Genomic DNA, 57,671 nt, shown 5'->3' with positions numbered 1-57,671 from the left:
CATGCGCACGCCTCGCTGCCGGCCGGCGTGTTCGACGCCGAATCGCTGGGCGAGGAAAGCCTGGACCTGCTGCGCACGCTGCCGCTGAACATGCTGTATTGCGGCTTCGTGAAGTACGAGGTCGACGGCGTGGACGGCGTGTGGATGCGCACCTACGGCGGCGACGTGTTCGGCTTGCCCGACTTCGCGGCGTTGGCCGCCGGCCACCACGAAGGCGAGACGTACTCCAACATGTTCAACAACATCATGGGCTACCTGCGGGAAAGCGGCGCCGAACTGGCCGCCGGCCACACGATGCAGATCGGCGAAAACGCCTACATGAAGGTGCGCGAGCCGGCCCAGGAAGAATATTTCCTGGACGGACCGGGCCAGGTGCTGGTGGCCGAGATCATCACGGCCGACCAGATCAACACGCCGGAGTAGGCGTGTCGCGGCGTGGCGCGGCCTGCCGCAACCGCAAGGCCAGCGCCGCGGCCGCCGCGCCAGCGGCCACCAGCGTGACGCCCGTCCAGCCCCAGTGGGCCAGCGCCAGGCTGCCCAGCGCGCCGCCGGCCGCCATGCCGACGAACACGCCCGTCATCAGGATGGCGTTGAGCCGGCTGCGGGCGGCGGGGTCGATGCCGTAGACGATGCTTTGATGCGCGATCAGCGAGGCCTGGATGCCCAGGTCGAAGCCGATGGTGCTGCCTGCGATCAGCCACAGCGCGGCATGCGGCGGCAGTAGCGGCAGGAAAAGCATCGCGGCAAACGACACCAGGGTCAACCCCGCGCCCAGGCCGGCGACGGCCTGCGGGCCTCGCTTGTCGGCCATCCGTCCGGCCAGCGGCGCGGCCAGCGCGCCTGCCGCGCCTGCCAGGCCGAATGCGCCGGCGGCGCCCGCGCCCAGATGGAAGGGCGCGCCGTGGAGCATCACGGCCAAGGTCGACCAGAACGCGCTGAATCCCAGGGACAGCAAGCCCTGCGCCATCGCGGCGCGGCGCAGCCCCGGATGCTGGCGCCACAGCGTCGCGAGCGAGCCCAGCAGGTCGCGGTAAGCCAGTTTCGTCGTGGGGACGAAACGCGGCAGGCCGCGCCAGAGCGCCCCGCCCAGCGCCACGATGGTCACGGCCGCGGCCACGAACATCGCCCGCCAGCCGAACTGCTCGGCCACGAAGCCGCTGACCACCCGCGACAGCAGGATGCCCAGCAGCAGGCCGGTCATGACGGTGCCGACGATCTTGCCCCGTGATTCGGCGGGCGCCAGATGGGCGGCGGCCGGCACGATGTCTTGGGCCAACGTGGCCGACAGGCCCACCGCGAAGCTGGCCGCCAGCAGCATGCCGATGGACGGCGATACAGCAGCCGCCAGCAGCGCCAGGCTCAGCACGGCGGCCTTGACCAGGATGATGCGCTTGCGGTCGTGGCGGTCGCCCAGCGGCGCCAGCAGCAGGATGCCGAAGGCATAGCCCAGTTGCGTCAGCGTGGGAATCCACCCCAGCGCTGCGGTGCTGGCGTCGATGTCCGCGCCCAATACGCCCAGCATGGGTTGGCTGTAATACAGGGACGCAACCGCCAGGCCTGCGCCGACGGCAAGAAGCAGGACAAGGCGGTGCGATAGGGCAGCGGGGGAAATCCGGGAGGTCATGTTGGCTATCCGAAGGGTCAGGTACGGGATGGATTCTGGGCGCCGCGCCGGGGTTTTGGTAGCCGATCCCAAGGTACATCCGTTATACGATAGGCGTATGAGCACCCCTGCCCTGACCGCCGCGGCCGGCACCGACCGCCTCTTGCTGATCGAAACATTCGTGCGCATCGTCGAGGCGGGCAGCCTGTCGGCCGCCGCCGCGCAGATGGGCGGCACGCAGCCCACCGTCAGCCGGCGCTTGCAGTTGCTGGAACGCACGATGGGCGTGCGGCTGCTGCAGCGGTCCACGCACGCGATCCGGCTGACGGAAGACGGCCAGCGCTGCTATGAGCGCGCCAAGGACCTGATCGCCACCTGGCAATCGTTCGAAAGCGAGGTGCGCGGCGCGGGCGACGAGCCCATCGGCACGTTGCGCGTGGTGGCGCCGCATGCGTTCGGGCAGGACCAGTTCGTGGAGCCGCTGGCGAAGTATTTGCAGCGGTATCCGACCATGCGCGTGGAATGGCTGCTGCACGACCGTATGCCCGACCTGATCGCCGAGAACGTCGATTGCGCGATCCGCGTGGGGGCGGTAACCGACCCGTCGGTGATCGCCGTGAAGCTGGGCGACGTTCCACGCATCGTCGTCGCGTCGCCCGCCTTGCTGCAAGGCGCGCCGGTGCCGCAGCAGCCCGCCGAGCTGGCGCGCCTGCCCTGGCTGGCGCTACGCACGTTCTACCGCACGGAAGTCAGCCTGACGCATGGCGGGACGGGGGCATCCGAGCGTTTCGGCATCCAGCCGCGCCTGTCCACCGATGGCCTGCACGCGCTGCGCAAGGCGGCGGTGCTGGGCCTGGGCGTGGCGCTGGGGTCGGCCTGGGCCATGCAGGAAGACCTGGCGGCGGGCCGGCTGGTGCATCTGGCGCCGCAATGGCGGGCGGATCCGCTGCCAGTGTCGCTGGTGTATGCGCCGTCGCGCTTCCAACCGGCGCGGCTGCGCCGCTTCATCGAGACCATGCGCGAACATCTGCCGGTGGAATTGGCCGGCGGCTGACGCAACTTGGGAGGGGCACCGCATGCGCAATCTGGACCTGGACCGCGGCGCCGATTCCGACCGTCAACCGTAGCGCGGCGGCGGGTATCGGCGGGTCAGCCGTTCACCGCTTCGTAGACCAGCGTGGCCAGCGTCAGGTCTTCCAGCGCGCTGCCCACCGCCTTGAACACGGTGATCTCCTGCGCGTTGCGCCGGCCCGGGCGCGCGCCCGTGGTCAATTGGTGCAGGTCGCCCTGAATGGCCTCGCGCGTCAGCACGCCGGCTTCGAAAGCGGACAGCAGGTCGCCGGACTTGGTGGGCGCCTCGTCCGTGTCCACATAGACGGTCGTGCCGTCGAAGCAGGCCGCGTCGGTCTCGCGCATTTCAGGTTTGAAACTGCCGATCAGGTCCAGGTGCGTGCCGGGGCGCAGCCACGCGCCCTGGATCAGCGGCACGGTCGACAAGGTGGCGCAGCTGATGATGTCCGCCTGGCGCGCGGCCGCTTCCAGATCGGTCGTGGCCTGGGCGTCGAAGCCTTGGTCGCGCAAGCCTTGCGCCAGCGCTTCGGCACCCGCCGTCCGCACGTTCCACACCCGCACCTGCTGGATCGGGCGCACGGTCCGCATGGCCTGCGCCACCAGGCCGGCGATGCGGCCGGAACCCACGATCAGGAGCGTCCTGGCGTCCTGGCGGGCCAGGTAGTCCGCGCCCAGCGCGGCGGCGCCGGCCGTGCGGTAGACGGTGACGATGTCGCCGTCCACCTGCGCGATGGGCACGCCGGTCGTGGCGCTGTACAGGTTGTACGTGGCGTGCAGGCCCGGCAGGCCCTGGTGCGTGTTTTCGGGGAAGATGTTGATGATCTTCACGCCGAAATAGCCGCGGTCGCTCCAGGCCGGCATGATCAGCGACGTGCCGTGGGCCGTGCCGGACTGGATGGCGTGGACATGCCGCCCGGGCACCGTCGCGCCGTTGCGGAAGGCCTCGCGCAGGGCGGGGATGACGGCGTCGAAGGACAGGGCGTCCCGGGTCTGTTCCGTGTCGATGAAGCGCATGGGGTCACTGCCTGAAGGGTTCAATCAATCGAAGGGCCGCAGGCAGTCTAGCACCGCGATTAGTCGATGGGCGCCACCGGCAGCGGCTCGCCGGCACCCGTGCGCTCGGTGATCAGCGTGTAGTGTTGCGGGCTGCGGTGCTTGGCGAAATTGAAGACGTGGTCGCGGAACTGCTGGCCCATCCCCAGGTCGATCTTCGCCGTGATGACTTCGTCTTCTTCGCCGCTTGCGCGCGCCACGATCTCGCCCGAAGGCGCCACGATCATCGAACTGCCGATCATGTGGTGGCCGTCTTCATGGCCGCATTTGGCGGCGGCGCCGACCCACACGGCGTTCTGGTAGGCGCTGGCCTGCAGCACGATCTCGTGGGTGGTGGTGCGCAGGTGCGCGGGCTCGTTCCAGTGGATGTTCAGCGACGGCGTGTTGTAGCCCAGCACGATCAGCTCGGCGCTTTGCAGCGACATCACGCGGTACGTCTCGGGCCAGCGGCGGTCGTTGCACAGGCACATGCCGATCTTGACGTCGTTGGTTTCCCAGACGCCGAAGCCCAGGTCGCCCACTTCGAAGAACTTCTTCTCCAGGTGTTGGAACGGCGCGTCGACCTTGTGGTCCGAATGGCCGGGCAGGTGGATCTTGCGGTACTTGCCGATGATCTTGCCGCTGCGGTCCACCAGGATGGCGGTGTTGAACTGGCGGCCTTCCGGCGTCAGTTCGGCATAGCCCAGGTAGAAGCCGATGCCCAGGTCGCGCGCCGTGTCGAACAGCGGCTGCACGTCCGCGTTGGGCATCGTCTTTTCGAAGAAGCGGTCCACGGCCTCGGCGTCTTCCATCCAATAGCGCGGGAAGAACGTCGTCAGCGCCAGTTCCGGGAAGACGACGAACTCCGCCTGGCGGGCGGCCGCCTCGCGCATCATCTCGACCAGCCGGCGGACCACGGCGGCGCGGGTGTCGGCAAGGTTCACGGCGCCCATCTGGGCAACCGCCAAGCCCATTTTGCGGGCGGGGGTGGCGTGGCTCATGGTGTCAATCTCCTGGAAATTTCAGCGTGCAAGCATGCATGCGCGCATCGAAATCCGATAGCGGGCGCGGCGCCGGCGCGACTCGGGGCGTCGCGCGCGGCGGCGGCCGCTAAGGCGCTGATTGGATTGACGATTTACGGGAAGGGCTGCCCCGCGTCCGGGGGCCGGGCATAACGTCAGCTGATGGACGGCATGCAAACTGATATATAGGGTTTACCCTTTTCAGTCCGCACGGGAAGGCGGCTTAGAACGCCTTGAACGTCTTCAGGTGAATGCTGGTTTCAGTCGCCGAAATGCCCTTGAGCGTGCGCAGGCGGTCCAACACTTCGGACAATTGCTCGATGGTGGGCACGCGCAATTCGGCCAGCAGGTCCCAGCGGCCGTTGGTGTCGTGCAGGCCGGCCACGCTGGGTTCGCCCATCAGCAGGTTCACGATCTTGCGAGTCTCGTGGCCTTCGACGGCGATGCTCATCCAGGCCACGATGTCTTCGGTTTCGACCTCGGGGCGCAGCCGCACGGTATAGCCGACGATGATGCCCTGCTCTTCCAGCTTGCGGATGCGGTTGTCGATAGTGCCGCGCGAGACATCCAGCTTCTTCGCCAACGTGGCGACGGACAGGCGGGCGTTGGCGCGCAACAGGCCTAGCAAGCTTTGATCTAGCGTATCCATTGTTAAAAGTGCTAATTGTGGCTATCTTAATGCCAGAATATTAGCGTTTCGTGTTGAATGTTGTCACTATGAATTGGTTTGGCCGTCCGCCAGAATTTCTGTTCCATAACTCGGGGAGAAAATCTTGACGACACTGCTGACGACTTCGGACGTAGCCAACATCGTGGCCCTGCAGGGCCCGCGCAAGGTCTTCACCGACCTGCTGGACTATGTGCTGGCGGACTTTCTGCGATGGCAGGAATTCGATAAATGCGCACGCGTAGCCAGCCATTCCGCCAACGGCGTCATCGAACTGATGCCCACCGCCGACAACGAGCTCTACAGCTTCAAGTTCGTGAACGGCCACCCCGACAACCCGCTGGCCGGCCTGTCCACCGTGATGGCCTTCGGCGCCCTGGCGCAAGTCAGCACGGGCGAACCGCTGCTGATCAGCGAGCTGACCCTGACCACCGCCTTGCGCACCGCCGTGACGTCCGCCCTGGCCGCCCGCGCGCTGGCCCGTCCGGACTCCCGCACGATGGCCCTGATCGGCAACGGCGCCCAAGCCGAATTCCAAGCGTTGGCCTTCCATTACGTGCTGGGCATCGACACGCTGCACGTCTATGACGTGGACCCCGAGGCCACCCGCAAGCTGGAAAGCAACCTGGCCTCCGTCGCACCGTCATTGCGCATCATGCGTTTCGACGGCACGGCCCAGGCCGTCAAGGGCGTGGACATCGTCACCACCGTCACGGCCGACAAGGCCTACGCCACCATCCTGACCGCCGACATGGTCGAGCCGGGCATGCACATCAATGCGCTGGGCGGCGACTGCCCGGGCAAGACGGAACTGCATGCCGACGTGCTGCGCATGGGGCCGGTGTTCGTCGAATACGAACCGCAGACGCGGATCGAAGGCGATCTGCAGCAGATGCCCGCCGATTTCGCCGTGACGGAATTGTGGCGCGTCCTGACCGGCCAGCGCGGCGGCCGCCAAAGCGCTACCGACGTGACTATTTTCGATTCGGTCGGATTCGCGCTGGAAGATTTTTCGGCCTTGCGTTGGCTGCGCGACAGCGCGGCCCGGCACGCCATCGGCACCCGGATTGAAGTGGCGCCCCAATTGCAGGACCCCAAGAACCTGTTCAACGTGGTGCGCACGGCCCGTTGCGGCCAACCCGCCCTGGCGCAGGGATAGGCTCCCGCGGGTTTCACCAAAAAAGACGCCCGTTCCCGAGGATGGGCGTTTTTTCTTTAGGGGAGACGACCGGGTTGCGGTTACATTGCCTTACGCGCAGTTCTCCCTCTTCATAGGCGCGGTCAGCATACCCGTCACCCGATGTCACGTTTCCGAATTGCGGTTGTAGTCCTGTCGATGTCGACGCTGGGTTTCCTGGCGGGACTGGCGGCAGGACGCCTGATCGAAGTCGCCCAGGTCGACGACCGGCTTGCCCGGCACAATACGCGCCTGCTGGCGCAAGCCGTGCGCGTGGCCCAGGAAGGCCAGCGCCTGGTCCAGGCGGCGACGCACAGCACCGACCTGTGTTCGGATTCCGACATCGCCACCTTGCGGGTGCTGCTGTTCAACGCCACCTTCCTGCGCGACATCGGCCGGCTGCGCGACGGCATGCTGGTGTGTTCGGCCGCCTGGGGCGTGCTGGCGGCGCCCCACCCCTTGCCGCCCGCCGCGTTCACGACGCAGAAGGGCGTCTCGTTGTGGGTGGGGGCCGCCAATATCATCGACCGCCGGATCATCGGTGACATGGCGGCGCGCAACGACGTGGTCGTATTCACCGCGCCGGGCGCCTTCGACGGGTTGCCGGAGCCCGATTCCACGATCGATTCCCTGCTGGTGACCCGCGACGGCGCGCACGTCTTCCGCCGCTTCGGCCGCGCGGACGGCCTGGCGCTTTACCTCGGCGACAGCCCGTCCGAGGGCAGCTTGCGGGCCGAACGCCTGACCGCGGAGTGCGCGCCGCTTTCCGGCCCGGACACTTGCGCCGTGTCGCGCGTCAGTTCGCATGCCTGGTTCACGCTGCCGGCGCTGATCCTGGCGGGTACGGGCGCGCTCGCGGGCGGCTTGCTGGCGGGCCTGTGCGTGTTGTGGCGCCAGCAGTCCAAGAGCGTGCGCGCGGCGCTGCGCAAAGCCATCCGCCGCGGCGGCGTGCAGGTCCGCTATCAGCCGCTGCGCGAGCTTGCGACGCGCCGCCTGGTCGGCGTCGAGGCGTTGGCGCGCTGGCGTTCGCGCGACGGGTCGGCGGTGCCGCCGGCGTTGTTCGTGCCGCTGGCCGAAGAGATGGGGCTGGGCCGCGAATTGTCCCGCGTGGTGACGCAGCAGGCGCTGCGCGACCTGGCCGGCCGGTTGCGGGACGCCACCGGGTTCTACGTCAGCATCAACGTGTCGGCTGAAGACCTGCAGGACGACGCCTACCCCGATTTCCTGCTGCGCACGGTAAACGAGCAAGGCATCGCGCCGCCGTGCGTGGCGCTGGAGATCACCGAAGGTTCGCCCTTGTCGGACGGCCATGTGCGGGGCATCATCCAGACCTTGCAGCGGCAGGGGTTCCGGATATTGATCGACGACTTCGGCACCGGCAATTCCAATCTGAATTACCTGGCTGAAATGCAGGCCGATGCGATCAAGCTGGACCGCCGGTTCACGCAAGCGATCGGCGAGGAACCGGCAGGCACGCTCATCATCGACCACGTCATCGACATCTCGCGCGAGCTCGGCGTGGGGCTGATCGTCGAAGGCATCGAGACCGAAGCGCAGGCGCAGTACCTGTCGGCCCGCCACCCCGCGACGGTCGGCCAGGGATGGTTGCTGGGGCGGGCGGTGCGGCCGGAAGACATCCCGCTGGAGTGACCCGGGGCCCGTGATCCGGACCCGTATACTGGCGCCATGAAGCCAATGAACCGCGCCTTGCTGGCCGCTTCGCTGTTGTCCGCGATGGCCGCCTTGCGGCCCGCGCTGGGCGCAGCAGCCAGTCCAGCCGCCACCTCGCCCGCCACGGTTCAAGCCGACCAGGAAGCCCTCTCGCCCTTTCTTCGCCAGATGCAGGAGACGCATCGCCTGATGGCGGAAAAGGACTGGCCCGCCGCGGATGACGCCGCGGCCAAGGCGCTGGAGGCGGCAAGGGCGGATGAAAACCGCTACGAGGAATTCGATGCCATCGCCACGGTGGTCGGCCTGCTGCACCGGCAGCGGCGCTATGCCGACGCGCGCCGTGCCGCCGAAGCGCAGATCGCGATCTTCGACAAGCGCGACGCCAGCCAGGACGCCGTCTCGCAGGTGCTGGTAATGGCGATCCGCGAGGGCGCGGCGGCGGGTGAGGCCGCCGACGTGGCGCGCTTGCAGGAAAGGGTCTATGCGCAAGGCAACGTCTACCCCGGGCAATGGACGCGCGACGCTGCCGCGCACCGGCTGGACTATGCGCTGGCCGGCATGAGCCTGCCGCTGACGGCGGGCCGCTGGGTCCTTGTGAGTTTCAAAGCGGCAGACCAGCGCACGGACCGCGCGCAGCTGGACTACGTGCAGACGCTGGACGATGGCCGCGCCCTGACGGCCCGCGTGTGGATCGCGTATCGCGAAGACCTGCGCGCCAAGGACGCGGCCGCGCGCCAGCAGTCCCTGGCCAAGCGGATGGACGAGCCGGACGGCGATCAGGTGCCCGCGGCCGGCGTGCAATCCGCGCTGCCGGAACTGCCTTTCAACGAGGCGGCGCAGACCAGGCGCGCGGGGCAGATCGAGTACCCGCGCGGCGTGGGCATCGAAGCGGCGTGGACCGCCATGCGCGGCGATTGGCAAGTGGATGTGCGGGCCTCGTTTGCGAAGGACAATCAAGGCGAGGCCGTCGCGCAGTTGCACGAGTTGTTCGGCGCCATGTCCTGGGACCGCGACGTGCGCTTGTTCCGCGACAAGACCATGGCCGAGCAAAGCCGCGAGATCGAATCGTACTGGTCGATGGCGCGCGACTGGAACCAGGCGGCCGCGCTGGCGCAGGCGGCCATGCCGGACGCGGCGTTCCCGCTGGAGATCGCCCGGTTCAACACCGTGATGGGCCGCGCCGCCTATGGGCGTGGCGACTTGGCGGCGGCGCGCCGCGACCTGGACGTGGCGCTTGCCGCCTGGGCGCATGCTGGCAAGGCGTATCACGATGAATCGCTGTATCAGACCGCGCTTGATACGGCCGCGGACGTCGCTTACCGGCAGGGCCGGGAGCAGGACGCGGCGGCGCTGAGCCGGCGCTTCGTCGAATGGGTCGGCAACACCGGTTCGGACTGGTCGATGCCGCAGGAAAGCCGCGTGCTGCGCAATGCGGACACCGGCATGGCGCTGCCGCTGCGGCTGGGCGAATTCCGGCTGGAACCGATCGACCTGAATCGCTTCTATTACCGCAACCTGAAGACCGGCGAACAACTGGGCCTGGCGGTGGACCAGAGCGCGGCGGTGCCGGACGAGACATTGGAAGCGTCGATGCGGTCGTTCATCGAAGGCAAGCTTGGGCTGCGCGTCCTGGGCGTGGACACGTCGGCGTTTTCACCGCGCGCGCAGGCCGGCATGGGCGGCGAGCTGCGCGGCCGCAAGTGGCTGTTCCAGGTCGAGGCGAAACCCGACGACGGCCGCACGGTCAATCTGGATGGCCCGGCCGCCGCGCCGCCCGCCCAGATGGCGTTCTGGGTCGTGGACCGCGGCAACCGCCGGGCCATCCTGCGCGCGCCCTTGCCGGCGGGCGGCGCCGGTGCGGGCGCGGCGCAATTCGCGCAGACGCTGGCCTGGTAGCGGAATCGCTGTCAACCCCGCGGCGTCAAACCCGGGACGGCGCTTCCGCCGGCGGCGTGCCGTCATGGAACAGGCCTTTGAGCTGCGTGCGCAATTCAGGGGAATCCGTGTGCTTGTGCACCGTGGTGGCATGCTGCACGGCGGCTTCCAGCAGTTCGTCGTCGGAATCCGCCGCCAGCGCCACCGAGCAGTTCATTTCGCTCGGATATTCGCGGCAGTCGATGAATTTACGGGTCATGGCGTTCTCCCGGCACAGCGCGCCACAGGCGGCTGGCGTGAAGGGACATCCGACGCGCGGCGCGGAGGGCATCGGGTTCGATGGCGCGTCGCAGCGCACCCGATGGTCTGGAAAGTATAGGTCTGGCGGAGCGCGGCCGGGGCCGGGAATGCGGGGTCGGCCCCTCTTTGGCGACGGCTAGGCGGGGGGCGGCGATCCGGGTTCATCGGCGGGCGTCTCGTGCGCCACCGGCCGCCCCAGCAGGTAGCCCTGGAAGTGCGAGCAGCCCTCTTCCGTCAGGCGGTCCAGTTGCGCCGCCGTCTCCACGCCTTCGGCGGTGGTGGGGATGTCCAGGCTGCGCCCGATGCCGTTGATGGCGCGGATGATCGCCAGCGCCTCTTTGCTGGATTCGACGTCTTGCGTGAACGACTTGTCGATCTTGATCTTGTCGAATTCGAACGTGCGCAGGTAACCCAGCGACGAATAGCCGGTGCCGAAATCGTCCAGCGCCACCTTCACGCCCAGTGCCTTTAGCTGGTTCAGCGTATTCAGGTTGGTGGCGGAGTTGGCCAGCAGCACGGATTCCGTGATCTCCAGTTCCAGCCGGCGTGCCGGCAGGCCCGACTTGGCCAGGGCGGATTCCACCAGGGACACCAGCGCGCTGTTGGTGAACTGGGTGGCCGACAGGTTCACAGCCACGGTCTCGTGATCGTCCCAACGCATGGCTTCCTCGCACGCTTCGTGCAGGGTGAATGCGCCCAGCTCATGAATCAGCCCGGTCTCTTCCGCGATGGGGATGAAGTCGTTGGGCATGATCAGGCCCTTGGCCGGGTGCTGCCAGCGCATCAGGGCCTCGCGGCCCGTCACGCGCACATGGCTGACGTCCATGATGGGCTGGTAATGCAGTTGCAGCTGCTGACCCATGATGGCCTGGCGCAGGTCCATCTCCATGTCGTGGCGCTTGAGCGCCGCCGCCTCCATTTCCGGCTTGAAGAAGGCCAGGCAGTTGCGGCCGCGGCGCTTGGCCTCGTATAAGGCCATGTCGGCGTAGCGCAGCAGGTGGTCGGCCGAGCAGTCCGGGGCGTCAGCCAGCGCGATGCCGATGCTGACGCTGACGGGAACCGTGTGGCCGTCGATCTCGAACGGCTGGCGCACGGCTTCGATCAGGCGTTCCGCCATCCTGCGCACATCGTCCTGCTGGCCGATGTTGGGCAGCACGATCGCGAATTCGTCGCCGCCCAGGCGGGCCAGCGTGTCCTGCTCGCGCAGGCTCTTGGGCAGGCGCTTGGCCAGCAACCGCAGCAGTTCGTCGCCGAACGTGTGGCCCAGCGTGTCGTTCACGCTCTTGAAGTTGTCCAGGTCCAGGCACAGCACCGCGGCGGTGCGGCCGTCGCCGCGGCTGTTCAGCGCCTTCAGCAGCTGTTCGCGGAACAGCCGCCGGTTGGGGCTGCCGGTCAGCGTGTCGTGGTGCGCCATGTAGCGCACCTGCGCGTGGGCCGCGTTCTCGTCCGTGACGTCGTCGGAAATCAGCAGCACGTACCGCGAGCGGGGATCGCTGCTGTGGAAAACCAGGGTCTTGGTCCGCAAGGTGCGCATGCCGCGCGCGGTGGCCAGTTCCTCTTCCGCTTCGCGCAGCGTGCCGTCCGAGCGCAGCGCCTCGTTGGTCAACCGGTCGAAGAATTCGCAGACGGCGGCGGGCAGGCATTTCTGGGCGGTCTTGCCGATCATGTCGGCGCGGTCGGCGCCGAAGGTCGCCTCTGCCTGGCGGTTGGCCAGGAGGATGGTGCGCGACACGGCGTCCTGCACCAGCACGCAGGACGGGATGTGCGACACCACCGCGTCCAGGAAGCTCGATAGCGAGGTCAGTTCGGTGTTGTAGTGCTCGGCCAGTTCCTTGGCCCGCAGCACCTGCTGGTCGCGTTCCCGCCGTTCGGTATTGTCGCGGGTCACTTTCGCGTAGCCAATCAGCGCGCCGTGGTCGTCATGGATCGCGTCGATCACCACGTGCGCCCAGAACAGCGTGCCGTCCTTGCGCACGCGCCAGCCTTCCGCTTCGAAGCGGCCGTGTTCGAGGGCGTTGGCCAGGCCGCGCTGCGGCAGCCCCGCATCCTGATCGTCGGGGCTGTAGAAGCACGAGAAGTGCCGGCCCACGATTTCTTCCTGCGTATAGCCCTTGGCGCGCTCTGCGCCGGCGTTCCAGTTGGCGACAGTGCCATCCGGATGAAGCATGTAGATGGCATAGTCGACGACACCCTGCACAAGGTGCCGGTACATGACGTCGGAGTGGTCGATGATCATTGGATGTGGCGGGCTGGCGTGCCCGTCGCATGCATGTGATCGCGCGCGTGGGCGGTCCCGCGGAAAGACTGAGGGATATACGGCTTTACGTCGTATGGCCCGCAATATTTAACGCGTCGGCGCAGAAAACTCGAATCTTGCGAATGTTGTCGCGGAAACGCATTTCTTTGCAATGGCCGGCCTGCCGCCAGGCGCCGCCGGCGAGGCTGGCGGCCTAGGCGTAGGACGCGATGATGGCTTTGGATTCCACCAGCTCGCTGACGATCCAGTCTTCCACCAGCTTGACCTGACGGCGATGCCGCAGCGCCGGCCGGCGCACCAGGTAGTACGACACGCCGGTGGGCACCGCGCGGCGCAGCGGCACGACGACCCGGCCGTCCTGGATGGCCTGGTCGGCCAGCACGACGTCGGCGATGGCCACGCCCAGGCCCGCCTCGGCCGCGCTCAACGCCATGTCCAGCGCATCGAAATCCAGGCCGCCCCGCGTGAACAGTTCGATGCCGGTCTTCTCGGACCACGTGATCCAGTCCTGGTGGTCGGGCAAGGGGTGCAGCAAGGTGGACTCGCGCAGGCCGCGCTCGGGGTCGGCGGCGTCGATATGGCCCGGCGCGCACACCGGCACGATCCACTCGGCGTAGAGTTCGGTCGCGTCTTCGTGCGAAAAGTTGCCCAGCGCGTAGCGGATGCCCAGGTCCGAGTCGGTCTCGTCGGCCGTCATGTCGTTGAGCCGCGTGCGGACCACGACCTTGATCATCGGGTACTGCTCGTGGAAGCGCCGCAGCCGGGGGAAAAGCCAGCGCAGCGCGAAGGTGGGGATCACCCGCAGCGTGACGATGTCCTGGTCGGTGTGCGTGGGGTCGATGGCGTTGGCGATATGGTCGAACGCTTCCTTGACCGTCGTGGCCAGCTTGCGCCCGGCCTCGGTGATCTCCAGGCCGCTGTGGGTACGCAGGAACAGCGTCTGCCCCAACTGCTCTTCCAGGATGCGGACCTGGCGGCTGACCGCGCTTTCGCTGACGTTCAGGATCTGGGCGGCCTTCTTGACGCTGGTATGGGCCGCCACGACTTCAAAGCAGCGTAGCGCGTTCAGCGAGGGCAGGCGTCGGTGCATCCCGTTCTCCAGGGCGTTGGGGGTTAGGCTCGGCTCGGATCAAGGGGGACCGGCTAGCGTGCCGGCGGGACGATTCACCGGCTGCGCGGCTCGAGTATATTGCGCAGCCCTTCGCCGATGAAATTCACGCTGGTCACCGTCAACGCGATCGCGATGCCGGGCACGATCGCCAGCCAGGGCGCGGAGGTCAGGTAGATCTGCGCGTTGTTCAGCATGTTGCCCAGGCTGGCCACCGGCGGCTGGATGCCATAGCCCAGATAGCTGACATAGGATTCCAGCAGGATGGCGCGCGCCACGTTCAGCGTGGCGACGATGATGATCGGGCCCATGGCATTGGGCAGCAGTTCGACGACCATGATGCGCAGGCCCGAGGCGCCGGCGCTGCGGGCCGCCGCGGCATACTCCGTGTTGCGCAGCGACCGGTACTGGCCTTCGACCAGGCGGGCGACTTCCATCCAGCAGGTGGCCGAGATCAGGATGGTCGTCGAGACGATGCCGGGCTTGACCAGCATGGCCAGGGCCAGGATCAGGAAAATCGTCGGGAACGCCAGCATGGCGTCGACGAAGCGCATCAGCAGGGCGCCCACGAAGCCACGCCGGTAGCCGGCGATCATGCCCACGACGGTGCCGAACACCACCGAAATCAGCATCGCCGCGAAGCCGATTGTCAGCGAGATCCTGCCGCCGGCCATCAGGCGGGCCAGCACGTCGCGGCCAAGCTCGTCCGTGCCCAGCAGGTGTCCGGCGGACAGCGGGGGCGCAAAGCGGTTCAGCACGTCGATGTAGCTGGCGTCCAGCCGCAGGACGAGCGGCCCCGCGAAGCACAGCAGCACCATCAGGACAATGGTGGCCGCGCCCGCCGCGGCCAGCTTGTGGCGGGTCAGGGCAAGCCAGCCGGCATGCAGCGCGCCGGGCGGACAGTACGGCGTGCCCGCCGCGGCGGAGTCGGGGATTCCAGGGGCTTTCATCATGCTCAGTCCATCCGAATACGAGGGTCGGCGATGGCGTACAGCACATCGGCCAACAGCGAGCCCAGCATCACCATGATGGCGGACAGCATCAGAATGCCCATGACCACGGGGTAGTCGCGGTATTCCAGCGAATCGAAGAAAAGGCGGCCCATGCCGGGCCAGCTGAAGACCGTTTCGGTGATCAGCGCGCCGCCCAGCAAGGTCGGGAACTGCAGGCCGACGAGCGTGATCATGGGCAGCAGCGCATTGCGCAGCGCGTGCGACAGGATGATCGCCCGGCCGCCCGCGCCTTTTGCGCGCGCCGTGCGGATGTAGTCCTGCTCCAGGGTCTCGATCATGGAAGAACGCATGAAGCGCGCCCACACCGCGGTCTCGACCAGCGCCAGCACCATGACCGGCGCGATCATGTGGTGCGCCAGATCCAGGAACGAGCCGTCGCCGAACGTCTGCTGGTTGCCGGCCGGCAGCCAGCCCAGCTTGATGGAGAACAGGTAGATCGCCATCAGGCCGAACCAGAAAGTCGGGATGGACAGCGCGATCATCGCGCCCACCGACGACAGCGCGTCCATCAGCGAATGCCGGCGCACCGCGCCCCAGATGCCGATCATGCCGCCCAGCAGCGCGGCAATGACGGTGGATACCGCCATCAGCGACAAAGTCGCCCCGATATGCGAGCCGATGGTGGCCAGCACGCCGATGCCGTCGCGGTAGGATGCGCCCCAGTCGCCGCGCACCATGCGCAGCAGCCAGTCGCCGTACTGGATGAGGAAGGGGCGGTCCAGCCCCATGCTGCGCGTCAGGCGGTCGATATCCTCTTGCGCCATGTTCGACGATTGGGCCAGCTGCGACAACGGGCCGCCCGGCGACAGGTAGAGAATGCCGAATCCGATCAGCGATACCAACAGCAGCAGCACCAGGGACTGGCCGCCGCGCTTGAGCAGGTACTGGGTCATCTAGAGGCTCCGGCCCGTCAGCTTGCCCAATACCAGCTGCGCATGTTCCAGCAGTTGGATGAGCTGTTGATATTGTTCTCGTAGCCGACGAGCTTGTCCTTGACGGCTTCGATGATGACGGTCTGGGAAACGGGCAACAGCACCAGGTCGCTCCGGACGATCTCCTGGATCCGGTGGTAGATGCGTTTGCGTTCGTCCAGGTTGAATTCCCGGGTGCCTTGCTGCAGCAGCTGGTCCATTTCCGGGTTCTGGTACTGGTAGGTGTTCAGGCCGCTGCCGCCCTTGGCGGGAATCGATGCGCTGGAGAAGCGCGCGGTCACGTCCGGGTCGCTGCCTTGAAGGAAGTTGGACGCCACCATGACCGACTGGTATTGCGACTTCTGCCAGAAGTTGCCCCAGATGACGGCCGCCGGCATGTTCTCGATGGTCATCTCCACGCCGATCTGCCGCCAGTCCTGCATCAGCAGCTGCTGGGATTGTTCCCGCGCTTGCGCGCCCGCCGTCGTGGAATTGGAGAATGCCAGACGCTGGCCGTTCTTGACCCGGATGCCGTCGCTGCCCGGCACCCAGCCGGCCGCGTCCAGCAGGGCGCGCGCGGCCTGCGGGTCGTAGCGGTGGGCGGGCAGCGCGTCGTTGTAGGCCCAATGCCCTTTGGGCACATAGGATTCCGTCGGCAGCGGCCGGCCCTGATAGATGGCCTTGATGCGCGCTTCCTTGTTCATGCCCAGGTACAGGGCCTCGCGCACGGCCTTGTCCGCGAACGGCGCGAAGCCCAGGTTCAGCGCGACGTGTTCGATGAACGGGGTGGGTACCGGCATGATGCGCGCGCCGCGCAGCCTGGCCGCCTCTTGCTCGAAGCTGGGCTGGATGCCGGACAGCCCCAGGTAGTCGATCTGCCCGCTGCGGAACTGCGTATACAGCATCGTCTGGTCGGGGATGTACTTGAAGATGATGCGCAGCAGATAGGGGCCCTGGCCGTGGTAGGCCGGATTGCGTTCCAGCTGGATGTGGTCGCCGGCGCGGCGCGCGCCCCAGCGGAAGGGGCCGGTGCCCACGGGCGCCTGGTTGTAGGGCGCGGTATTCGGATCGGCGGCTGCGCTCAGGATGTGCTCGGGCACCATGAAGGTCTGGGACAGCACCGACATGTAGGGCGTGAAGCTGCTTTCCATGCGCCAGTGGATCTCGTCGTCCGCCACCACGGTGATGTCGCGCACCAGGGAATGGCCGACGCGGTTGCGGGCCCGGAACGCGGGGTTGTTGATCAGCTCCAGCGTGTACTTCACGTCGCGCGCGGTGAACGGCTTGCCGTCGTGCCAGGTGGCGCCGGTCTTGAGCTTCACTTTCCAGACCAGGCCGTCGGCCGACAGCCCGCCGTTTTCGACCGAAGGCACCTCGCGCGCCAGGTCCGCCACGGTGTTGCCCTGCGCGTCGATGAACCACAAGGTGCTGAACAGCTGCCACCAGACGCCCTGGTCGACTTCGCTGCCCGGCATCAGCGGATTGAATACCGTGGGTTCCTGCGAGATGCCGGCGATCACCTGGCCGCGCGGAGCAGCGGGCGGTGTCGGCGCCGATTGCGCCCAGGCGGGCGCCGCCAGCAGCGTGCCGGCGGTGGCCGACAGTTTCAGGAAATCGCGTTTGGAGAGCTTATGGTCGATCATGGCTTCCGTTTCCCCGTTGTGGTGTGCTTGTTTGTCTTTGCCGGATTCAGGCGGACCGGAGCGAATCGCGGTCGGGCGACAGCGCCTCGGGCGTCAGGCCGCGAGCCAGCAGCGCATCAGGCAGCGGCAAGCCCTGCGCCAGCGCCGCCACGGCCTGTCCCATCGCGGGCGACGTCAGCACGCCGCAGCCGCCCAGCGCCGCGTACCAGATGAACCCGGGGCTGTCGGCGCGCGCGCCGCAGACCGGATTGCGGTCGCGCACGTAGCTGCGCACGCCCGCCCAGACGCTGATGGGGCGCGGCACGCGCAACGACGTTTCCTGTTCGATGTTGTAGATGCCCTGCGCCACATCCAGCTCGTCCGGATAGACCTCGCCGGGGGCGACCGGCTGCGCGTCGGCGGGCGACCCCATGAAGCAGCCATGCTCCGGCTTGACGTACCACTGGTAGTCCGCGTTGCACACGTGCGGCCAGCGGGCGCCTTCGGAGCCGGGCCGCAAGGGGAAGGTGAAGGCGGTGCGCTTGTACGGCGTGATGCCGACGGGCGCCACGCCTGCCATCTGGGCGATGGCGTCGGCCCAGCCGCCCGCGGTGTTGACCATGACGCCGGCGGTGTAGTCCTCGTCTTGCGTGCGGATGCGCCATTTGCCTTCGTGGCGTTCGATGCTTTGCACCGGCGCGTTCACCGCCAGCACCGCGCCATTGCGCTTGGCGCCTTTCAGATAGGCCTGAAGCAGGGTGTTGACGTCGATGTCCTGCGCGTCGGTCTCGTGGACGCCCAGGTCGAACTTGTCGGCCAGCAACGCGGGGAACAGGGCCATGGCCTGCTCGCGGTCCACCCACTCCGCGGTGCCGCCCGCTTCTCCGATGCGCGCGTGCAGCTTGTCCAGCACCGCCTTCTGGCTATGGCGGCCCAGCGTCAGGCTGCCGCGCTGCTCGATCAGGGGAAGATCGGCGAAGCCGGCCGGCGGCGCGTGGAAAAACGCCCGGCTGGCGGCGGCCATGCCGCGCATCTGGTCGGCCGAAATGCCGACCGTGAACTGGCCGGCGGTGCGGCCCGAACTATGGAACCCGAAATGCGGCTCTTGTTCGATCAACGCCACCTTCGCGGTCCGGGAAAGGAAGTAGGCGGCCGCGGCCCCTGAAATCCCGCCGCCGACAATGACAACATCCATGTGCATCCTGTATTCCCCTTTCATCTGGAAAGCCGCTGGTTCTGCGCCGCGGCGCCGGGCTGTTCCCGGAATGACCCGATTGAATCCCAACGCCTTCGGCAGTGTCGAGTCGAATAAATGGAATCGAAACCGCAATAATCTGCACCGGGTCCGGGCTTGCCCGCGCGCAGGGGAAAACGCTACGGGAAAACCATGACCGCGCTGCACCCCTGTCTTGCGCTGCGCCGGGCCCGCCATCCGCCGTCGTTCTATTAATTGCATCCAGCCCTCGATTTTTTGACATCGACGGGGCAACGCCTTTTGCGCGATCCTGCTCGCCAATGAAGCACTCCTGGATGAAAACCGACATGAACGACAACACGCGTCAACGCAGCGGCCGGCAAGCCATCTACTCGGGCAGCGAGTATGAACGCACTTACAGCTATGCGCGCGCCGTCGCGCTGAACGGCCACGTCCGCCTGTCCGGGACGACGGGCTACGACTATGTCGCCGACGTGCTGGCCGACGGCGCACGGGCGCAGACCGAGCAGATCTTGCGCAATGCCCAATTCGCGTTCGAGCAGGCCGGCGCGTCGCTGCGCGATGTGGTGCGGGTGCGCATCTACATCGCCCGGCCCGAAGACTACGACGCCGTCATGGACGTGTATGCGGAGGCATTCCGCGGCGTGGACCCGGCGTGCACGACCGTGCAGGCCGGATTGTTCGACCCCGCTATCCGGGTCGAGATCGATATGGACGCCATCGTCGATGCCGCCGCTTAACCTGTTGCGCCACGCGCCGGCGGACGCGGTATCGCGCCTGCTGGACAGGTCCGAGCCGCTGCCGGCCATGGCCGATGTCGTCATCATCGGCGGCGGCATCATGGGTTGCAGCGCTGCCTGGTACCTGACCCGCGCCAACTTGAAAGTGGTGCTGCTGGAAAAGAACCGGATCGCCTCGCAGCAGTCGGGGCGCAACTGGGGTTTCGTGCGGTCGCTGTGCCGCGATCCGGCCGAGCTGGCGCTGGCCGCCCAGGCCTTGTCGCTTTGGCCCGGACTGCGGGCGGAACTCGGGCATGAGACGGGCTGGACGCGCAGCGGCTGCCTGTTCCTGTGCGCCGACGAGGCCGAACGCCGCTCCTACGAGGCGTGGCTGGCGGAAGCGGGCGGCAGGGTCAGCGACACGCGGATGCTGAGCGCCGACGAGGTCGCGGCGCGGTTTCCGCGGGTGTCGCCGCGCACCGAAGGCGGCATCATCGCCGAATCGGACGGGCAGGCGGAACCCACGCTGGCGACGCTGGCGTTCGCCCGGGCGGCCATCGGCGCTGGCGCGGTGGTGCTTGAGGATTGCGGCGTCAGCGCGCTGGACGTCGCGGGCGGCAGCGTGCGCGGCGTGCAGACCGAGCACGGTCCGGTGCGCGCGCCCATCGTCATCTGCGCGGCAGGCGCGCAGACCTTCCGCCTGCTGCAGGGGCTGGATGTGCAGCTGCCCCAGAAGGTCGTGCGCAGCACGGTGTCGCTGACGGCGCCCCTGCCCCCCATGGGCTTGCCTTGCTTTGTCGGGTACGGGCTGGGCCTGCGCCAGCGCCCCGACGGTTCCTGCATCATCGCCACCGATGCCGGCACGGATATCGACCTGACGCTGGATTCCCTGCGCGCCTCCCGCTATTTCCTGCGCGAAGTGGTGCGCAACCACAAGGGCTTTTCGTTCCGGCTGGGCAAGCCCTTCGTCAACGACCTGTACACCCGGCTGTCCGTGCCAAAGTCGGATTGGGCGATCAAGCCCCGTGACCCCGAGATCGCGCCCAACACGCACCGCGTGCGCGACAACCGCAAGCGCTTCGCGGAATTGTTCGCGGGAATGCCGCCGGTCGACATCGTCAAGTCCTGGGCCGGGAACATCGACGTGATGCCGGACGCGCTGCCGGTGATCGATGCGGCCTGGCCGGCTGCCGGCCTGATCATCGCCACGGGCTTTTCGGGGCATGGCTTCGGGCTGGGCCCCGCGGTGGGCAGCACGCTCGCCGCGCTGGCGCGCGGCGTCGAACCCAAGACCGACCTGGCGCCGTTTTCGGCTGACCGTTTCCTGCGGGGGGCGTATTCGCGCCCCTACGCGGCCATCTGATACCCGGAGCAATGATGTCCGATACCGCCCTGCCCACCCCCAGCCATGCAGAACTGCAGCGCATCGCCGCCGGCCTGCGCCTGCCCGACCGCGCCTTCATCGACGGCGACTGGTCGGCGTCCGACAACGGGGCGCTGATCGAGACCGCCAATCCCGCCACCGGCGCCGTGCTGAGCACGCTGGCCCATTGCGGCCAGAAGGACGTGGACCGCGCGGTCGCGGCGGCGCGGTGGTCTTTCCGCAGCGGCGCGTGGTCGCGCTGCGCGCCGGAAAAGCGCAAGGAAGCGCTGCTGAAGCTGGCGGCGCTGATCCGGCGCGACGGGGTCAGGCTGGCCGTCATGGAAAGCCTGGAAAGCGGCAAGCCCATCCGCGACTGCCTGCGCGAAATCACGCAGGAAGTCCCGGCCATCTTCCAGTGGTACGGCGAACTGGTGGACAAGAGCTACGGCCACGTCGCGCCGACGGGGCAGGAAGACTGCGCGATGGTCGTGCGCGAACCGATCGGCGTGGTGGCGGCCGTCCTGCCCTGGAACTTCCCGCTGCTGATGGCGACGTGGAAGCTGGCGCCGGCGCTGGCCAGCGGCTGCTCCGTCATCGTCAAACCGGCCGAAGAGACGTCGCTGACCGCCCTGTCCCTGGCGGCACTGGCCATCGAAGCGGGGATCCCGGCGGGCGTGCTGAACGTGCTGACGGGGCCGGGCGAGACCACGGGGCGCTTGATCGGCCAGCATCCCGACATCGACGCGGTGTCGTTCACCGGCTCCACGGATGTGGGGCGTCTCTTCCTGCAGTATTCGGGCTCCAGCAACCTGAAGACGGTGGGGCTGGAGATGGGCGGAAAAAGCCCCTTCATCGTGCTTGACGACGCGGACCTGACCGAAGATCTGATCGACAATGCCGTGATGGCCGCCTTCTGGAATGGCGGCCAGAATTGCTCTGCCAACATGCGCCAGCTGGTCGCGCGGTCGCGGCAGGACGCCTACGTGGAGAAGATCATCGCCCGCACCAAGCAGATCGTGATCGGAGACCCCTTGAATCCGGCCACCGACATGGGGCCGCTGATCTCCGCCGGCCAGCGCAACCGCGTGCAGGCCTATGTGGCCAAGGGCATGGAGGAAGGCGCACGCCGCGTCCTGGAAGCCGCCGGCGCGCCGGGCGGGCGGGGCCATTATCTGGGCCCCACCGTCTTCGCCGACCTGCGCCCGGAAATGACCATTGCGCGCGAAGAGATCTTCGGGCCGGTGCTGGGCGTGCTGCCGGTAGACAGCATGGACCAGGCGCTCTCGATCGCCAACGGCACTGATTACGGCCTGCACGCCACGGTCTACACCCGCGACCTGGACCGCGCCATGTACTTCGCCCGCCGCCTGGAGTGCGGCACGGTCGCGGTCAACGGCTTCACGGAAGGCGATATCAAGACGCCGTTTGGCGGCTACCGCCGGTCGGGGTCGCAGGCCCGCGACAAGGGCCTGGAAGCCATGGCGCAATACCAGCAGATCAAGACGATCTGGCTGCGCCTGTCCGCCATGGGGCTGAACGCGTGAACGCGCCCGTGCTTCGCGTCGCCGGCCTTCACACCCGGTTCCGGGTGCCGGGCGGGTGGAAGACGGTCGTCAACGGGCTGGACTTCGAGGTGGCGCCTCGGGAGACGCTGGCCGTCGTGGGGGAATCGGGGTCGGGCAAAAGCGTCACGGCCATGTCCATCATGCGCTTGCTGGACCCGCGCGACACGCAGCTGTCGGGCAGCGTCATGCTGGACGGCCGCGACCTGCTGGCCTTGCCTGAACGCGAGATGCGCAAGATCCGCGGCGCGGATATCGCCATGATCTTCCAAGAGCCCATGACCAGCCTGAACCCGGTGCGCACCATCGGCTTCCAGGTGGGCGAATCGCTGATGCTGCACCGGGGCCTGGATTGGGCCGCGGCGCAGGCCGAGGCGCTTCGCCTGCTGGAGAAGGTGCGTATCCCGGCGGCGGCGACGCGCTTGAAAGACTATCCGTTCCAGCTGTCGGGCGGCATGCGCCAACGCGTCATGATCGCCATGGCGCTGGCCTGCCGGCCCCGGCTGCTGATCGCCGACGAACCCACCACGGCGCTGGACGTCACGATCCAGGCCCAGATCCTGGCCCTGATCCGCGAATTGCAGCAGGACGACGGCATGTCGGTGCTGTTTATCACGCACGACATGGGCGTGGTGGCGGAAGTGGCGGACCGCATGGTGGTGATGTGTGGCGGAGAGCAGATCGAATGCGGCGCCACCGCTCGCATTTTCGATGCGCCCGCCGAGCCCTATACCCGCGCCCTGCTGGCGGCCGTGCCGCGCCTGGGCGCCATGAAGGCCGTGGCGCGTCCGCTGCCGTTTCCGGCTATCGACCGGCAGACGGGCGCGAAGACGCCCGCCGCCGAGGCCGCCGACACCGTGCGCGCGGACGTCCCGCCCGCGCTGGAGGTCCAGGGCCTGACGATGCGCTACCGCATGGGCTCCGGCCTGCTGTCGCGCGACCGGGGGATGGTGCATGCGGTCGAGAACGTGTCGTTCAGCGTGCAGCCCGGCGAGACCCTGGCGCTGGTGGGCGAGTCGGGTTGTGGGAAGTCCACGATCGGCCGCAGCATCATGAACCTGCTGACGCCGACCTCGGGCCAGGTGCGGGTCAACGGCCACGATATCCACGCCGCCGGGCGGCGCGACCGCGGCGCCATGGCGCGCCATGTGCAGATGGTGTTCCAGGACCCTTTTTCCAGCCTGAACCCGCGCAAGACCGTCGCGGCGGCCGTGGCCAGCCCGTTGATCGTGAACAAGGTCTGCAAGGGCGACGCGCTGCGCGCCCGCGTCGCCGAACTGCTGGCCTGCGTGGGGCTGGACAGCGACGCCGGCCGCCGCTATCCACAGGAATTCTCCGGCGGGCAGCGGCAGCGCATCTGCATCGCCCGCAGCCTGGCGCTGGGCCCGTCGCTGCTGGTGGCCGACGAAGCCGTGTCCGCGCTGGATGTGTCCATCAAGGCGCAGGTCATCAACCTGATGCTGAAGCTGCAGCAGGACATGGGGCTGGCCTATCTGTTCATCTCGCACGACATGGCGGTCGTCGAACGCGTCAGCCACCGCGTGGCGGTGATGTACATGGGCGAAATCGTCGAAATCGGCTCGCGCGCCGCGGTGCTCTACGACCCGCAACATCCCTATACCCGGCGCTTGCTGGACGCGGTGCCGGTGGCCGACCCGGGGGCGCCGAGGGCGCCGCGCAACCTGGCCCAGGACGAGATCCGGCACACCTTGCGCCCGCCCGGCTACACGCCGCCCCAACGGCGCTACCAAGAGGTCGCGCCAGGACACTTCGTGATGCGGGACGACTAAAGCCGCGCATGCCGCGCGCTGTTCGACCGCCCCGATGAATCATTCAAATCCGGAATCCGCCATGCCCATGACTCCCGCCCTCAAATCGCACCTGATGCGGTTCTACGACGGCACCCTGCTTCCCGACGAACTGACGCTGGCGCTGTCCAGCGACCCCGGCTGGTTCGCCTCCGACACCGTGGCGCGCGGCCAGCGCGTGCGCGACCTGCCGCTGCGGCCCGGCGGCCTGCCGGCCTTGCGCATCCAGGACCAGGGGCGCGTCTTCGACCTGTACGACTATCTGGCGGTCAACGGCGTGGCCGGACTGCTGGTCATGAAGGACGGGCAGGTCGCGTTCGAGACCTACCAGCGCGGCATTGCGCCGGAGACCCGCTGGAACTCGTGTTCGCTGGCCAAGTCAGTGGCGGCCACGCTGGTGGGCGTGGCGCTGAAGGAAGGCCTGATCGATTCGCTTGACGACCCGGTGACGAAGTACGCGGAGCTGGGCGGCGTCTACCGCGAGGTTTCGTTGCGCCAGATGCTGCGCATGTGCTCGGGCGTGCAATGGAATGAAGACTACGGCGATCCGGCCTCCGAACGCCGCCAGCTGCTGGACATCCAGACCCGTTGGCAGCCGGGCGGCATCCGCGAGTTCATGAAGGGCCTGCCGGCGCGCCAGCCCGCCGGCCAGGCGTGGGCCTACAACACGGGCGAATCGTATCTGCTGAGCGCGGTGATGGAAGGCGCGACGGGAATGCGCTTGGTCGATTACCTGCATTCCCGGCTGTGGTCGCGCATCGGCATGGAGTCCGATGCCACCTGGTGGGCGGAATGCCCCGGGGGCATGACGATCTCGGGCAGCGGCATGAACGCGACGTTGCGCGACTACGCGCGCTTCGGGCAATTCGTGCTGGAAGGCGGGCAGGTGGACGGCGACCGCCTGCTGCCGGACGGCTGGGTGGCGCAGGCGGGCGCGCCTTACCGCATCGGCGACACCGAGATCCCGTACGGCTACATGTGGTGGGTGCCGGAACTGAAGGACCCCGCCCTGGCGGGCGCCTTCCAGGCCGAAGGCATCTATGGCCAGTTCATCCACATCAATCCGGCGCACAATCTCGTTGCCGTGGTGCTGAGCGCGCGCGGCAAGCCCAGCTACAAGAAGCGCGTCGAGATCAACGACGACGCCTTCTTCGCCGCGCTGGCCCGGGCGTTCTGACCGCGCCTTCGCGCAAGACCGGCTGGCGCTACAGCTTCACCCGCTGTTTCAGCGCCTGCGCGATCATTCCGATATCGATGTCTTTGCCGGGGTTCTTCTGGCAGAAGTCGTACAGCACCGCCACATAGGCGTTGCCCATCAGCTTGGTGATGGCGCCGGCGGTAGTGGCGGCGATGGTGCCGCCCACCGCGCTGCCCGCGCCCGGGATGAACTTCAGCATGCTCGACACGACCGAGCGCCCGATCAGCGTGGCGGCGGACGCGCCCAGCGTGGACGTCACCAAGGTCGTGATCGCGGTGGTGTCCAGCTCCATGCCGAACGTGATGCCGATCTTGGCGATCATGCCCACCTGGATCGGCACCAGCGCGAAAGCGTCCGAGAACGGAATCGGCGCGGCGGCGGCCGACGCGGCCAGGCCCGCCGCGATGTTCACCTCTATCTCAGCCCGCTTTTTTTTTACTTCCAGGGCCTTCTTGTTGCGCGTGGACAAGGCGTTGGCGTAGGCGCGCTGCTGGCCTTCGGGGATGAACTCGGCCGTGACCCCGATCAGCGTGTCCAGCCCCATCGGCGGCAATTCGGCGTCCAGCTCTTCGATCCATTCCGGCAGCGCGCGCACCGCGACGACATCCTTGGCGCGCGGCAGCAGCTTGCGCGCCTCGTCCACGAAGGGGCTGTTCTTGCGGGCCTTGGTCAGCACGGCGATGACGGGGATGCCGGCGTTGGCCAGCATGTCGCACAGTTCGATCTCGGCGTCTTCGACGCGGTGGCTGCTGTCCTGGATGCAGAGCCACGCCACATGCAGGTGCTTGTCCTGGTCGTCGGACGCGGCGCGTTCCTGGATCAGGTCGGTCAACTGCTGGCGCGAGCGCGCGTAGTCGCCGACCTCCAGGCCGCGGGTATCGATGATGGTGAGCGGATGGCCGGGCTTGCTGTAGGCCTGGGTGGACTGGGTGACGGGCTTGCCCGCGCCGGTCTTGGCCAGTTCGCCGCGGAACACCGCATTGATCAGCGTGCTTTTGCCCACGCCCGTCTTGCCGGCGATCAGGATGTTCACGCGGCCGGCGCCGCGGGTCGCCGTGCTGATGGCATCGGCGATGGCGTCCTGCAGGGCGGGTGAGTCGGGGCGGAAGGGGTTCATCGGTCGATGGCGGAAAAGCCGGTTGGAGATGGGGGAACGATATCAGATGCGTCCGATTTGCGTGCGCTTATCGGATTTTGCACGCGGCTTGGGAGAAGATCCTGGTGCGCCTTGATGCGCGGGACGTTCATAACAATAAAACCGGGGGGCATATGAACCAGGCGGGTTCGCAGTTGCGGCGCGGCTTGAACGCGCGGCACATTCGTTTCATGGCGTTGGGGTCGGCGATCGGCACGGGGCTGTTCTATGGATCGGCGGGCGCGATTCAGCGCGCGGGGCCGTCTGTGCTGCTGGCTTATCTGATTGGCGGGGCCGCCATCTTCCTGACGATGCGCGCGTTGGGCGAAATGGCGGTCAGGACGCCGGTGTCGGGGTCGTTCGGCCACTACGCTACGCGCTATCTGGGACCCTACCTGGGTTTCCTGACCGGCTGGAGCTACGCGTTCTCGATGCTGATGGTATGCCTGGCCGACGTCACCGTGTTTGGCCTGTACATGGGCTTCTGGTTCCCGGACACCCCGCGCTGGATCTGGGTGCTGGGCATCGTGCTGGTGATCGGCGGGCTGAACCTGTGTTCCGTGCGGGTCTTCGGCGAGCTTGAATTCTGGTTGTCGCTGTTGAAGGTCGTGGCCATCGTCGCCATGATCTCGGCGGGCTTGGGGGTGTTGCTGGCCGGGATCCAGCCCGGCGGCACCGTGGCGGCGGGCGCATCGGGCTTTTCCAACTTGTGGCGGCACGGCGGCTTCTTCCCGAACGGCGTGCAGGGCATGATCGCATCGTTCTCGGTCGTGATGTTCGCGTTCGGGGGCATCGAAGTCATCGGCATGACGGCCGGCGAGGCCCGCGATCCGCAGCGCATGATCCCCCGCGCGATCAACTCGGTGCCGCTGCGCATTCTGCTGTTCTATGTGCTGACCCTGACAGTGCTGATGGCCATTTTTCCGTGGCCCGGCATCACCGGCGACAGCAGCCCCTTCGTGCAGATATTCAGCCGCTTGGGGCTGGATTCGGCGGCCACGGTATTGAACCTGGTCGTGATATCGGCCGTGATATCGGCCATCAACAGCGACATCTTCTCCACGGGACGCATGCTCTACGGCATGGCCGCCAACGGCCAGGCGCCGTTGGTGTTTTCGCGGTTGTCGCGTTTCGGCGTGCCGTGGATGACGGTGCTGGTGATGGGCGTGGCTTTGCTGGGCGGCGTGGTGCTGAACTACCTGCTGCCCGGCCAGCTGTTCATGGCCTTCGCGTCGATGGTCACGTTTTCGGTCGTATGGGTATGGCTGATGATCCTGTTGTCGCAAGTCGCGATGCGGCGCGAGCTGAGTGCGCCCGAGGCCGCAGCGCTGCAATTCCCGGTGCCGTTCTGGCCTTACGGGCAGATCCTGGCCATTGTCTTCATGCTGTTCATCTTTGTCGTGCTGGGCGTGTTTCCGGACACCCGCCTGGCGCTCTTCGTCGGCGCGGGCTGGCTGGCCCTGCTGACCGTGGCGTATTGGCTGTGGGGTCGGCCGAACCGTTCCGGCGGCCCGCAGCCGTCATCCCGGAATCCGTGATTTTCAGGAGGAACCCATGTTGCCGAACCATCATGAATTCGAACTTCCCGCCTTGATGATCCAGGCCTTTCAGCAAGATGGCGCGATCTGCGTGCGCCAGTTGTTCACGCCTGACGAAGTCGCGCTGTTGACGCGCGGCATCGAATCGAACCTGGCGGCGCCCAGCCCGCGCGCCAAGGTCGCCAGCAGTGCGGACGACCCTGGCTGGTTCTTCGAGGATTTTTGCAATTGGACCGAGAACGACGACTACCGCCGGTTCATCTTCGACAGCCGCGTGGGGTCGGTGGCCGCGCAACTGATGGGCTGCCCAAGCGCGCGCCTTTATCACGACCATCTGCTGGTCAAGGAGCCCAACACGCGCCAGCCGACCCCCTGGCATCAAGACCAGCCCTATTACAACGTGGAAGGCAGGCAGAACTGCAGCATGTGGATGCCGGTGGATCCGGTGGCGCGCGAGTCCACGCTGGAGTTCGTGGCAGGGTCGCATCGGGGGCCGTGGCTGATGCCGCGCACGTTCCTGGACAATCAGGCACGCTGGTTCCCCGAAGGCAGCCTGGCGGATCTGCCCGACATCGAAGCGGACCGTTCGGCCTGGAACATCCTGGGCTGGGAACTGCAACCGGGCGACGCCGTGTTCTTCCATATGCTGACGCTGCACGCCGCGGGTGGCGTGGGCGGCAACCGGCGCCGGCGCGCGTTTTCGCTGCGCTTCCTGGGCGAAGACATGCGGCATGCGCCGCGCCCGTGGCGCACCTCGCCCGAGTTCCCGGGGCTGGCCGAATGCCTGCCCGCCGGGGCGCCGTTGGCGCATCCGCTATTTCCGGTGCTGTGGCCCAGAAACGGCGCCTGATCCACTTTCAATCCCCTGTCGCTTTGGAGCAAAACGTAATGGGACGTACGGGCGCGGCATGTGCCGCGCCGGCGCCGGGGGTGTGCGATAACCGGTGTAGATGCACGGAAATGGTGCGGATTCGAATGTTGGGAACGCCTTTGTTCCGGAATGTGGGATGGCGCATTCCGGCCCGGGAAAAGCGGGTAAAAAGGGGCGGGAACAGTGTCCTTCAACGCTGTTACATATCAAATGTTTCGAACGCGCCTTTGACGAAGTGGCCTGCGTAGAATCGGCCGCTCGTAAGGTTTCGCCGCGCTTTCAGCGGCACCGTTCATGCCCCGCGTTGCCCTCGTTCCTCGCTTGCTTTGCTCGCGCCCTTTGACCAAGGGCTTCCGATATTTTTACCGCTATACGCGCCCCGGGGCCTTTCGGCACAACGAGACGCTGTGGCCACTGGTGAAAGTTCGGCGCGACGGCAGCGAGCGGTTGGTGGGATGCGAGCTGGTGGGCGTGAAGGGGCCTCGGACGTTGCCCATGGACGAGGTGCCGCGCGACATCAGCGGCGACGCGCACCTGATCCTGAGCGGGCCGTCGGTGGCGCAGATCGACTACGCGCAATGCCGGCTTGGCGCCGTCATGGGCGTCAACGGTTCCGTCGCGCTGCGCCGTCAATATCCAACGCTGCGATTTCACTACTACGCGATGCTGGACGCCGGATTCGTCAAGCGGCGGCGCGACCTGGTGGCCGATGTGCTGTCGCAGGATCTGCTGCTGTTCGTAACCCCCGAGGTGTACCGCTGGATCGCCTTCCTGTTCGCCGCGGACGCCATCCGTTGCCGCATTGTGTTGTTCGAAGAAGTGCATCAGCGCGCCCTGCAGGCGCGGGCAAGCCCCGACGCCCTTGAGGCGCAGTTGGCCGGCGACCCCGAGCTGGTGCTGTTCGACGCCCGCAATCCGCAGCATGCGCACGGCTTCAGTTTGAATCCCGCGCGCGGACTGTTCGGCGGCGGCACCGTCGCTTATACCGGGCTGCAGCTGCTGGCCTGGATGGGCGCCCGCACGCTGTACCTGCATGGCCTGGACCTCACCGCCAGCGCCGGGCCGCGTTTCTACGAAAGTGCGGGCGCGCAACTTGCCACGGCGCTGGACCGCCAATTCGCGGGTCATATCGAACCCGCGTTCCGCCAGGCCAGCCGGCTGCTCGGCGCGCGCGGCGTCAAGGTCTACAACCTGTCGCCGGGCAGCCGCCTGGGCGACGACGTGTTCGAAAAGCGCCATTGGAGCTGTTTGCTCAATCAAGCGGAATCCCCGGCTTCCCCGCATCTGCTCTCGGGCCTGACATCATGAAGATCCTCTACACCAACTTCCATCAGGGCGACGGCGGCGGCCACACGACCTATGTCATGTCGCTGGCGCGCATGCTGCGGCAGCGCGCCCAGATCACCGTTGCCGCGCCCCGCAGCAGCCGCCTGCTGGCCGAAGCGCACGCCTTGCCCGGCGTGCACTCGATCGACCTCGAATTCAAAGGCCGGCCGTTCCAGCAATTGAGCGCGCTACGCCGCCTGCGCGCACTGCTGCGCAAGGAACAGTTCGACGTGATCCATGTAAACGGATCGGCCGACCACCGCCTGTGCATGCTGGCCACGATCGGCATGGGCGCCAAGCGCCCGTTCATCGTCCTGACGCAGCACACCGACCGCACTGCAAACAGCCTGGGCGTGCGCATGCGCGCCAAATGGGGCACGAACCGTGTCATCTGCGTCTGCGGGCATACGTTCCGCCGCATGAAGGATTCCGTGTTCCGCGACGAAGACCTGCGCGTCGTGCACAACGGCGTCGACACCGCGCAGTTCCGGCCGGCCAGCGCGCAAGATGCGCGGCAGGCGCGTGCCGACCTGTTGCCCGAGGCCATGCGCCGCCGGCTGGTGATCGGCAGCAACGCCGGCACGGCCAGCTACAAGAACTGGCTGGACATGGTGACTGCCGTGTCGCTGCTGCCCGACTATCTGCGCGATCAGGTCGTGATCCTGATCGCCGGCAAGGAGCCCGACGACGGCCAGCGCCAGCGCGTGGCTGACCTGGGCATGACGGAGCAAGTGGTGTTCACCGGCCTGCTGGAAGACGTCGGGACCTTCCTGTCCGCATTGGACGTCGGCTTCGTGCTGTCGTCGCGGCTGGAGACGATTTCGTTCGCCTGCCGCGAAATGATGGCGTCCGGCAAGCCGGTCATCGTCAGCAAGGTGGGCGGGCTGACCGAGAACGTCACGGACGGCCGCAACGGCTGGGTGGTGCCGCCCCATTCCGTAGGCAGCGTGCTGAAGACCGTGACCGAAATCCTGAAGGACCGTGATGTCGTGGCGCGGATGGGCATCGAGGCGCGCAACACGGCGCAGCGGGAATTCTCGCTGGCGCAGTTCGTCGGGCGTACGGAAGCGGTCTATCAGGAAGGCCGGGCGGGGCCGCCCGGCCAACTGCGGTTGATGTCCTGAAAGAACGGCCGGGCCCGCGGCGCGATCACTCGCTGTAGGTCTTGGTGCTGTACAGGCTGACGGGCAGCAGATTCAACACCGGCAGGCCGGACACCGGGTCCTTGGCCTGCTTGTCGACGTAGCTCTGCAGCACGTCGGCATCCAGCACGCCGATGTCCTGCCGGCGCGCGGCGGGGACGTTGGCCAACGTCTTGTAGCCGTCGCCGCCGGTGGCGTTGAAGCTCAGCACGAACAACTTATAGCTGCGGGCGGCATCCAGCGGCAGCCAGTTGCCGCTGGCGGCGTCCCGCACTTCGATGTTCGTCACGCGGCTGCCCTGGGCTTGCGCGGCGTTCACGTCCCAGCGCAGGCCGCCGGCGTAGGGGTACGGACCCGTCGAACCGCCCGGCCCGTAGACGGCCTGCATGCCGTCTTCCAGCATGCTCTTGACCTCGGCGCCCGTGATGTCCAGGCGCCAGAGCATGTTGCCGAACGGCACGACTTCGATCACGTTGGCCGCCGTCACGTTGCCCAGCAGGGGCACGCGTACGCCGCCGCCGCTTTGCAGCGAAATGTCGGCGCCGCCGTAGTTGGCGTTGGCCACGTCCAGATAGGCTTGCGCCACCAGTTGCTGGATGTCGCCGCCGCGCAAACTGACGCTGCCCAGCGTGTTGCACGCCGCGCTGGAGCGGCTGTAGTCGCGCGAACCGGGGCCACCCGGCACGCGGCGCGAGCACAGTTCCTGCGGCACCGAGGCGACCAGGCTGGCGCTGAAGGCGTCGACACGGGTCTTGAAGGGCTGCAGCACGGCCGTGGCTTGCGCGTCCGGTTGCTGGGTGCGCAGGAAGCCGCTGGCGGCGACATCCGCCAGGATGGCGGCCTTGTCCGCCGGGGCGGGCGCGGCGCCGGCGAGGGTGAACGTGTCGCCCATCAGCACGTGCGGCGTGCCGGCGCAAGCCGTGACGTCGCCGTTGGCGTCGAAGCTGACCTTCAGTTCACCGACCACTTGCGAGTATTCCCAGGCCTGCACCAGGCACACGCGCTTGCCGTCCTTGTTCTGAAGCACGGTCGGGTAGGCGCCCGCGGGCGAGCCCACGCCGTACGCCGTCATCGTGTCGGGACCCAGCAGCGTGTGGGAATCGCCGCCTACCACCACATCCACGCCGCTCAGGTTCGGGATGATCTGTTTGTCGTAGTCGTAGCCGATGTGGCTCATCACCACGATCTTGTTCACGCCCTTGGCGCGCAGCGCATCGATCTGCGCCTGCGCCGCCGCCGTCTCGTCGGAGAACAGCGTGCCGGCGTCCGGGCTGGACGACTGCTGCGTCTTGTTGGCGATCGTCAGGCCGACGATGCCGATGGGCTGGCCGTCGCGCTGCAGCACGATGGAAGGCTTGACCAGGCCGGGCGCGCGCGACGGATTCAACGCCGAAGCGGCGGCGAACGTCACGTTGGCGCTCAGCAGCGGCGTCTGGCAGGCGCCGGCATGCAGCAGGTCGATGAAGCGCTTCAGGCCGCTGTCGCCCTTGTCGAACTCATGGTTGCCGAGCGTCATCGCGTCAAAGCACACCGTGTTCATCAGGGCCGCGTCCGCCTCGCCGGCTTCGCCCGCGCGGTTGAAGTACAGGGTGCCGGTGTTGGCGTCGCCCGCGTGCAGTTTCAGCACGTTGGCCGACTGCGCGGACAGCGCGTTGAAGGCGCCGGTCACGCGCGGAAAACCGCCGACTTCCACGTTCACCGCCACGGCCGTGCCGGCGGCGTTCTTGAGCTTCAGGTCCTTCTTTTTGCTGTCCAGATTGGAGTGATGATCGTTGATGTGCAGGATCGTCAGTTCCATCGGCCGGCTGGCGGCCGGCTGCTCGGGCGCGGGCTGTTCCGGCGCCGGGATGGACGTATCGTCGTCGTCATCGCTGCCGCCGCAACCGGCCAGCAACAGGGCGCTCAACATCGCGGCGCCCGCATTCCTCTTCCACGTAATCATTCGTGTGATCCCTCGTTATGCGAAGGCGAATGGTTGCGGCCGAAGATGACGTGAAGATGAATGACAGGACTGACATGCGCGCGGGCGGCGGTGTCTTGTCCGTGTCATGAAAACACGCAGGCCCGGCATATTGCGCCGGGCCTGCGGGTGACTGCCTGACGGATATCGTCTGACGGGGCTTAGAAGTGGATCACGGTGCGGATCGACTTGCCTTCATGCATCAGGTCGAAGGCTTCGTTGATGCGTTCCAGCGGCAGCGTGTGCGTCACGAACGGATCCAGGTGGATCTTGCCGCTCATGGCGTCTTCCACCATGCCAGGCAGTTGCGTGCGGCCCTTGACGCCGCCGAAGGCGGAACCGCGCCAGACGCGGCCGGTGACCAGCTGGAAGGGGCGGGTGCTGATCTCCTGGCCGGCGCCGGCCACGCCGATGATGATGCTTTCGCCCCAGCCCTTGTGGCAGCATTCCAGCGCGGCGCGCATCACGTGCACATTGCCGATGCACTCGAACGAGAAGTCCACGCCGCCGTCCGTCAGTTCGACGATGACGTCCTGGATGGGCTTGTCGTGGTCCTTGGGGTTGATGCAGTCGGTGGCGCCCATGGCGCTTGCCAGCACGAACTTGTTCGGGTTGGTGTCCACGGCGATGATGCGGCCGGCCTTGGCCTGCACGGCGCCCTGGATCACGGCCAGGCCGATGCCGCCCAGGCCGAACACGGCGACGGTGTCGCCTTCCTTGACCTTCGCGGTGTTGTGCACGGCGCCCAGGCCGGTCGTCACGCCGCAGCCCAGCAGGCAGACTTTTTCGTGCGGAGCGGCCGGGTTGATCTTGGCCAGCGAGATCTCGTTCACGACGGAGTATTCGCTGAACGTCGAGCAGCCCATGTAGTGGTAGAGCGGCTTGCCTTCGTAGCTGAAGCGCGAGGTGCCGTCGGGCATCACGCCCTTGCCCTGCGTGGCGCGCACTTTCTGGCACAAGTTGGTCTTGCCGGACAGGCAGAACTTGCACTCGCGGCATTCGGCCGTGTAGAGCGGAATGACGTGGTCGCCCGGTTTCAGCGACGTGACGCCTTCGCCGATTTCCACGACGATGCCGGCGCCTTCATGGCCCAGCACGGCGGGGAAGAGGCCTTCGGGATCGTCGCCGCTGAGCGTGAACGCGTCGGTGTGACAGACGCCCGTGTGCGTGATCTGCACCAGCACTTCGCCGCGCTGCGGGGGCGCGACGTCGATTTCAACGATTTCCAGCGGCTTGCCGGGTCCGAATGCGACTGCTGCGCGTGATTTCATAGCGTTACTCCACGAATGTCGGGTGGGCTTACTTCAAATAGGAACGGACGATGCGCATCAGCTGATCGACCTCGGCTTCGGAATCGATCGCGGCGGCTTGCGGCCCGCCCTGGGCGGATTGCAGGAAGGTTTCCCGGAGATGGCTTTCCAGCACTTCAGCCATCAGGCCGGTGGCGGCGCCGCGCAAGGCGGCCAGTTGCTGCAGCAGGGCCCCGCACTCCGTGCCAACGTTCACCGCGCGTTCCAATGCTAACGCCTGCCCCTGGATGCGGCGCAGGCGGGTGACGACACGTTTTTTCTCTTCCGGCGAATGCGGCACGGCAGGCTCCGAAAACAATACAGGGGGGGAGTATAAGAAATCTCACGGCCCGCGTCCACTGCGGCATCGGTTCCGGGGCGCCGCCGCCTTGCCGGTTCGCAAGATATCTGTACCTGTCTATACTAGATCCCGAACGATTCCCGCAGCCCTGCGGCGCACAACAGGATCTCCCTTGGCCTCTTCCCCTCCCAGATTGCCCGTCCAGGCCAATGCCCTGCCCGCCCCGCTTTACGCGCAGGTCAAGCAGATGATCGCGCAGCAGATCCGCAGCGGCGCCTGGCCGGCGCACTACCGGGTCCCGTCGGAAAGCGAACTGGTCGACGAACTCGGGTTCAGCCGCATGACGATCAACCGCGCGCTGCGCGAGCTGACCTCGGAAGGGCTGCTGGTGCGCATGCAGGGCGTGGGCACGTTCGTGGCGCAGCCCAAGGCGCGCTCGGCGCTGTTCGCCGTCAACAACATCGCCGACGAGATCGCCGCGCGCAACCATCGCCACCGCAGCCGCGTGGTGCGTCTGGCCGAAGAGGCAGCGGGCGCCGAACAGGCGCAGGCGCTGGAGATCCGAGCGGGGCAGCCGGTCTACCACTCGGTCATCGTGCACTACGAAGACGACGTGCCGATCCAGCTGGAAGACCGCTATGTGAATGTGCACCTGGCGCCCGACTATCTGAAGCAGGACTTCACGCAAAGCACACCATACGAATACCTGACGCGCGTGGCGCCGCTGAGCGAAGGCGAGCACGTCGTCGAGGCCATCCTGGCCAAGCCCCGCGAATGCCAGCTGCTGCAGATCGAGCGCGAGGAGCCCTGTCTGCTGATCAGCCGCCGCACCTGGTCCGGCGACCGCGCAGTCACCCTGGCCCGTCTGATCCACCCCGGGTCGCGGCACCGTCTGGAAGGCAAGTTCACGACATGACGCAACCCGACGTCCATCTCTACCGCGCCGCCGACTACCCGCGCATGCCGTGGCGCAACGGCGCGGGCACCACGCAGGAAGTGGCCTGCAATCCCGGCGGCAGCACGGCCGAGTTCGATTGGCGGCTGTCTATCGCCGACGTGGCGCAGGACGGCGGCTTTTCCGCCTTTGCCGGCTTCCAGCGCATCATCACCGTGCTGGAAGGCACGGGCTTCCAGCTGACCGTGGACGGGCGCGAACAAGCGCCGCTGCCGCCCCGGCAGGCTTACGCGTTCGCGGGCGGCGCCCAGGTGCAGTGCCGACTGCTTTCCGGGCCCATCCGCGATTTCAACCTGATCTACGCGCCGGCGCGCTTCCACGCCCGCCTGCAATGGGTGGCGGGAACGGGCCCGTGGACCTTCCATAGCGCCGCGCGCACCGTGCTGGTGCTGAATGCGGGCGGCGAATTGTCGGTGCGTGTCGATGCCGTGGCGCATGCCGTGCCGGCGCGTTACGACTGCCTGCATGTCGAGGGGCGCGACGGCCTGGCCGAGTACCGGTTGGAAGGCGCCGGCCCGCTTGACGCGTGCGTGATCGAACTGCTGCCGCGCACGGCCTGATTTCCGGGCCGTTCCCGCCTGATCCCCTTCATGCCGCCTTCGAGCGGCATTTTTTTCGCCATGCAGCCGGCTGCGGGACGCTTGCTGCCCGGATGATTCGGGATAGGGAAATCCCTGATCGAAATTTCAGTCTACCTATCTTGTATATACAAGCATAGGCATCCTATGATGCAGGCAACCGGCGCGCAGGCAATGGACGCGCAGATGAACCGATCAGGGAGAGCCTCTTGGAACAATCGAACCGATACCGCGATGTCGTCATCCGCGCCCCGCGCGGCAACAAGCTGACGGCCAAGAGCTGGCTGACCGAAGCCCCCTTGCGCATGCTGATGAACAACCTCGACCCGGACGTGGCCGAGAACCCCAAGGAACTGGTGGTCTACGGCGGCATCGGCCGCGCGGCCCGCAATTGGGACTGCTACGACAAGATCGTCGAATCGCTCACGAACCTGAACGACGACGAGACCCTGCTGGTGCAATCGGGCAAACCGGTGGGCGTGTTCAAGACCCACGCCAATGCGCCGCGCGTGCTGATCGCCAATTCGAACCTGGTGCCGCACTGGGCCACCTGGGAGCACTTCAACGAGCTGGACGCCAAGGGCCTGGCCATGTACGGCCAGATGACCGCCGGCAGCTGGATCTACATCGGCAGCCAGGGCATCGTGCAAGGCACGTACGAGACCTTCGTCGAAGCTGGCCGCCAGCACTACGGCGGCAACCTGGCGGGCCGCTGGGTGCTGACCGCGGGCCTGGGCGGCATGGGCGGCGCGCAGCCGCTGGCCGCCACGCTGGCCGGCGCATGTTCGCTGAACATCGAATGCCAGCAGACCAGCATCGACTTCCGCCTGCGCACCCGCTATGTCGACGAACAGGCCGAAGACCTGGACGACGCGCTGGCGCGCATCGCCAAGTACACGAACGAAGGCCGCGCGGTCTCCATCGCCCTGTGCGGCAATGCCGCCGAGATCCTGCCCGAGCTGGTGCGCCGCGGCGTGCGTCCGGACATGGTCACCGACCAGACCAGCGCGCACGATCCGCTGAACGGCTACCTGCCGTTGGGCTGGACCTGGCAGGACTACCGCGAACGCGCCAAGCGCGAGCCGGCGGCCGTCATCAAGGCCGCCAAGCAATCGATGGCCGTGCACGTGCAGGCCATGCTGGCGTTCCAGCGCCAGGGCATTCCCACCTTCGACTACGGCAACAACATCCGCCAGATGGCCAAGGAAGAAGGCGTGGCGGACGCGTTCGACTTCCCCGGCTTCGTGCCGGCCTACATCCGGCCGCTGTTCTGCCGTGGCGTCGGCCCGTTCCGCTGGGTCGCGCTGTCGGGCGACCCCCAAGACATCTACAAGACGGATGCCAAGGTCAAGGAACTGATTCCCGACGACGCGCACCTGCACCATTGGCTGAGCATGGCGCGCGAACGCATCAGCTTCCAGGGCCTTCCGGCGCGCATTTGCTGGGTGGGCCTGGGCCAGCGCGCCAAGCTGGGCCTGGCCTTCAATGCAATGGTCCGATCCGGCGAGCTGTCGGCGCCCGTCGTCATCGGCCGCGACCACCTGGACTCGGGTTCCGTCGCCAGCCCCAACCGCGAAACCGAATCCATGCGCGACGGCTCGGATGCCGTCTCGGACTGGCCGCTGCTGAACGCGCTGCTGAACACCGCCAGCGGGGCCACCTGGGTGTCGCTGCACCACGGCGGCGGCGTGGGCATGGGCTTTTCGCAGCATTCCGGCATGGTCATCGTGTGCGACGGCACGGACGAGGCCGCCGAACGCATTGCGCGCGTGCTGCATAACGACCCCGGCACGGGCGTCATGCGCCACGCCGATGCCGGCTACGACATCGCGGTCGAGTGCGCCCGCGAGCAGGGCCTGAACCTGCCGATGGCGACCGGCCGCGGCTAGGCCGGCCCACCGCCGCAACCCCGGCGTGACAACGACATTGCATGATGCCGGCGACCGGCACAGGAGACCCAGAATGGATTTGCACTTGAAACCCGGCCAATTGACGTTGTCGGACTTGCGGCGCGTGTACCAGCAGCCGGTCCGCGTGACGCTGGATCCCGGCGCGGGCGGCGGCATCGACGCCAGCGTGGCGACGGTCGAGCGCATCATCGCCGAAGGCCGCACCGTCTATGGCATCAACACGGGTTTCGGCCTGCTGGCGTCCACCAAGATCGCCCGCGAAGACCTTGAGGCGTTGCAAAGTTCGCTGGTGCGCTCGCATGCCGCTGGCGTGGGCGAGGCGCTGGACGACGCGATGGTCCGCCTGATCATGGTGCTGAAGATCAATAGCTTGGCGCGCGGCTACTCCGGCATCCGCCGCCGCGTCATCGACAGTCTGATCGCAATGGTGAACGCCGAGGTCTATCCACACATCCCGCTGAAGGGGTCGGTGGGCGCCTCCGGCGACCTGGCGCCGCTGGCCCACATGTCGATCGTGCTGTTGGGCGAAAGCCGCGCCCGCCATCAGGGCGAATGGCTGCCCGCCAAAGACGCGCTGGCCCGTGCGGGCCTCGCGCCGCTGACGCTGGCGGCCAAGGAAGGCCTGGCGCTGCTGAACGGCACGCAGGTATCCACTGCCTATGCCCTGCGCGGCCTGTTCGAGGCCGAGGACATGATGGCGGCGGGCCTCGTGTGCGGCAGCCTCAGCGTGGAAGCGATGCTGGGTTCGCGCGTGCCGTTCGATGCCCGCATCCACGCGGCGCGCGGCCAGCCCGGGCAGATCGACGTGGCGGCCGTCTATCGCGGGTTGCTGGACAACGACAGCGAAGTCGGCCATTCGCACGTGGACTGCGAAAAAGTGCAGGACCCCTATTCCCTGCGCTGCCAGCCGCAGGTGATGGGCGCTTGCCTGACGCAGATCCGTCATGCCGCGCAGGTGCTGCAGATCGAATCCAACGCCGTGTCGGACAACCCGCTGGTGTTCGTCGAGCAGGGCGACGTGATCTCGGGCGGCAACTTCCATGCCGAACCCGTGGCGATGGTGGCCGACAACCTGGCGCTGGCGCTGGCCGAGATCGGCGCGCTGTCTGAACGGCGCATCGCGCTGATGATGGACAAGCACATGTCGCAGCTACCGCCGTTCCTGGTGGCGAAAGGCGGCGTGAATTCCGGGTTCATGATCGCCCAGGTGACGGCGGCGGCGTTGGCCAGCGACAACAAGGCGCTGGCGCACCCGGCCAGCGTGGACAGCATGCCCACGTCCGCCAACCAGGAGGACCACGTGTCCATGGCGCCCAACGCCGGCAAGCGGCTGTGGGCGATGGCCGAGAACGTGCGCGACATCCTGGCCATCGAATGGCTGGGCGCCTGCCAGGGCCTGGATTTCCGGGAAGGGCTGAAGACCTCTCCCCAGCTTGAGCAGGCGCGCCGCGTCCTGCGCGAACAGGTGCCGCATTACGAAGAAGACCGCTTCTTCGCGCCGGACATCGCCGCCGCCAGCGGCCTGATCGCCGCGCACGTCCTGAACGGCCTGATGCCGGCAGGCCTGCTGCCCAGCCTTTAAGTCGATGAAGCGGCCCCTGCGGGGGGGCGCGATGAATTCACGCCTTGTGACAGCGCCCGCAGATGGCGCGCGCCGGGCGGTTGACGGTGCTCGCCTATTACACATGTATGGAGACTGGGAATGCAGGCACAAGGACAGGCAAAAAAGCAGGACCTGAAACGCGGCCTCAACGCCCGGCACATCCGTTTCATGGCCCTGGGTTCCGCAATCGGGACCGGACTTTTCTACGGCTCGGCCAAGGCCATCCAGGAGGCCGGCCCGTCCGTGCTGCTTGCCTACCTGATCGCTGGTGCCGCCGTCTACATGGTGATGCGCGCGTTGGGTGAAATGGCGGTGCATAACCCGGTGTCGGGGTCGTTCGGGCAGTATGCCACCAGCTACCTCGGCCCCGTCGCGGGCTTCCTGACGGGCTGGACCTACGCCTTCGAGATGATCATCGTCTGCCTGGCCGACATCACGGCCTTCGGGCTGTACATGGGGTTCTGGTATCCCGATGTGCCGCGCTGGATCTGGGTGCTGTCCATCGTGTGCTTCATCGGCGCGATCAACCTGTGTTCGGTCAAGGTGTTCGGCGAACTGGAGTTCTGGCTGTCGCTGTTGAAGGTGGGCGCGATCATCGCGATGATCGCGGGCGGGCTAGGCATCATGCTGTTCGGCTTCGGGCTGAACGCGGACAGCGCGGCGACCGGTGTGCACAACCTGTGGGCGCATGGCGGCTTCATGCCTCATGGCGTGGGCGGGCTGATCGCTTCGTTGGCGGTCGTGGTGTTTGCATTCGGCGGCATCGAAATCATCGGCATCACGGCGGGCGAAGCGAAAGATCCGGGCCGCACCCTGCCGCGCGCCATCAACGCGGTGCCCCTGCGCATCCTGCTGTTCTATGTGCTGACGCTGTTCGTGCTGATGTCGATATTCCCCTGGACGCATATCGGCAGCCAGGGCAGCCCGTTCGTGCAGATTTTCGACAGCCTGGGCATCGGGTCGGCGGCCACGATCCTCAACATCGTGGTGATCTCGGCGGCGGTGTCGGCGATCAACAGCGATATCTTCGGGGCGGGCCGCATGTTGTACGGCATGGCGCAGCAGGGGCAGGCGCCGCGCGGCTTTGGCGCGGTATCGCGCAACGGCGTGCCATGGATGACGGTCGTGGTGATGTCGGTGGCGCTGCTGCTGGGCGTGGTGTTGAACTACCTGATCCCCGAAGGCGTATTTTTGCTGATCGCCTCGATCGCCACCTTTGCCACGGTGTGGGTCTGGCTGATGATCCTGTTGTCGCAAGTGGCGATGCGGCGCAAGCTGAGCCCGGAGGCGGTCGCCGCGCTGAAGTTCCCGGTGCCGTTCTGGCCGGCGGGGCCGATCGCAGCAATCCTGTTCATGCTGTTCGTGTTCGGCGTGCTGGGCTACTTCCCCCGGACGCAGGCGGCGCTGGCGGTGGGGGTGGTATGGATCGCGCTGCTGTGCGTGGCGTATCGCCTGTGGGTGCATCCCAAGCGTCCCGAGGGCGGCGTCCCGGTGCCGGTGGCGCAGGGGGCGGATTGATGGCGGTTTTTTTTGGAGCATGGGTATGAGACAGGTCTGGCGCAATTGCCACGCCGCCACGATGGCGGACGGCGCGTATTCGGCGATTGAGCGCGCCGCCCTCGTGACGTACGCCGAACGCATCGAATGGGTCGGCCCCGAAACGGATTTGCCGCCTGTCGATGCGGCGCAAGTGCATGACTTGGGCGGCGCCTGGGTCACGCCGGGGCTGATCGATTGCCACACGCATCTGGTGTTCGGCGGCAACCGCAGCGTGGAATTCGAACAGCGGCTGCAAGGCGTGGACTACGCCTCGATCGCGGCGCAGGGCGGCGGCATCGCCAGCACCGTGCGCGCTACGCGCGCGGCCTCGGAAGATGCGCTGTACGTCAGTGCGCGCCAGCGGGCCCTGCATCTGCTGCGCGATGGCGTCACCACGCTGGAGGTCAAGTCCGGCTACGGCTTGGACCTGCCCAACGAACGCAAGATGCTGCGGGTGGCGCGGCGCCTCGGCCATACGCTGCCGTTGACGGTTCGGGCCACCTGCCTGGCCGCCCACGCCTTGCCGCCCGAGTATGCCGGGCGCCCGGACGACTATATCGACGAAGTCGCGCGGCGCATGCTGCCTGTGCTGGCAGCTGAGGGCCTGGTCGACGCGGTCGACGCGTTCTGCGAGCATCTGGCGTTTTCGCCAGAGCAGGTCGAACGCGTCTTCAAGGCGGCGGCGCATCTGGATCTACCGGTCAAGCTGCATGCCGAGCAATTGTCTTCCCTGCACGGGGCGACGCTGGCGGCGCGCTACGGCGCCCTGTCGGCGGACCACCTGGAATACCTGACGGAAAGCGATGTGGTGGCGATGGCGGGCGCCGGAACCGTGGCGGTGCTGCTGCCCGGCGCGTTCTACGCGCTGCGCGAAACCCAGCTGCCGCCGCTGGACTGGCTGCGGCGGCACGGCGTGCCCATCGCGATTTCAACCGACCTGAATCCGGGCACGTCGCCCGTGCTGTCCTTGCGGCTGATGCTGAGCATGGCCTGCACGCTGTTCCGGATGACGCCCGAAGAGGCGCTGGCGGGTGTCACCGCGCATGCGGCCCGCGCCCTGGGGCTGCAGGCGACCCACGGCGTGCTGGCCGAGGGCATGGTGGCGGACTTCGTGGCGTGGGACGTCGCCCATCCGTCGGAACTGGCGTATTGGATCGGTGGCGACCTGCCCAAGCGGATCGTCCGGCATGGCGCCTTGGTGGATGTGGCCGCGTTGTCTTGATTGGCTTGAGCAGCGGCGGATTCGGACCAATAGGCGTCCGATCCGGACCTGACGCGGTCCGGCCGCGCTGTTCGCGGGCGCGGCGTTCTACGATATCGACGGAAGGCGTCCGCTGACGGGCGCGCATGACGACAGCGTAGAGGGAAACGTATGCGGATCTGCATGATGGAAGGGCCGGTGGACCTGGCGCCGGAAGGCGCCACCTGGGAGGGCATCGCCGATCGCATCGACGAGCTGGCGCCCGATCTCCTGGTCACCAACGAAATGCCGTTCGGCGCATGGCTGGCGGCACTGCCCGCCTATGACCCGGCGCTGGCCGCCGAGTCGGTGCGCATCCACGAAGTCGGCTTGCGCGCCCTGGAGGCACTGGGCGTGCCGGCCGTCGTGTCGTCGCGCCCGGTGGCGGCAGGCGGCCGTCTGGCCAACGAGGCCTTCGCCTTGCAGGGCGGACGCTACACCCCGCTGCATCACAAACAATATTTTCCCGAAGAACCGGGCTTCTTCGAAGCCACCTGGTTCCAGCCCGCGATGACGGGCTTCGACGTCTTCGAGGTGGGCGGTATCCGCCTGGGCGTGCAGCTATGCACCGAGCTGATGTTCAACGAACGCGCGCGCCGCTATGGGCGCGACGGGGCCGAACTGATCGTGGTGCCGCGGGCAAGCGGCGCCTCGATCGGGCGCTGGATGACGGCGGGCGCGATGGCGGCGCTGGTGTCGGGCTGCTATGTGGTCAGTTCCAACCGGGCGGGCCGCACGGCAGACGGCCAGGTGTTCGGCGGCCGCGCGTTCGCCTTCCATCCGGATGGCGAACCGCTGGCGCAGACCACCGACAGCGAATCGATCGTCGCGATCGACGTGGACCCGGCCCGGTCGCGGGCGCAGCAGGCGCTGTACCCGTGCTACGTGCGGGAGTGACGCGGCTCAGGCCGCGATCGCGACGGCCCGCGGGTTCGGAATCAGCGCGGGCAGCCGGAACGCGCTGACCGCTTCTTGCAGCCGCTGCGCCTGCGTCTCCAGCGAAGACGCGGCCGCGGCGGCCTCTTCGACCAGCGCCGCGTTCTGCTGCGTCACCTGATCCATCTGGTTCACCGCCGTGTTCACCTGGTCGATACCGGTCACCTGCTCATGCGAGGCGGTCGCGATGTCACTGACCAGCAGCGTCAGGCGTTCGATGGTCGCCAGGATCTCTTCCATGGTGCGGCCGGCGGCTTCCACCTGGGCCGACCCGGCCTGCACCGTGGCGCCGGATTCGCTGAGCAATTGCTTGATCTCCTTGGCGGCGCCGGCGCTGCGTTGCGCCAGCGACCGGACTTCCGCCGCCACCACCGCGAAGCCCTTGCCCTCTTCGCCCGCCCGGGCCGCTTCCACGGCCGCGTTCAGCGCCAGGATATTGGTCTGGAAGGCGATGCCGTCGATGACGCTTACGATGTCTTCGATGCGGCCGGCGTCTTGCGCGATTTCGCGCATGGTGCTGACCGCTTCCTTCACCGCCTGGCCGCCGCGCTGGACCACGTCGCTGGCGGCCGCCGCCATCTGATTGGCCTGGCGGGCGTTTTCGGCGTTGCTGGTCACGGTGGACAGCAGTTGCTCCATGCTGGCCGCGGTCTCTTCCAGGGACGCCGCCTGCTGTTCGGTGCGGCTGGACAGGTCCTGGTTGCCGGCGGCGATCTCGCTGGAGCCGGCATTGATCTCGACCACGCCGTCGCGCACGGCATGCACCGTGCGCGTGAGGCTGGCCTGCATCTCTTGCAGGTAGGGGACGATCTGGCCCACGCAGTTTCCGCCATAGGACGCGATGGGCGTGGTCAGGTCGCCGTTGGCGATCCGCCGGAAATGGCCTTTGATGGTTTCCAGCGGCTGCCGGACGAAGGTCACGACGTAGCGGTCGCCCAGCGCCAGCAGCAACAGGCAGATGCCCAGCACGACGCCCATGCCGATGTAGGCATGCTGGCGTTTGGCGGCCGCATCTTCCCACAACAGGGTTTCGCGCTGCTTGGCATAGGCCTCGTAGTTTTCGATGCTTTTGCCGAAAGCGCGGCTGGCTGTCACGACGGCGCTGGCCGCGTGCGCGCGGGCGCGGGCGATGTCGCCGGCCTCCAGGTGCTGGCGCTGCACGGCGATGCCGCCCGCGACCAGCGAGTCGAAGCCGGCTTGCATGGATTCCAGGATGGCGGGCGGAGTGTCTTTGCGCGCCAGGTCCAGGAACACCGTCTGCTGGCGCCTGGCTTCGTCCAGCGCGGCGTCGATGCCGCGCCCCTCTTCCGCCGCCTGGGCGGTCTGGCCCTCGCCGGCGTATTCCAGCTGGCGCGACAGCCGTAGCCGCGCGCGCATGATCTGGTCGTTGACCCGGGACAGGGCAGAGATTTCGTGAAGGAGTTCGCTGCTGGCGGCGAGCGCGTCGCCTGCGCTACGCAAACCGTTGACGCTGATGGCCGACAGGCCGGTGAGCAAGGCGCTGATCATGAGCAGGGTGCACAGGATCATGCGGCGGATGGTGATGTCTTTCAAGAACTGTGTCATGCGAGTCGTATCCCAGATGCAGCGAGTGCTGCATCAGCAACAACGACCCGGCTTCGGCGATATTTAGCAGCTGTTTCACAACTTACGAATATATCTGCAGGATGCCTGTATATATCGAAAAATAACGCAACATTGTTGCTCGTTAGCGTTTTTACGCGGCGAAACGCAAGCGTGAAAAACTGGCGATGCAGGCCACCGCGGCGCAGGCGCCGCCCAGCCACAAGGCGGCGATCGCGCCATGTGTCGAGGACACATGGAAGCAGGCGGCCACCAGCGCCGCGCCGCTGGCTTGCCCCAGGAGGCGCACGGTGCCGATCATGCCGCTGGCGCCGCCCGCCCGCGAGGCCGGGGCCGACGTCATGATGGCGCGCAGGTTGGGCGATTGGAAAAAGCCGAATCCCGCGCCGCAGATGGCCATTCGCCACGAGATGTCCCAGGCCGACGGCGCGGCGGGCATCAGGGCCAGCAGCACCATCCCCAAGGCCAGCAGCGCCAGGCCGACGCCGCCCAGGATGCCGGCGGGATAGTGGTCCGACATGCGCCCGGCGATCGGCGCCATGATGGCCACCACCACCGGCCAGGGCGTGATCAGGAAACCGGTATGCACCTGGCTGTAGCCCAGCACGGACTGGAACAGGAAGGGCAGCGACACGAACGCCAGCGCCTGCGCGGCGAACGCGCAGACGGCCGTGGCGGCGGACAAGGCGAACAGCGGCCGGCGCAGCAGGTCCACCGCCAAGATCGGCGCGGGGTGGCCGGCCTGCCGGCGCATCAGCAGCCACAGGCTGGCGATGGCGCCGCCCCACTCCAGCGCGACGCGCAGCCACGGCGCGCCGTGCGCGAGTTCATTGGAGCCCAGCACGAACAAGCCCAGCGTCAGCGCGCACAGCAAGGCGGCGATGCCGTCGAAGCCATGCGGCGCGCGCGCGGTCTCGGGCAGGCCGCGCAGGGCCAGCACGGCGGCCACGATGCCGATCGGCACGTTGACCAGAAACAGCCAATGCCAGGAGCCCAGCAGCAGGATGGCGGACGCCGCGGTAGGGCCCGCCGCGAACGACAGGCCGACCACCATCGCGTTCAGGCCCAGCCCGCGGCCCAGCCTGTTCGAGGGATAAATGAAGCGCAGTAGCGCGCCGTTCACGCTCATCACGCCGGCCGCGCCCAGCCCTTGCAGGATCCGCGCCACCACCAGCACCGGCAGCGACGGCGCCAGGCCGCAGGCCAGCGACGACAGGATGAACACCACGAGCCCCACGATGTAGACGCGCCGGTGGCCCAGGATTTCGCCCAGGGCGGCCGCGGGCAATAGCCCCGCCACCATGGCCAGCTGGTAGCCGCTGATCACCCAGATGGATCCTGCGTCGCTGGCCTGCAGGTCGCGCGCGATAGTGGGCAGTGCGGTGTTGGCGATGGCCGTGTCCAGGCTGGCCATGCAGACCGCCAGCATCACGGCCAGCAGCGCGCCCAGGCGTTCGGAAGCAGGCAAGCCGGCACCAGCCGGATAGACGGTATTGCGGGAGAACGAGAGCATGGGGTGGCGGGCGGGCGAGGCGTCCGGGCGGAGCGTCCGGAATAGGGAGGACTGATTCTAATGCTGCATCGGGATTCAATGCTCTGTCAGCCGCGCCGCGAATCACCGGCGTCTTCTGGCGCGCGCAGTTGAAAATCCCTTAAATGCGACCGAGCGGTCACCTAAGATAATTACGATGATTAATTGGCGAGAGTATTAGTGGGTGCTTGCGTTCATCAAATCGTGTCACGAGTTGAAACTAGAAAAATAGCGTAATTACAACCACTTGTACGGGGAAAACAAGGGCAGTCGCCATAGGGGAAACGTGCCAGGATGCATGCGGAAAAAGGATTGATTATTTAGATTTGGTAATAATAAAAACGAATGAATGAAACTATTTGGTACCCGATGGATTTATTCGACGTACGATTATTATCAGATTCGGTGATGCAACTTACTGGTGGAGGGTTTCATGATGAAGCGCTTGTCCCTGCATGTCGCAGCCCTGTCATTGATCGGCGCCAGCGCCCTGCCCGGGTTGGCCGCCGCGCAAGCCGGTCCGACGGCAAATTTCAATGTCACGCTCACCGTCACCGCGAACTGCGTGATCGCCGCGAACAATCTGGCGTTCGGCAGCCATGGCGTGCTGGCCACCGCGGTCACCGGCAACACCACCCTGAACGTCACGTGCAGCAACACCACGCCTTACACGGTGGGTTTAAGCGCCGGCACGGGTACGGGCTCCTCGGGGACCACGCGGTTCCTGAGCGGCACGGGCAGCAATACCGAAACGGTGGCCTACCAGCTGTACCAGCCCGGCAGCCAGACCGTGGTCTGGGGCGATGCGCAAGTGGCGGACCGCGTCAGCGGGGTCGGCAGCGGCACCGCGCAGCCGCTGGTGGTCAACGGCGCCGTGCCCGCGCAGACGACACCCGCGCCCGACAACTACTCTTCCACGGTCACCGCCACGGTCTATTTCTGAAGGGCGTGCGGATGCAAGCACTCCTGAGGACCGTATTGGCGTTATGCATCGGCGGATGGGCGGGCCTGGCCTTCGGGGCCGCGCTGCAGATTTCCCCGGTACTGGTGGACATGGCGCCCCAGCAGGCCGCCAGCGGCATCATGTTGCGTAACCCCGGCGGCACGCCCATCTACGGGCAGGTCCGCATCTACCGCTGGGAACAGACGGATGGCGACGACGTCTTGACCGCCACCGAAGAAGTCCAGGCCAGCCCGCCGATCATCCAGGTCGCGCCGGGCGGCGAACAACTCGTGCGGCTGGTCCGGGCGTCTCGCGACATGGCGCCTGTCGAGCGCAGCTACCGGCTGATCATCGACGAGATCCCCGACCCCTCATCGCCTGGCGTCAATGGCGTGGTGCTGCGCCTGCGCTATTCGGTGCCCGTCTTCGTGGCCGGCGCCGCGCCGTCACCCGCGCCTGATCTGGCATGGCGGGTGCAGCGGGCGGGCGACACGTGGGTGCTGCGGCTATCCAACACCGGCACGCGGTATGCGCAGGTGGCGGCGATGCAGATTCTGGACGGCGCGGGCAAGCCCGTGGCGAATGTGGATGGATTACTGGGATATGCGTTGGCACAGCGCGCGCGCGAATGGCGCATCCCCGCAAAACAAAAAGCACCCGGTGCGGTGCGGATCAAAGCCCTGATCAACGGCGACCTCGTCACCGTATCCCCACGCGTTGATTGATCGCGTGCCGGTGCGTCCGCAGGCGCACCGGCGAGCAAGAGGAAGGCAGGCCATGGCAGTACGCGCTTCCCATGTGCGCGGGCGACGCGTCTGGTGCTTCGCACTGTGTTTGCTGGGTGCGCAAGCCCAGGCGGCTCCGTCCGACCCCTTGTTGACCTTCGGCGATTTCGCCGAACGCGACGTGTTTCTGGAGGTGAGTATCAACGGCACCAATACGTCCCAACTGCTGCGTTTCCGGGACGCGCAGGGCCGCCTGTCCATCAGCGGCAACGCGTTGCGCTCGGTGGGCGTCGACCTGTCGAAAGTCGGCATGCCCGATACGGGCGAGATCGCGCTGGACCGGGTCGCGGGCCTGCGATATGCCTACAATCCGGCCGCGCAATCCGTGGACATCATGTTGCCCGACGCCTTGCGCCTGCCCTACGAGCTGGGCGTGCGGGGGACGCCGAAGACGCCGCCGGCGACCGCCGGGCGCGGCCTGCTGCTGAACTACGACGCCTACACGCAGACCGACTCGCGCTACCGGCTGGCGCTGTTCACCGAGCAGCGCTACTTCGACCGGTACGGCCTGTTCAGCAACACCGGCACGTCCTATCTGGGGGGAGCCGGCGACCGCTATGTGCGCTACGACACCTATTGGACCCGCTCCGACCAGGAGACGATGCGCACGCTGCGTCTGGGCGACACCATCACCTCGTCGTTGAACTGGTCGCGTTCGGTGCGCCTGGCGGGCATCCAGTGGGGCAGGAATTTCGCGTTGCGTCCGGACCTGGTCACGTTTCCGGTTTCGACACTCAGCGCCTCCTCCGTCGTGCCCTCTTCGGTCGCGCTGTATATCAATGGCGTTCAGCAGTATTCGGGCAACGTGCCGCCCGGGCCATTCGTGGTGAATCAGGTGCCGGGCATCACGGGCGCAGGCCAGGCCACGCTGGTCACGCGCGACGCGCTGGGGCGCACGGTCAGCACATCGGTGCCGCTTTACATCGATACGCGCATGCTGGCCGCCGGGCTATCCAGCTATTCCGTCGAGGCGGGGTTCGTGCGGCGCCTGTTCAGCGTGCGCTCTTTCGACTATGACAACCAGCCGGTGATGGCGGCTTCCGGGCGCTATGGCTACAGCGACGCCCTGACCTGGGAGGGGCATGGCGAAGCCACGGCGGGCCTGTACAACATCGGGGCGGGCGCCCTGGTGAAGCTGGGCCAGGCGGGTGTGGTCAGCGGATCGCTGTCGGGCAGCGCGGGACGCTATGCCGGCGGCCAGGTCGGCTTGGGCTACCAGTATGTGCAACCGGCGTTCAGCGTGGATGCGCAGGCCACGCGCGCGCTGGGCGACTACGGCGACCTGGGGTCGCGCGAAGACGCGCCCGTGCCCCGCCAGACCGAACGCGTGACCGTGTCCTTGCCGTTGACGGCGTCGCAAAGCGTGGCGGTCAGCTATATCGGCTACCGCATGCCGCAGGTGCCGGCCGCCCAGCTGGCATCGGCGTCATACACCGTCAACCTGCACAGCCGGGTCGTCATGACGCTGAGCGCCTACAACGATTTCAATCAATCCGGGTCGCGTGGCGTCTACCTGGGCCTGTCCGTCATGCTGGGCGACCGGACGCAAGCCACCGTCTCGGTCAGCCGGCAGGGCGGGCAGGACATGTACAGCGTCGGCGCGCAAAGCAGCGTGGCCTATGAGGGCGGCTGGGGTTGGGCGGTGCAGAACGGCCGCTCGGGCAGCATGCGATACAACCAGGGGCAGGCGCAGTACCTGGGCCGCTACGGCCTGCTGTCCGGCATCGTGCAGGACTACGGCGGCCAGACGATGGCAGCGGCGCAGGCCTCGGGCTCCATCGCGCTGATGGACGGCGCGGTGCTGCCCTCGCGCCGCATCAACGACAGCTTTGCGCTGGTGTCCACGGACGGCGCCGCCGACGTGGCGGTGCTGCACGAGAACCGCAAGCTGGGCAGGACCAACGGCAGCGGCTATCTGCTGGTGCCGGACTTGAATTCCTATCAGTCGAACCGCATCGCGATCGATCCGGAAGACCTGCCCGTGGACGTGAAGCTGGACACCACCAAGCTGGTGGTCGTGCCGCAGGCAGGGGCCGGCGTGCTGGCGAAATTCCAGGTGGAAAAATATGCGGCGGCGTCGGTCGTCCTGACGCTGCCGGACGGCGCCTTCGTGCCCGTGGGGGCGGAGGTGGCCCATGTGGAAAGCGGCAAGCGTTCCGTGCTGGGATACGACGGTCTGACGTTCGTCGAGGACTTGGAGGCGCGCAACCACCTGCGGGTGAAGGGGGCGGGCGTGTCTTGCGAAGCCGCGTTCGACTACGAGCATGCGACGGACCGGCCGATGCCCACGCTGGGGCCGTTCGTGTGCCAGCCGCTTGGCGGGGGGCGGCCATGAGGGCGCGGCGGATGCGGCGCGTGCTGCAGGCGGTGGCCGTCCTGTCCATCGGATACGCCGGCGCGTCCGAGGCCAGTTCCTGCGCGCTGGGGGCCACCACGACCAATACGGTGAACTTCGGCACGGTCAATCCGCTGCTGCCCGCCGACACGTTCAGCGACGGCGGGCAGATCGCGGTGACGTGCACCTTCACCTTGCTCGGGCTGTTTGCGCGGGTGTGCTTCAACCTGGGCCAGGGCGACACCAGCACGTCGATCAACCCGCGCACGCTGGGCGCGGGCACGAACCGGATGAACTACAACCTGTACACGGACGCAGCCCACTCGAAGATCTGGGGCACGTCCACCAGCACGGGGTCCACATCGGTCCTGCTGACGGGGCCGCTTGTCATCGGCGGCGGGCCCGTGTCCACGACGTTCAAGTTCTACGGGAAACTGCCGGGCAACCAGCCGCTGGTGTCCACTGTGAACAACGCCAACACGCAGTACTTGGAGAACTATGCGACCACCGCGACGGTGGACGTGGTGTTCGGCCTGGGCGGGCTGGCCAATTGCCCGATTACGCCGACGCAACGCATTCCGGTGCCGCTGACCGTGAAGGCCCTGGTGCAGAAGAACTGCACCATCAACGCCACCGATCTGATGTTTCCGCCAAAAGGCGTCTTGAGCGCCGCGACGACCGGCAGCAGCACGATCACCGTCAAATGCACCAACAACAACGCGTTCTCGGTGGCATTGAACGGCGGCTCCGTCGCCAACAATGTGCTGGCCCGGAAAATGAAGCACGCGACGGCAGCCGACACCGTCGGCTATCAGCTGTATCAGGATGCCAACTACGCGACCATCTGGGGCGATGCCACGGGCGGCAGCCCCCGGACGGGAACCGGCACCGGGTCCAACCAGACGTTCACGGTGTATGGAAGGGTGCCGGCGCAGACGACTCCGCGCCCCGGCGACTACAAGGACGTCGTCACCGCCACCATCACGTTTTGATGCGCGCCTGCCGTCCGGCGCGGCCGCGCAGCATGCCGGCCAGTTCCGCATAGCAGCGCTGCACCGCCACGCGGGCTTGCGATTCGGGGGCCCGGGTCATCAGGCAGATGCGCCGCGTCATCTGCGGGCGTTGCACGGGCACGACGGCCAAGCCGTCGCCGCGCTGGCCTTGCGTGTACAAGCGCGAGATCAAGCCCACGCGCAGCCCGGCGCGCACCAGGCTGTAGAGCGTGTCGGTGTAGTTCAGCGTGTCGGTCGCGGCCAGGTCCGCGCCCTGCTGGCGCAAGGTGGACACGATCATCTCGTAGGTGCTGCCGCGCGATAGCACGGCCAGCGGCTCGTGCTTCAGGTCTTGCCAGGTGACCGCGCTGCGGCGCGAGAGCCGGTGCGTGTCGGCCAGCACCGCGACCAGTTCGTCTTCGGCCACGAAGGCGGCGGCCACGCCGGGCGTCAGGCCGAAATCCAGCCCCAGCCCGATGTCCAGTTCGCCGTTGTTCAAGGCCGCCATCAGTTCATCGTTCAGGTGGTCGCTCAAGACCAGCACGGTCTCGGGATGCCGCAAGCGCCATTGCGCCACGGCGGGCGCCAGCAAATGCATGGTGGACGGGATGCAGCCGATGCGCACGGTGGCGGCCTGCGTGTCCAGCAGGCGCTGCAGGTCGTCGGCGCCCTGGGTGTAGGTATGGAGCAGCCATTCGATCTGGGCGCGGGCGGCAAGCCCCGCGGGGGTCAGGCGCACGTGGTGGGTGCTGCGCTCGAACAGCGCCACGCCCATCAGCGTTTCGAGTTCGCGGATGGCCGAGGACAGCGCGGGCTGGCTCAGCGCCAGCGCCTGGGCGGCACGGCTGAAGCTGGCGTGGCGCGCCACTTCCTTGAAACCGCGCAACTGGCGCAAGGTGGGTTGGCGCGACGGCGTGGCCGGGCGGTCCGGCTCGGGGCGCTTGGTCATAGATTTACCTGATGAATCTATAAAAATATACCATTTCAGTTATTACCAGGAGCTGCGTAGGATGGCGCCGTCGCCCTCGTGCGCGCCCCTGCCCGGGCGCGCGTTCCCGCCCTGATCGCCCTCATCATGTTCAAACGCCTTTTCCTGTCCGTGTCCGCGCTGGCGGCCGCGCTGTGCATCGCCCCTGCCGTCTGTGCCCAAACGCCCTGGCCGGGGGCGAAGCCGCTGACCCTGATCGTGCCGTTCAGCCCGGGCGGCAACGTGGACACCACGGCGCGCCTGGTGGCGCAGAAGCTGTCGGAGCGGTTGAAACAATCCATCATCGTGGACAACGTGGCGGGCGCAGGCGGCGTGCTGGGCGTGGCCCGCGCCACCCATGCCGCGCCCGACGGCTATACGCTGGTGATGGGGTTCGACGGCCCCATCAGCGTGGCCCGGCTGATCAATTCGGCCGTGAAGTACGACGCCGAGAAAGACCTGGTGCCGGTAGCCCTGGTGACCACCGCGCCCGTCGTGCTGCTGGCTCGCCCGGGCCTGCCGGTGAAAGACATGGGCGAACTGATCGCGCTGGCGCGTGCCAAGCCGGACACGCTGACGTATGCGTCGTCGGGCGTCGGCACCGTGCTGCACCTGTCAATGGAAGTGATGCAGGACCAGGCCAAGGTCAAACTCGTCCACGTGCCCTATCGCGGCGGCGCGCAGATCACCAACGATGTGATGGGCGGCCAGGTGGACCTGGGCCTGCTCGTCACCACCAGCGCCACGCCGCTGGTGCAGCAGAACAAGCTGCGCGCGCTGGGCGTGACGTCCGCGGAACGCGTCGGCACCTTGCCGGGCGTGCAGGCGTTCGGTGAAACCGCCGAGCTGAAGGGCTTTGAATTGAACACCTGGATGGGCGTGTTCGCGCCAACGGGCACGGATCCGCAAGTGGTGCGGGCGCTGAACCAGGCCTTGAACGCCGTGCTGAAACTGGACGATGTGCAAAAGCGCCTGGCCGAAGGCGGCGCCATCGCTGGCGAGGGCTCGCCGGAAGACTTCGCCGCATTCCTGAAGAAGGAAAAGGCCGTGTACGCGCACATCGTGAAAAGCGCCAACATCCAGCAGGAATAAGGCTGCTGAACCCCTCAAGGATGCCTGACGACATGAACGATCCCACGCTTGGCCCCGTGCTGCCTGAAATCCAGGCGATCCAGCAAGAGATGGTGGCGCTGCGTCATCAGATCCATGCGCATCCCGAACTGGCCTACCAGGAAGTCGCCACCGGCGATCTGGTGGCCGAGCGCCTGGCGGCCTGGGGCTATGAGGTGCATCGCGGCCTGGGCGTGACCGGCGTGGTCGGCACGTTGCGTCGAGGGACGGGGACGCGCCGGCTGGGCCTGCGCGCCGACATGGACGCCCTGCCCATTCATGAAACCACCGGCCTGCCCTACGCCAGCCAGCACCCCGGCAAGATGCACGCCTGCGGGCACGACGGGCACACGGCCACCCTGCTGGCCGCGGCCCGCGCGCTGGCGCAGCGCGGGCAGTTCGACGGCACCGTGCATCTGATCTTCCAGCCTGCCGAAGAAGGCCACGGCGGCGCGCAGAAGATGATCGCCGACGGCCTGTTCGACCGCTTCCCGTGCGATGCCGTGTACAGCTTCCACAATGAACCCGGCTATCCAGCCGGGCATTTCGGCTTCCGCGCCGGCGTGATGTACAGCTCGTCCGACACCGTGGTGCTGACGGTCAGCGGCGTGGGCGGGCACGGCGCCATGCCGCACGTGGCGGTTGACCCGATCGTGGCCGCCGCCAGCATCGTGCTGGCCCTGCAGACCATCGTGTCGCGCGAGGTCGACCCCAACGACATGGCGGTCGTGACCATCGGCGCCATTCATGGCGGCGACGCGCCCAACGTGATCCCGAAGTCGGTGGAACTGCGCCTGACCGTGCGCGCCCGCCGCCCCGAGACGCGCGCGTTGCTGCGCGAGCGCATTACCGCGATTGCCACGGCGCAGGCCGCCGTGCACCGCGCCACGGTCGACGTCGACTACCGGTGGCGCTATCCGCCGGTCGTCAACGACGCAGGCGCGACGCGATTCGCCGCCGCCGTCGCGCAAGCGTGGCTGGGCGCCGGACGCGTGATCCCGGATCTCGCGCCCCTGCAGGCCAGCGACGACTTCGCCTTCATGCTGGAAGCCGTGCCGGGCAGCTACTTCATCGTCGGCAATGGCGAGGGCGAAGGCGGCTGCATGGTGCACAACCCCGACTACGATTTCAACGACGACATCCTGCCGGTCACGGCCAGCTACTGGGTGACGCTGGCAGAGCGCTTTCTGGCCGCCGACGCACCCGCGTTTTGAATCCCGCTTGTTCCGTATGACTGCCTCCCCTGCACCGCCCGCCCACCCCGCATCGGCTTTTGACGCCACCACCGGCTACTGGCAAGAGATCGTCGCCGCCGGCGCGCTGTCCATCCCGGCCGACGCTCCGTATTCCCGCGGCTATCCCGCGCGCCTGCCCGATGGCCGCTATCTGGTGCTGCCGCTACGCGCCGTGCCGGGCGATCCCGACCGCTGCGTCGCGTCGCTGATCGCCAACCACGCCAGCCTGGATGTGGTCGAGACGCTTGCCGGGTTCATGGCGGACCGGGCGCGCGCGTTCCAGGCGGACGTGGTCGTGGGGCTGCCCACGCTGGGCCTGGCGTTCGCGCCGCTGGTGGCGCGCGGACTGGGCTTTACGCGTTACGTGCCGTTCGGCTATTCCCGCAAGTACTGGTATGACGAAAGCCTGTCCGTGCCCGTGCGGTCGCTGACCACGCCGGACGCCGGAAAACTGTTGTTCGTGGACCCGAATCTGGCGGGCACGCTGCGGGGCCGCCGCGTGCTGGTGGTGGACGACGCCGTCAGCACCGGGCAGACGATGGTGTCCGCGCTGATGCTGCTGGCGCGCTGCGGCGCCGAGGTGGCCGGCATTGTCGTGGCCATGTGCCAGGGCACGCGCTGGCGCAGCCGTCTGGTCGACGCGCAGGGCGGGCCGCTGCCGGTGGCCTGCGCGTTCGAGTCGCCGCGCCTGCGTCGCGTCGCGGGCGGCTGGGCGCCCGAGACCGGCGCTTAAGGGCGGTCGGGCGCCGGCCGGGCCTTGACCGGCCAGAACAGCGTGGCGGGCCGCTGCCAGATGCGCTGTCGCACGCCGGCGGACAGCGAATCGCGGTCGCCGCGGCGCAGGTTGCGCGAGCGCAGCGCCACGTTGAACGCCAGCGCGAAACTCACGCCCACGTTCAGCAACCCCGTCATCGCGGTGCCGGCCACCGCCATCCAGAACGCGTGGGTATGCACGACTTCCCATCCCAGCGTGCCCAGCGCGGTGCCGATCTGGCCGGCGCTGAGCGTCACGTGGCGAACTTCCACGTGCGGGCCGAAGAAGCTGACGATGGCAGGCCCCAGGCCCAGCATCAGGCCCAGCGACACGTTGCCGGCGATGCCCGAGATGTTGCGTTGCCAGAAGCCGGCCCAGCGCACCGCGCCGCGTTCGCCGAACAGGTGCCGCGCGCGCCGGTTGTAGGCCATCACGTCGTGCACGCGGTGCAGCGCGAACCAGTTGTCGGCCCAGCCGGCGATGAGGCTGGACAGCCACAGCAGCACGCCGGTGGCCGCCGCATAGATGGGCGTGGCGCCCCAGATCGAAAACGACGCCAGCGTTTCCTGCGCCTTGTCCGCGCTGATCAGCGGCCGTTCCAGGCCGTTCACGGCGATCCATTGCAGGCCCCAAGCCAGGGGGAATACCACGGCCAGGTTGCCCAGGATGGCCGCCGCGTTGGAACGGATCATGGACAGCGTGTCGTCCAGGAAGGCCTCGCGCCCTTCGGGCGTGTAGGCGTCGTCCAGACGATGGGCCAGCGCCGGCCCCGTCATCGCGGGTTGCTTGGTGGCCAGCGTGAAGTGCGCGAAGTGGATCACCAGGAAACCACCCGCGTAGTTCAGCGACGCCAGCAGCCCTTCGATGAACTTGTCCAGGTGCATCGAGACGATGAAGAACTTCAGATAAACCGTGAACACCATGATGAAGCCGCCACCCAGCGACGCTTTCAGCATCGTCAGGTATTCCGCGGTGTCGCGCGCGATGTAGTGTTCACCGGTTTCGGCGGTGCGCTCCATGACGCGGCGGGCCAGTTGCGCGAACGACGAGGCCGCCAGATGCCGGATGCTGCTGCGCGCCTGAGTGGAGCGGATCAGCTCGGCCGTCAGGTGCACGTACTTGTGGCGCTGCGTCGGGTCCACCCACACGCTCAGCAATAGTTCGATGCGGGCCAGGCGCAGCTTCATGCGTTCGATCTGGAACACCACTTCGACCGATACGCCGTTCTTCTCCAGTTCGTCGTAGACGCCTTGCGTGGCGGCGCGGCAGCCGTCCAGCAGCGCGCGGAACATGTTCAGCCGGCGGCCGAAGACGTCGCGCGGTGTGTCCGGTCCGCTGTCGCACAGTTCGGCCGAGGCGGCGGCCAGCGCGAAGAACGGCGTGTCCTGCACGCGGCCGGGCAGGCGCGTGCGGATGTCCTGGCTCAGGCCGGTGGCGCGCACCTGACTGACCAGCACCTGGATGCTGCTGGTGAGCGCCTGCTCCAGGCGCGGGGCGGGCGGTTCGGGGGCCGTGGGGTCCAGGCGCGCAAGGCCGTCGCCGTGGCGATACAGCGCGCGCATGCGGGCCAGGGTGTCGTCGTCCAGCGATTCGATCCAGTGCGCGTCGCCGGCGCGGCGGAAAATCAGCGAGAACAGGCCGAACATGTCGCCGCGGTTGGGCGGCGGCGGCAACAGCCGCGACTGCGCGCGTTCCCAGAATTCGCCCCAGAAGCCGGGGTGCGACGCCACGCCCGTGTCGCACAGCAGGGACGTGGGGTCGTTGTCGGCCACGAGCGAACGCAGCGTGGCGGCGACGGGGGCGGCGCGGTCGGGATTGTTTTCCAGCACCTGCAGCAGGTAGCGCAACCGCGCATGCTGCGGGTGGCGGACGGTGCCGGGTTCCGTATCGGGCGGGGCGGCGGGGGCGGCAGAAGCG

General features: G+C 67.3%; 47 protein-coding genes (1 of these 47 running past the window's edge). 28 read left to right on the top strand and 19 right to left on the bottom strand.

Annotated features, from left to right (window positions below):
• Nucleotides 1-423, top strand: the final stretch of a protein-coding gene (locus A9973_RS27515) for a DUF4261 domain-containing protein (protein ID WP_183016789.1). The gene continues 471 nt to the left of window position 1, outside the view; 423 of the gene's 894 nt are visible here — the last part of the coding sequence; its start codon lies beyond the left edge, outside the window; its stop codon occupies nucleotides 421-423.
• Here A9973_RS27515 and A9973_RS27510 read toward each other — a convergent pair.
• Entirely contained in the window at nucleotides 407-1,624 is a 1,218-nt protein-coding gene (locus A9973_RS27510; protein WP_183016788.1) for an MFS transporter, read from the bottom strand. The two genes, A9973_RS27515 and A9973_RS27510, sit on opposite strands and share 17 nt — an antisense overlap.
• Before the next feature lie 97 nt (nucleotides 1,625-1,721).
• Here A9973_RS27510 and A9973_RS27505 point away from each other — a divergent pair, with 97 nt between their 5' ends.
• Nucleotides 1,722-2,657: a LysR family transcriptional regulator gene (locus A9973_RS27505; RefSeq protein ID WP_183016787.1), complete on the top strand. Its 936-nt coding sequence runs from the start codon at nucleotides 1,722-1,724 to the stop codon at nucleotides 2,655-2,657.
• Nucleotides 2,658-2,752: 95 nt separating this feature from the next.
• Here A9973_RS27505 and A9973_RS27500 read toward each other — a convergent pair whose 3' ends face one another.
• The 3 genes from A9973_RS27500 to A9973_RS27490 form a co-directional block, all read right to left on the bottom strand.
• Nucleotides 2,753-3,688, bottom strand: a complete 936-nt coding sequence (locus tag A9973_RS27500; RefSeq protein ID WP_183016786.1) for an ornithine cyclodeaminase family protein — start codon at nucleotides 3,686-3,688, stop codon at nucleotides 2,753-2,755.
• 59 nt (nucleotides 3,689-3,747) lie between these two features.
• Nucleotides 3,748-4,680 carry an N-carbamoyl-D-amino-acid hydrolase gene (locus A9973_RS27495; RefSeq protein WP_183016947.1) on the bottom strand — a complete coding sequence of 311 codons (933 nt, stop codon included), beginning with the start codon at nucleotides 4,678-4,680 and terminating at the stop codon, nucleotides 3,748-3,750.
• Nucleotides 4,681-4,951: 271 nt separating this feature from the next.
• The gene (locus A9973_RS27490; RefSeq protein ID WP_183016785.1) at nucleotides 4,952-5,377 is read right to left on the bottom strand and encodes an Lrp/AsnC family transcriptional regulator; all 426 of its coding nucleotides are present in this window, start codon (nucleotides 5,375-5,377) and stop codon (nucleotides 4,952-4,954) included.
• 124 nt (nucleotides 5,378-5,501) lie between these two features.
• Between A9973_RS27490 and A9973_RS27485 the strand changes: the two genes are divergently transcribed.
• From A9973_RS27485 to A9973_RS27475, 3 genes are all read left to right on the top strand, one after another.
• Complete coding sequence (locus A9973_RS27485) at nucleotides 5,502-6,554, top strand: ornithine cyclodeaminase (protein ID WP_183016784.1); 1,053 nt, start codon at nucleotides 5,502-5,504, stop codon at nucleotides 6,552-6,554.
• A gap of 177 nt (nucleotides 6,555-6,731) precedes the next feature.
• Nucleotides 6,732-8,222, top strand: coding sequence for an EAL domain-containing protein (locus tag A9973_RS27480; RefSeq protein ID WP_183016946.1), 1,491 nt, complete (start codon nucleotides 6,732-6,734; stop codon nucleotides 8,220-8,222).
• Nucleotides 8,223-8,258: 36 nt separating this feature from the next.
• Nucleotides 8,259-10,139 (top strand): hypothetical protein, encoded by a 1,881-nt coding sequence (locus A9973_RS27475; protein ID WP_183016783.1) that lies wholly within the window; start codon nucleotides 8,259-8,261, stop codon nucleotides 10,137-10,139.
• Between the two features lie 25 nt (nucleotides 10,140-10,164).
• On the opposite strand, the gene A9973_RS27470 is transcribed toward A9973_RS27475, so the two are convergent.
• The 7 genes from A9973_RS27470 to A9973_RS27440 form a co-directional block, all read right to left on the bottom strand.
• A complete protein-coding gene (locus tag A9973_RS27470) occupies nucleotides 10,165-10,377 on the bottom strand; it encodes a DUF1059 domain-containing protein (RefSeq protein ID WP_183016782.1) in 213 nt (70 codons plus the stop codon).
• A gap of 177 nt (nucleotides 10,378-10,554) precedes the next feature.
• The gene (locus A9973_RS27465; RefSeq protein WP_183016781.1) at nucleotides 10,555-12,654 is read right to left on the bottom strand and encodes a GGDEF and EAL domain-containing protein; all 2,100 of its coding nucleotides are present in this window, start codon (nucleotides 12,652-12,654) and stop codon (nucleotides 10,555-10,557) included.
• 214 nt (nucleotides 12,655-12,868) lie between these two features.
• The gene (locus tag A9973_RS27460) at nucleotides 12,869-13,765 is read right to left on the bottom strand and encodes a LysR substrate-binding domain-containing protein (protein ID WP_183016780.1); all 897 of its coding nucleotides are present in this window, start codon (nucleotides 13,763-13,765) and stop codon (nucleotides 12,869-12,871) included.
• 74 nt (nucleotides 13,766-13,839) lie between these two features.
• A complete protein-coding gene (locus A9973_RS27455) occupies nucleotides 13,840-14,736 on the bottom strand; it encodes an ABC transporter permease (protein ID WP_220805685.1) in 897 nt (298 codons plus the stop codon).
• A gap of 2 nt (nucleotides 14,737-14,738) precedes the next feature.
• Complete coding sequence (locus tag A9973_RS27450) at nucleotides 14,739-15,689, bottom strand: ABC transporter permease (protein ID WP_088589915.1); 951 nt, start codon at nucleotides 15,687-15,689, stop codon at nucleotides 14,739-14,741.
• A gap of 17 nt (nucleotides 15,690-15,706) precedes the next feature.
• A complete protein-coding gene (locus tag A9973_RS27445) occupies nucleotides 15,707-17,350 on the bottom strand; it encodes a peptide ABC transporter substrate-binding protein (protein ID WP_183016779.1) in 1,644 nt (547 codons plus the stop codon).
• Between the two features lie 46 nt (nucleotides 17,351-17,396).
• A complete protein-coding gene (locus A9973_RS27440; protein WP_220805684.1) occupies nucleotides 17,397-18,524 on the bottom strand; it encodes an FAD-binding oxidoreductase in 1,128 nt (375 codons plus the stop codon).
• A gap of 347 nt (nucleotides 18,525-18,871) precedes the next feature.
• Here A9973_RS27440 and A9973_RS27435 point away from each other — a divergent pair, with 347 nt between their 5' ends.
• The 5 genes from A9973_RS27435 to A9973_RS27415 all read left to right on the top strand — a co-directional run bounded on the left by A9973_RS27435 (nucleotide 18,872) and on the right by A9973_RS27415 (nucleotide 25,174).
• Nucleotides 18,872-19,285 (top strand): Rid family hydrolase, encoded by a 414-nt coding sequence (locus A9973_RS27435; protein WP_183016777.1) that lies wholly within the window; start codon nucleotides 18,872-18,874, stop codon nucleotides 19,283-19,285.
• Nucleotides 19,272-20,627 (top strand): FAD-binding oxidoreductase, encoded by a 1,356-nt coding sequence (locus tag A9973_RS27430; protein WP_183016776.1) that lies wholly within the window; start codon nucleotides 19,272-19,274, stop codon nucleotides 20,625-20,627. Before A9973_RS27435 ends, A9973_RS27430 begins: the two co-directional genes overlap by 14 nt.
• Before the next feature lie 14 nt (nucleotides 20,628-20,641).
• Nucleotides 20,642-22,171: an aldehyde dehydrogenase family protein gene (locus A9973_RS27425; protein WP_183016775.1), complete on the top strand. Its 1,530-nt coding sequence runs from the start codon at nucleotides 20,642-20,644 to the stop codon at nucleotides 22,169-22,171.
• Nucleotides 22,168-23,979, top strand: coding sequence for an ABC transporter ATP-binding protein (locus A9973_RS27420; RefSeq protein ID WP_183016774.1), 1,812 nt, complete (start codon nucleotides 22,168-22,170; stop codon nucleotides 23,977-23,979). Before A9973_RS27425 ends, A9973_RS27420 begins: the two co-directional genes overlap by 4 nt.
• A 61-nt stretch (nucleotides 23,980-24,040) precedes the next feature.
• Nucleotides 24,041-25,174, top strand: coding sequence for a serine hydrolase (locus A9973_RS27415; protein WP_183016773.1), 1,134 nt, complete (start codon nucleotides 24,041-24,043; stop codon nucleotides 25,172-25,174).
• Nucleotides 25,175-25,202: 28 nt separating this feature from the next.
• Here A9973_RS27415 and A9973_RS27410 read toward each other — a convergent pair whose 3' ends face one another.
• Entirely contained in the window at nucleotides 25,203-26,312 is a 1,110-nt protein-coding gene (locus A9973_RS27410; RefSeq protein ID WP_183016772.1) for a YcjF family protein, read from the bottom strand.
• Between the two features lie 152 nt (nucleotides 26,313-26,464).
• Between A9973_RS27410 and A9973_RS27405 the strand changes: the two genes are divergently transcribed.
• From A9973_RS27405 to A9973_RS27390, 4 genes are all read left to right on the top strand, one after another.
• Nucleotides 26,465-27,868 (top strand): amino acid permease, encoded by a 1,404-nt coding sequence (locus tag A9973_RS27405; RefSeq protein ID WP_183016771.1) that lies wholly within the window; start codon nucleotides 26,465-26,467, stop codon nucleotides 27,866-27,868.
• 16 nt (nucleotides 27,869-27,884) lie between these two features.
• Nucleotides 27,885-28,718, top strand: a complete 834-nt coding sequence (locus A9973_RS27400; protein WP_183016770.1) for a phytanoyl-CoA dioxygenase family protein — start codon at nucleotides 27,885-27,887, stop codon at nucleotides 28,716-28,718.
• Nucleotides 28,719-29,156: 438 nt separating this feature from the next.
• Nucleotides 29,157-30,047 carry a hypothetical protein gene (locus A9973_RS27395; RefSeq protein WP_370539545.1) on the top strand — a complete coding sequence of 297 codons (891 nt, stop codon included), beginning with the start codon at nucleotides 29,157-29,159 and terminating at the stop codon, nucleotides 30,045-30,047.
• Nucleotides 30,044-31,189: a glycosyltransferase family 4 protein gene (locus A9973_RS27390; protein WP_183016768.1), complete on the top strand. Its 1,146-nt coding sequence runs from the start codon at nucleotides 30,044-30,046 to the stop codon at nucleotides 31,187-31,189. The genes A9973_RS27395 and A9973_RS27390 overlap by 4 nt, the downstream gene beginning before the upstream one ends.
• 25 nt (nucleotides 31,190-31,214) lie before the next feature.
• Here the strand turns inward: A9973_RS27390 and A9973_RS27385 are convergent, their stop codons facing one another.
• The 3 genes from A9973_RS27385 to A9973_RS27375 all read right to left on the bottom strand — a co-directional run bounded on the left by A9973_RS27385 (nucleotide 31,215) and on the right by A9973_RS27375 (nucleotide 34,757).
• Entirely contained in the window at nucleotides 31,215-33,149 is a 1,935-nt protein-coding gene (locus tag A9973_RS27385; protein ID WP_183016767.1) for a bifunctional UDP-sugar hydrolase/5'-nucleotidase, read from the bottom strand.
• Between the two features lie 179 nt (nucleotides 33,150-33,328).
• Nucleotides 33,329-34,438 carry an S-(hydroxymethyl)glutathione dehydrogenase/class III alcohol dehydrogenase gene (locus tag A9973_RS27380; RefSeq protein WP_183016766.1) on the bottom strand — a complete coding sequence of 370 codons (1,110 nt, stop codon included), beginning with the start codon at nucleotides 34,436-34,438 and terminating at the stop codon, nucleotides 33,329-33,331.
• Nucleotides 34,439-34,466: 28 nt separating this feature from the next.
• Complete coding sequence (locus A9973_RS27375; RefSeq protein ID WP_183016765.1) at nucleotides 34,467-34,757, bottom strand: metal-sensing transcriptional repressor; 291 nt, start codon at nucleotides 34,755-34,757, stop codon at nucleotides 34,467-34,469.
• 172 nt (nucleotides 34,758-34,929) lie between these two features.
• Here A9973_RS27375 and hutC point away from each other — a divergent pair, with 172 nt between their 5' ends.
• The 7 genes from hutC to A9973_RS27340 all read left to right on the top strand — a co-directional run bounded on the left by hutC (nucleotide 34,930) and on the right by A9973_RS27340 (nucleotide 43,479).
• Complete coding sequence (gene hutC, locus A9973_RS27370; protein WP_183016764.1) at nucleotides 34,930-35,673, top strand: histidine utilization repressor; 744 nt, start codon at nucleotides 34,930-34,932, stop codon at nucleotides 35,671-35,673.
• Nucleotides 35,670-36,272 carry a HutD family protein gene (locus A9973_RS27365; protein WP_183016763.1) on the top strand — a complete coding sequence of 201 codons (603 nt, stop codon included), beginning with the start codon at nucleotides 35,670-35,672 and terminating at the stop codon, nucleotides 36,270-36,272. Before hutC ends, A9973_RS27365 begins: the two co-directional genes overlap by 4 nt.
• Before the next feature lie 227 nt (nucleotides 36,273-36,499).
• Nucleotides 36,500-38,179, top strand: coding sequence for a urocanate hydratase (gene hutU, locus A9973_RS27360; RefSeq protein WP_183016762.1), 1,680 nt, complete (start codon nucleotides 36,500-36,502; stop codon nucleotides 38,177-38,179).
• A gap of 73 nt (nucleotides 38,180-38,252) precedes the next feature.
• Nucleotides 38,253-39,782 carry a histidine ammonia-lyase gene (gene hutH / locus A9973_RS27355; protein ID WP_183016761.1) on the top strand — a complete coding sequence of 510 codons (1,530 nt, stop codon included), beginning with the start codon at nucleotides 38,253-38,255 and terminating at the stop codon, nucleotides 39,780-39,782.
• Nucleotides 39,783-39,902: 120 nt separating this feature from the next.
• Nucleotides 39,903-41,321: an amino acid permease gene (locus tag A9973_RS27350; protein ID WP_183016760.1), complete on the top strand. Its 1,419-nt coding sequence runs from the start codon at nucleotides 39,903-39,905 to the stop codon at nucleotides 41,319-41,321.
• A gap of 25 nt (nucleotides 41,322-41,346) precedes the next feature.
• Complete coding sequence (gene hutI / locus A9973_RS27345) at nucleotides 41,347-42,564, top strand: imidazolonepropionase (RefSeq protein WP_183016759.1); 1,218 nt, start codon at nucleotides 41,347-41,349, stop codon at nucleotides 42,562-42,564.
• A gap of 150 nt (nucleotides 42,565-42,714) precedes the next feature.
• Nucleotides 42,715-43,479 (top strand): carbon-nitrogen hydrolase family protein, encoded by a 765-nt coding sequence (locus A9973_RS27340; RefSeq protein ID WP_183016758.1) that lies wholly within the window; start codon nucleotides 42,715-42,717, stop codon nucleotides 43,477-43,479.
• Nucleotides 43,480-43,485: 6 nt separating this feature from the next.
• Here A9973_RS27340 and A9973_RS27335 read toward each other — a convergent pair whose 3' ends face one another.
• Both A9973_RS27335 and A9973_RS27330 read right to left on the bottom strand, forming a co-directional pair.
• Nucleotides 43,486-45,084, bottom strand: coding sequence for a methyl-accepting chemotaxis protein (locus A9973_RS27335; protein WP_183016757.1), 1,599 nt, complete (start codon nucleotides 45,082-45,084; stop codon nucleotides 43,486-43,488).
• Nucleotides 45,085-45,235: 151 nt separating this feature from the next.
• Nucleotides 45,236-46,615 (bottom strand): MFS transporter, encoded by a 1,380-nt coding sequence (locus tag A9973_RS27330; RefSeq protein ID WP_183016756.1) that lies wholly within the window; start codon nucleotides 46,613-46,615, stop codon nucleotides 45,236-45,238.
• Nucleotides 46,616-47,069: 454 nt separating this feature from the next.
• Here A9973_RS27330 and A9973_RS27325 point away from each other — a divergent pair, with 454 nt between their 5' ends.
• From A9973_RS27325 to A9973_RS27310, 4 genes are read left to right on the top strand one after another with little or no spacing between them, the layout of a single operon-like run.
• Complete coding sequence (locus tag A9973_RS27325) at nucleotides 47,070-47,576, top strand: spore coat U domain-containing protein (RefSeq protein ID WP_183016944.1); 507 nt, start codon at nucleotides 47,070-47,072, stop codon at nucleotides 47,574-47,576.
• Nucleotides 47,577-47,587: 11 nt separating this feature from the next.
• On the top strand, nucleotides 47,588-48,301 hold the full coding sequence (locus A9973_RS27320) for a molecular chaperone (RefSeq protein WP_183016755.1): 714 nt from the start codon (nucleotides 47,588-47,590) through the stop codon (nucleotides 48,299-48,301).
• Between the two features lie 52 nt (nucleotides 48,302-48,353).
• Nucleotides 48,354-50,696, top strand: a complete 2,343-nt coding sequence (locus A9973_RS27315; RefSeq protein WP_255469319.1) for a fimbria/pilus outer membrane usher protein — start codon at nucleotides 48,354-48,356, stop codon at nucleotides 50,694-50,696.
• Nucleotides 50,693-51,688 (top strand): spore coat U domain-containing protein, encoded by a 996-nt coding sequence (locus A9973_RS27310; protein ID WP_183016754.1) that lies wholly within the window; start codon nucleotides 50,693-50,695, stop codon nucleotides 51,686-51,688. Before A9973_RS27315 ends, A9973_RS27310 begins: the two co-directional genes overlap by 4 nt.
• On the opposite strand, the gene A9973_RS27305 is transcribed toward A9973_RS27310, so the two are convergent.
• Nucleotides 51,678-52,637 carry a LysR family transcriptional regulator gene (locus A9973_RS27305; protein WP_183016753.1) on the bottom strand — a complete coding sequence of 320 codons (960 nt, stop codon included), beginning with the start codon at nucleotides 52,635-52,637 and terminating at the stop codon, nucleotides 51,678-51,680. The two genes, A9973_RS27310 and A9973_RS27305, sit on opposite strands and share 11 nt — an antisense overlap.
• Nucleotides 52,638-52,763: 126 nt before the next feature.
• On the opposite strand from A9973_RS27305, the gene A9973_RS27300 reads away from it, so the two are divergent.
• From A9973_RS27300 to A9973_RS27290, 3 genes are read left to right on the top strand one after another with little or no spacing between them, the layout of a single operon-like run.
• Complete coding sequence (locus tag A9973_RS27300; RefSeq protein ID WP_183016752.1) at nucleotides 52,764-53,747, top strand: tripartite tricarboxylate transporter substrate binding protein; 984 nt, start codon at nucleotides 52,764-52,766, stop codon at nucleotides 53,745-53,747.
• A gap of 32 nt (nucleotides 53,748-53,779) precedes the next feature.
• Nucleotides 53,780-54,979, top strand: a complete 1,200-nt coding sequence (locus A9973_RS27295; protein WP_255469318.1) for a M20 aminoacylase family protein — start codon at nucleotides 53,780-53,782, stop codon at nucleotides 54,977-54,979.
• Nucleotides 54,980-54,995: 16 nt separating this feature from the next.
• On the top strand, nucleotides 54,996-55,733 hold the full coding sequence (locus tag A9973_RS27290; RefSeq protein WP_183016750.1) for a phosphoribosyltransferase: 738 nt from the start codon (nucleotides 54,996-54,998) through the stop codon (nucleotides 55,731-55,733).
• On the opposite strand, the gene A9973_RS27285 is transcribed toward A9973_RS27290, so the two are convergent.
• Nucleotides 55,730-57,671, bottom strand: a 1,942-nt coding sequence (locus A9973_RS27285; protein WP_183016749.1) for a site-specific recombinase, incomplete at its 5' end; no start/stop codon positions are given. The two genes, A9973_RS27290 and A9973_RS27285, sit on opposite strands and share 4 nt — an antisense overlap.

The sequence above is a fragment of the Achromobacter sp. UMC46 genome (genome assembly GCF_014170335.1).
GTDB lineage: Bacteria > Pseudomonadota > Gammaproteobacteria > Burkholderiales > Burkholderiaceae_B > Achromobacter.
Note: the sequence above shows the minus strand (reverse complement) of the source record. Positions and strands in the feature narration are given on the sequence as shown.

Bases quoted from the DNA above. Each gene is read 5' to 3' on its own strand.
- A9973_RS27510 (WP_183016788.1), bottom strand. From the start codon at position 1,624: ATGACCTCCCGGATTTCCCCCGCTGCCCTATCGCACCGCCTTGTCCTG.
- A9973_RS27505 (WP_183016787.1), top strand. From the start codon at position 1,722: ATGAGCACCCCTGCCCTGACCGCCGCGGCCGGCACCGACCGCCTCTTG.
- A9973_RS27500 (WP_183016786.1), bottom strand. From the start codon at position 3,688: ATGCGCTTCATCGACACGGAACAGACCCGGGACGCCCTGTCCTTCGAC.
- A9973_RS27495 (WP_183016947.1), bottom strand. From the start codon at position 4,680: ATGGGCTTGGCGGTTGCCCAGATGGGCGCCGTGAACCTTGCCGACACC.
- A9973_RS27490 (WP_183016785.1), bottom strand. From the start codon at position 5,377: ATGGATACGCTAGATCAAAGCTTGCTAGGCCTGTTGCGCGCCAACGCC.
- A9973_RS27480 (WP_183016946.1), top strand. From the start codon at position 6,732: ATGTCGACGCTGGGTTTCCTGGCGGGACTGGCGGCAGGACGCCTGATC.
- A9973_RS27475 (WP_183016783.1), top strand. From the start codon at position 8,259: ATGAAGCCAATGAACCGCGCCTTGCTGGCCGCTTCGCTGTTGTCCGCG.
- A9973_RS27470 (WP_183016782.1), bottom strand. From the start codon at position 10,377: ATGACCCGTAAATTCATCGACTGCCGCGAATATCCGAGCGAAATGAAC.
- A9973_RS27465 (WP_183016781.1), bottom strand. From the start codon at position 12,654: ATGATCATCGACCACTCCGACGTCATGTACCGGCACCTTGTGCAGGGT.
- A9973_RS27460 (WP_183016780.1), bottom strand. From the start codon at position 13,765: ATGCACCGACGCCTGCCCTCGCTGAACGCGCTACGCTGCTTTGAAGTC.
- A9973_RS27455 (WP_220805685.1), bottom strand. From the start codon at position 14,736: ATGATGAAAGCCCCTGGAATCCCCGACTCCGCCGCGGCGGGCACGCCG.
- A9973_RS27450 (WP_088589915.1), bottom strand. From the start codon at position 15,689: ATGACCCAGTACCTGCTCAAGCGCGGCGGCCAGTCCCTGGTGCTGCTG.
- A9973_RS27445 (WP_183016779.1), bottom strand. From the start codon at position 17,350: ATGATCGACCATAAGCTCTCCAAACGCGATTTCCTGAAACTGTCGGCC.
- A9973_RS27440 (WP_220805684.1), bottom strand. From the start codon at position 18,524: ATGGATGTTGTCATTGTCGGCGGCGGGATTTCAGGGGCCGCGGCCGCC.
- A9973_RS27435 (WP_183016777.1), top strand. From the start codon at position 18,872: ATGAACGACAACACGCGTCAACGCAGCGGCCGGCAAGCCATCTACTCG.
- A9973_RS27430 (WP_183016776.1), top strand. From the start codon at position 19,272: ATGCCGCCGCTTAACCTGTTGCGCCACGCGCCGGCGGACGCGGTATCG.
- A9973_RS27425 (WP_183016775.1), top strand. From the start codon at position 20,642: ATGTCCGATACCGCCCTGCCCACCCCCAGCCATGCAGAACTGCAGCGC.
- A9973_RS27415 (WP_183016773.1), top strand. From the start codon at position 24,041: ATGCCCATGACTCCCGCCCTCAAATCGCACCTGATGCGGTTCTACGAC.
- A9973_RS27410 (WP_183016772.1), bottom strand. From the start codon at position 26,312: ATGAACCCCTTCCGCCCCGACTCACCCGCCCTGCAGGACGCCATCGCC.
- A9973_RS27405 (WP_183016771.1), top strand. From the start codon at position 26,465: ATGAACCAGGCGGGTTCGCAGTTGCGGCGCGGCTTGAACGCGCGGCAC.
- A9973_RS27400 (WP_183016770.1), top strand. From the start codon at position 27,885: ATGTTGCCGAACCATCATGAATTCGAACTTCCCGCCTTGATGATCCAG.
- A9973_RS27390 (WP_183016768.1), top strand. From the start codon at position 30,044: ATGAAGATCCTCTACACCAACTTCCATCAGGGCGACGGCGGCGGCCAC.
- A9973_RS27385 (WP_183016767.1), bottom strand. From the start codon at position 33,149: ATGATTACGTGGAAGAGGAATGCGGGCGCCGCGATGTTGAGCGCCCTG.
- A9973_RS27380 (WP_183016766.1), bottom strand. From the start codon at position 34,438: ATGAAATCACGCGCAGCAGTCGCATTCGGACCCGGCAAGCCGCTGGAA.
- A9973_RS27365 (WP_183016763.1), top strand. From the start codon at position 35,670: ATGACGCAACCCGACGTCCATCTCTACCGCGCCGCCGACTACCCGCGC.
- hutH (WP_183016761.1), top strand. From the start codon at position 38,253: ATGGATTTGCACTTGAAACCCGGCCAATTGACGTTGTCGGACTTGCGG.
- A9973_RS27350 (WP_183016760.1), top strand. From the start codon at position 39,903: ATGCAGGCACAAGGACAGGCAAAAAAGCAGGACCTGAAACGCGGCCTC.
- hutI (WP_183016759.1), top strand. From the start codon at position 41,347: ATGAGACAGGTCTGGCGCAATTGCCACGCCGCCACGATGGCGGACGGC.
- A9973_RS27340 (WP_183016758.1), top strand. From the start codon at position 42,715: ATGCGGATCTGCATGATGGAAGGGCCGGTGGACCTGGCGCCGGAAGGC.
- A9973_RS27335 (WP_183016757.1), bottom strand. From the start codon at position 45,084: ATGACACAGTTCTTGAAAGACATCACCATCCGCCGCATGATCCTGTGC.
- A9973_RS27330 (WP_183016756.1), bottom strand. From the start codon at position 46,615: ATGCTCTCGTTCTCCCGCAATACCGTCTATCCGGCTGGTGCCGGCTTG.
- A9973_RS27325 (WP_183016944.1), top strand. From the start codon at position 47,070: ATGAAGCGCTTGTCCCTGCATGTCGCAGCCCTGTCATTGATCGGCGCC.
- A9973_RS27320 (WP_183016755.1), top strand. From the start codon at position 47,588: ATGCAAGCACTCCTGAGGACCGTATTGGCGTTATGCATCGGCGGATGG.
- A9973_RS27315 (WP_255469319.1), top strand. From the start codon at position 48,354: ATGGCAGTACGCGCTTCCCATGTGCGCGGGCGACGCGTCTGGTGCTTC.
- A9973_RS27310 (WP_183016754.1), top strand. From the start codon at position 50,693: ATGAGGGCGCGGCGGATGCGGCGCGTGCTGCAGGCGGTGGCCGTCCTG.
- A9973_RS27305 (WP_183016753.1), bottom strand. From the start codon at position 52,637: ATGACCAAGCGCCCCGAGCCGGACCGCCCGGCCACGCCGTCGCGCCAA.
- A9973_RS27300 (WP_183016752.1), top strand. From the start codon at position 52,764: ATGTTCAAACGCCTTTTCCTGTCCGTGTCCGCGCTGGCGGCCGCGCTG.
- A9973_RS27295 (WP_255469318.1), top strand. From the start codon at position 53,780: ATGAACGATCCCACGCTTGGCCCCGTGCTGCCTGAAATCCAGGCGATC.
- A9973_RS27290 (WP_183016750.1), top strand. From the start codon at position 54,996: ATGACTGCCTCCCCTGCACCGCCCGCCCACCCCGCATCGGCTTTTGAC.